Origin of the sequence: Geosporobacter ferrireducens (assembly GCF_001750685.1) — a bacterium.
GTDB classification, from domain to species: domain Bacteria; phylum Bacillota; class Clostridia; order Peptostreptococcales; family Thermotaleaceae; genus Geosporobacter; species Geosporobacter ferrireducens.
This window is the reverse complement of sequence record NZ_CP017269.1, coordinates 4,612,362-4,670,032: the sequence shown is the minus strand read 5'-3', so window position 1 is coordinate 4,670,032 and position 57,671 is coordinate 4,612,362. Positions and strand designations below refer to the sequence as shown.

Sequence of the window (57,671 nt, the reverse complement as noted above, 5' to 3'; positions counted from 1 at the left end):
ATATACCGGCCGCCTCTGCCAACATGGCAGTCGATGTATTTGCATATCCGTAACGGGCAAATACTGCCAGGCAGGCATCCAAGATTTGTTCTTTTTCATAAAGTTGTAAAGGCAAGTTTATTACCACCTTTCTTTTATACTAACCATCTGGTTAATATGATTATAATATATGCTAACCACTCGGTCAATATTATTTGTATTATTTTTTATTTATATACCTCCCTCAAAATAAATTGTATAATATACTTCAAATATAAAAAGAGCGTCGACGACTGCTATCGCAGTCTGAGCACCCTCCTTAGTACGGCAGGGGATTTCATCCTCTACAACCCCTATTTTTTATATAATAGAAAAGTAGAACTTTTCTATTATATAAAAAGAGAATGCTAGCTAAAGCCTAACATTCTCTTAATCATTTCATCATGGGGGCAAAATACCACAGGTAATGCAGGTAAATAATTTAAATATTTTATCTATAGCCTTCCATTGGACTCCGTCATAGACCAGATAGAGCGGGACAGCTCTGTACCACTATTTTCAAATTTATGGGGAACAGAGCTCTTAAAACAAATGCTATCCCCTGCTTTTAGATGATATTTTTTATCCTCTAAATATACCGAAAGTTCTCCTGAGATAACAAAACCGCATTCTTCACCCTTATGAGAAATAAAATCTCTCTCCTCCCGAATCCCTGGCTCAATCTCAATCAGCAAAAGTTCTATAGCGCCTGAACGATTAGGGGAGAGTAACTGATATCTGACTTTTGAGCAAGTAGCTCGAAAGCTAATGGTTTCCCGTTCATTGGCTCGTACAACCAAGCTCAATTCTTCCGGCTTGAAAAAGCTATTAATCGATACTTCAAGGCCCTGACACAATTTCCAAAAATTATTTACCGTAGGATCCACTAACCCCCGCTCGATTTGAGAAATTAGACTGACACTCAGTCCCGTCTTTTCCGCTAAATCTATCAGTGTTAAACCTTTCTCTTTTCGAATTTCCCGAAGCTTTTCCCATTGAAGTTTCATTGACGATATCTACTCCTTTTTGACAGAGTATTTTTTATATTGGCAGAGGCAGACCTATGTATCTGCCAATTGTATTTCGAGACGACGTACAGGTCGTCTCCTACACTACACCGTTGGCTATATCCGGTACAGAAGCAATGAGTTTCTTGGTATAAGGATGATTAGGGGCTGTAAAGATATTTCTTTCACTCTCTATTTCAACCATATCTCCTTTATATAAAACCCCCACCCGGTCACTCATATATCTAACAACCGCCATATTGTGGGATATAAAAAGATAGGTTAGATTTCTCTTTTTCTGAAGATCTTTCAATAGATTGAGCACCTGTGCTTGAACCGATACATCCAATGCAGAGGTAGGCTCATCCAACAGCAGTATATCCGGACTCGTAATCAATGCCCTGGCAATGGCGATCCGCTGCCGCTGGCCCCCTGAAAACTCGTGGGGATACCGCTCCAGATGTTGCTCCTGAAGTCCTACGCTTTGAAGGAGCGCACATAAATTTTCATGGGAGCTTTTCTCCTTTCGGATAGATTCTGGTAGAGGAATAAGGGGTTCCGTGACAATTTGCCGTATATTCATTCTCGGATCCAAAGAAGACTGAGGATCTTGAAAAACAATCTGAATGTTTCCCGGTGTTTTGTAGCAGTATCTATCTTTTTCCCAAAACGCCTGATCCCTCAAAAATATATTTCCCTCTGTTGGAGGATGAATTCCAATGATGATGTTAGCCAGTGTGGATTTACCAGACCCCGATTCTCCTACAAGACCAAAGGTCTCTCCTTCATACAACTCAAATGAAACCCCCTTCAAAGCTGAAAATAAACCAAATTTCTTGCTGACCTGATCGATTCTTAAAATAGCATTCATGAATGCACCTCCCAGCAATAGACATGATGCGCTTCCGACACTTGCATACAGGCTGGTGCCTTTTCAGTACATGTAGATTTACCCTCTGAACATCGTGAATAGAAAATACAGCCCTCGGGGCGATTCTTCAGATCAGGGATCTCTCCTGTTATTTCCTGTAATCGTTCACTTCTATCCACATGATTGGGCAGTGCAGAAAGCAATGCCTTCGTATAGGGGTGTCTTGGAGATTCGAAGATTTGATCCACACTTCCAGATTCCATGATATTCCCGCCATACATGACGCAAACCCTATCCCCTACTTCCTTTACAACTCCCAAATCATGGGTAATCAACAGAACTGCCGTGTTATGTTTCTGAACCAGCTCCTTGATGAGATTGAGTATCTCTGCTTGGATGGTTACATCCAAGGCCGTGGTGGGTTCATCGGCAATCAATAGTTCTGGCTGTCCAGACATGGCCAAGGCAATTACAATTCTCTGGCGCATCCCTCCTGACAGCTGATGGGGATACTTTTTAGCAATATCTTCAGGATTGTCAAAATGTACATCCTTTAACATATCTAGCATAATAGGATAGGCATCTTTTTTAGAGAGCTTTCGATGACGCTTGATAACATTCACCAGCTGATCCCCTATGCGCATGGTTGGATGAAGGGCACTCATAGGCTCTTGAAAAACCATACCAATCCGTTTTCCTCTATATTTCTGTATTTTATTGGGAGACAGCTTTGTCAGGTCCTCTTCATCAAAATAAATATGTCCATTAGAAATCTCTGCATTTTTATCTAATAATCCTAGGATAGAATAGGCTGTAACCGACTTACCAGAACCGGATTCTCCAACAATAGCCAATATCTCTCTTCTATTCACCGATAGTGAGACCTTATCAAGTACATGTACTTTCCCATGAAAGGTACTAAAAGTGATGGATAGTTCTTCAATGTTTATCAACATAGTCTATGCCTCCTATCTAGCAGACTTAGGATCGAGTATATCTCTTAATCCGTCTCCGATGAGATTAAATCCAGAGGATGCTATAAAGACAGCTAACCCTGGAAATGTAGCATACCACCATTGCTCCAGCATATGCTTAAAACCTGTACTGATCATCGTCCCCCACTCTGGGGCTGGAGGCCGTGCACCCAATCCAAGAAAGCCCAGCGTTGCAACCAACAGGATTGTATCCCCTAAATCCAAGGTGATTTGAATGATAACCGGTGTAATGGTATTGGGAATAATGTGCCGTATAATAATGTAGAAATCATTCACACGAAAGGTTTTGGCAGCCACCACATATAATTTCTTCTTGATGGATAAAGCTTCTCCCCGGGCCAGTCGTACATAAACAGGAATCTTTACAATGGAAATGGCCAGCATGGCATTGATCAAGTTCGGTCCCAGGGTAGCCGCCAGTACCATGGCTAAAACCAAGGTAGGAAAAGCCAATAACATATCCATGATTCTCATAATGATTTGATCCACCCAATTTCCAAAGTATCCTGCAATGGCACCGATAACAGATCCTATTAATCCTGCAACAACCACAATCGTTATACTAGCCCCAAGGGATAACCGAGCTCCATAGATAACTCTGGTAAAAATATCCCGCCCGACTTCATCGGTGCCAAACCAGTGAGAAGCACTGGGAGGTTGAAACCTCTCCGCCATATTGATCTTGATCGGATCATAGGAGGTTATCCATGGGGCAAATAGAGCAAGGGCTGCAAGTATAAATATCAACGAAAACCCTAGAATGGTCATGGGATTTTTTTTGATTTTATACCACAACAAGCTCTTTTGTTTTTTGCCAGCTAATGACTCAGCTTTTATTTCAAGTTGTGCGTCCATGTATCTTTCCTCCTTATTCTCGAATTTGTGGATCGAGGGCCATATAGAGTAAATCTACCATTAGATTAATCAGCATGTAGCCCACTACAACGATCAAAGTAAAACCCATAATTGCTGGAAAATCTAGAAAAGAGATGGAATCCACCACATACTTGCCCATTCCTGGCCAGGCAAAAACAGTCTCTGTTACCACCGCTCCACCCAATAATGCACCAAAGGAAAGTCCCACTACTGTAACCGTAGGAATCAAAGCATTTCTCAAACCATAAAAAATGATAAGGTACCATTCTGCTATGCCATTGGCCCGCGCCGTCCGTATGTATTCCTGATTCAAAACCTCCAGCATACTGGATCGGACCTGTCTTGTAATCGTAGCCAACTGAGCATAAGATAAAACCGTTGCCGGTAGAATGAGATGCCGGATAGTGTCTGCGAAAACCTTAAAATTTCCAGTAAGCAAACTATCGATTGTATATAAGCCTGTAATCCTCGTACTTATATCCAAACCGATAGAAAGACGGCCAGATGCAGGCAGCCAGTTTAGTTTTGAATAAAATATCAAAATACAGACAATACCACTCCAAAAGACTGGAATAGATACGCCGCCAATCGAAAAAATGCGACTTACATGATCCACCCATGTGTTCTGCTTGATGCTGGCCAGAACCCCTAAAGGAATGCCAATGCCTAATGCAATTAAAAATGCAAAGATAGCCAGCTCAAAGGTTGCTGGAAAAAAAGCAATTAAATCGGATATTACTGGCTGCTGGGTGCGGATGGATATGCCCATATCACCCCTTAAGAGACCCTTCATATAGATAAGATATTGAACCCAGACTGGTTTGTCTAGGCCCAAATTCTCACGTACTCTTTGGAGGGTTTCTTCAGAAGCTCTCTGTCCCACCAGCATTCTAGCAGGGTCACCAGGAATTACATGAGACATGGTGAAGGTGATAAATGTGACACCTAATAGAACAATGATTAATAGATATAGTCTCTTGATAATCACTTGCTTCATATTTACCCTCCCTTTGCTTATTTTGACATTTCAGCTAAGTTATAAATACCTTCCAACATTGGATTATATACAAAACCTTTTAACCCCTTACTTATTGGTAAAACAAAGTCTCTCTGATATAAGTAAATATAGGGTGCTTCTTCAACAACAATAGACTGGGCTTTATTGTATAATTCTATCCGCTTTGCCTGCTCACTAATGGTAGCCGCTTCACGGACTAAATTATCCACTTCCTTGTTCAAATAAAATGCACGATTTCCTGCTAAACCATGATTGTTTGAATCAAACCAGTAGTTCATAAACATAAAGGGATCGGCATAGTCTGGACTCCAAACCCCCATAGCCAAGTCAAAATCGCCCTTATCCAGCATTTCTCTCATGGTAGCATAGGCCACTTTGTTTAAGTTAAGGGTTATACCAATATCTGCAAGGTTTGCTTGCATGATCAGTGCTTCCTGTTCCCAGTTAGGGAATCTGTCTGAATAAAGTAGGGTTAAGTCTAATTTGTCGACACCAGCCTCTTGTAGAAGCGCCTTGGCCTTTTCCACATTATATTCATATTGGAATACGGAAGGATCGTGACCCCATAATCCATCAGGAATAGGTCCTCTCATTTGGGTAGCATATCCCTGCATAACCTGTTCAACGATAACCTTATAATCCACTGCATAGCTGATAGCTTGACGAACCTTTGGATTGGTTAGGGCAGTATTTCCTTTTGTACTGTTTACATAAACATAATCAACAAATAAACTTGGTTCTTGAATAACTGTGATATTCTCTTTTCCCTTCAATTGCTCTATCTGATCAATCTGGATGCCTTCTGCAATATCGATATCTCCCTTTTCAAGCTGTAATCTGGCACCAGAAGCATCGGCAACCAATTTAAAATATACCGTTTCAAAAGCTGGCTTTGTTTTAACGTTTGGATTCAAGCTTAATTTGATATATTGGCCCTTTTTCCATTCTTCCAGCTGATAAACGCCGCTTCCTGCCGTATTGCCGGCTAAATAGTTTTGCGCTAGATCACCATTTTCTTCCTTCTCCATAACCTTTGGATTTACAATTCCCCCATAATTTGCCGCTAAAGTGGAAAGGAAAGGAGGAAATGGATTTTGCAGTTTAAAGATTACAGTATAGGTATCCTCCACAACGACTTCACCAATCACATTATAGGTGTCGGAAGGTCCTTGTCCTAGGGATAAAACACGTTCAAAGCTGAATTTTACTGCCTCTGCATTTACTTCTGTACCATCAGCGAATTTATGACCTTCTTCTAAATAAAATGTCCAGGTTAAACCATCCTCGCTAACCTTCCATTCCTTTGCCACTCCGGGCTTTACTTCAGTAGAAGCCCCATCAAAATCAACCAATCGCTCATAGGTAGGATAGGTGATCTTCCAAGCCATGTTATCCATAGTAACACCTGGATCAAGGGTTCCCATATCGGCATTGATGGCAATCGTAATAGTTTTTGGATTGCTGTTACCATTTGCTTCAGCTGGAGCCTCTGGAGTTTCCTGCTGAACTGGTTTTGGTGCACATCCTGAAAAACTAAGTAAAAGACCTAATACTAGTAGTAATGACATCACTTTTTTAAACATTTGTCCTCTCCTCCTCAAATCCATAATTTTTTTAAGTATTGTAAAAAATTCCCACAAGACATGGCTTCAATTTCTTTTTGGGAATACCCCCTTTCCTGAAGAAGATAAATAAGATCGGGAATGCAAGCAGCAGATTCAAGACCTACTGTTGCTCTTAATTTGGGATCCTGAGTGTATATATCAATATAGTTGGTAAAATCAAAACCGAAGGCCACATGTTCCACCCCCATTAGGTTTACCATATAGTCAATATGATCCACCAAACGGTGAATACTTGGGTATTCTGAATCGATAAACTCCCAATAAGCATTTATACCTACCAAGCCACCACAGGCTGCAATAGCCTTTAGCTGGTCTTCGGTTAAATTTCTAGGATGATTACAAAGTTTTCTGGCATTGGAATGGCTGCAGATTACTGGTACAGAAACCTCATTCATAACATCCCAAAAAGATGTATCGTCGATGTGAGATAGATCGATGATGTAGCCATCTGTTTGCAGTCTTTTCACCACTTTCTTGCCAAAATTACTTAACCCTAGGGGAGCCCTTGCCTTTGCACCAGTTCCCGACGCAATTTTATTGATCTCATACCATGCTAAAATAGCATGTTTGATATGAAAGGGGTGAAAAAAGGAAAAAATTTGATGAATCTGCTCCTCATCATCCTCCGATGTATAAGGCCATTGTTCAAGGAAGCCCATCCCCTCCAAACCCAATATAACAGCAATTTTATCATCAGTCCTATGTTCCAGATCTTCTCTGCCTCGAATCAATGTAAAATGATTGCTATCCATAATTTCTGCCTGGAATCCACAAAGGAGTTGTATGAAGCGCTGAAATGCACGCTTTTGCTGATATTCTCTTTCCACCCATAGAGGCATGATTAAGCAGCTCACACCAGCTTCCTTTAATATGGGATAATGATAATTATCCAAAACCTGTTTTTTCCCTTCTGCTCTTTCCTTTACAATATGATAAATAATGTCTGAATGAATGTCTGCAATCTCCATGCTACACCTCGTCCTAATTCCTATTAATTTTAATAAAATGTAATTATATATTATATATTTTCAATATATTGAAAATAAGAATAAAAAAAAGCCACTTTTCCTCGTCCCAGATTAAATCATAATGAAATATTAACACACGTTCAATCAATTGTAAATTAATTTCGAAATTTATAATTATTCAAAAACGTTTTCCTTTTAAAATTTTTTTGCTTTTTTTCAATAGAACGAGGATGTATAATTATTATAATCAGGAATACGTTTCCACATATTATTATTCAGAATGTTATGAAAAAAGAAATACCATTTGTTGATTTTTCTAACTTATTCAAATAGCTATATCGCCGACCTTATAAGTTATGCACAGCGAAATCTCTTTGTTCAAAACGTGGGCCTCTCCGAAGGAGCAGGATTGTATTCCCATTTAGGATTCACCGAAAACTTGGAAAAGCCTGTAGGCAGTTCGTTTAATGCTGGCAAATCCTTTGAACTATGGGCAATAAACCGCAAAATTAAAGAAATTATTCAACTGGATGACCAATGGTTGGTAGTGGTTGAACCCCAGCTGAAAGGTTATCGAACAGTGAAAATCAATTATAATGATACGGATATAAAGACAGACGAAACAGCAGCATTCAGGAGCGTACTGTCGGAATTCTTCCTGTACAATAATGCGTGCAAGAAACTGTCCCTTTGACTTAAGAAGAGTAAAAAAGAAAACCCGGAGGAAATCAGCAAAATTCTTTTGCTTGCATTCTCCGAGCTTCACAAAATAAAAATATCTTTAACGCAATAGCTGCCTTCATTTACCAACTGATGATAATCAGATTGTGACTGTAATTCAGGTGTACTTATTTGAAAAATTTTTTATATTCGGAGACAACCCTAACGCTTTCCCGCCTTTCCTGATTTGAATGTAATGGCAAAAGAACCCTCCCTTTGACACCTGGTTATACAATGTATATTGATGTATCTTGTAAAGTATCTATATATCGATTGCCTATCCTGATCAAAGGTTTTGATACGTGTTGAGGATTTATAAATATGATTTCTGCTTCTTCTCCGGTATTTAAATATACTTTATCCCCTATATAATAATTTGCAATATTTTTCAAAAATACGGATAAATAGTTTGGTGCGAACAGGCCAAAGCTTTCTTTCTCAAAGGTTTCCAGCACTTTAAAAGGCGATTCCTTTTCCTTTCCTATCTTACTTGTTACCAATAAGTCATAGGTATCTACAATAGCAATGATTTTTGCAAATCCGTGGATCTTATTATGCTCCAATCCAAAAGGATATCCTGATCCATCTTCTCTTTCATGATGCATGAGTACTCCTTGGAGGACATCCTCATCCATTTTAGCTATTTTCTTTATTATTTTATATCCAATAGCAGGATGAACTTTCTCATCTTCAGGTTCCTTCTTATCTCCTACCAATTCCCTGGTTTTTCCAATATCGTGCAGCAATCCTGCACAAATCAGTTTTTGTATTTTACTTTTCTCCATGTCAAGCCACTTTCCCATTAGGAAACAAAGCAGGGCTACATTGACGCAATGGGTATATAAATGATTATCCGCATTTCGAAAATAATCGATAGCTTGTAAAATTTCTTTATTACTATCAAACTGCTTCATCAATATGTCTAGTGCACGGGTCATCGTATCTACACTAACTAGTTCGCCTCTCTCCATATCAGCGATTATGTTCTCCACAACCTTTTTGTTCTGTGTATAAATTTCTACTTTTGGCAGAACCGCTTCATTCTCTTTGCTTTTTACTTTTTCAGGTCCTTCGGTGTTGATCTGCCCTTCCTCAGGTTCTTCATCATTCTCACAATATACCCATACTTCAGCAGTTTTCATTTCTTTTAATTTCTTTATAGTACGTTTATTTAGTAAGGTCCCAGCTGATAGTATCAGTACTCCGTTGTCATTCACTATTCCGGTAGCAAGGACCATATCTTCTGTAAGATCCTGAACCCTCGTCTTTATTTTCTTGTATATCTCACTCACCTTTGCTCCTCCACCTTGTATAATATAATTCATAAAAATGTTATTATTCCCGGCCTTTTCAATCTCAACCGGAACATTATCCGTCTTATGCAAAAGGCTGTCCTATCAATTTTATACAGAAATTTTTTGCACGTGGCTTCTAATAACGTTTTCTAATGTTTCCTTTTGAAATGGCTTGTGAATAAAATCTGATGCTCCGCTCTTGATAGCTTGCTTAATGATATCCTGGTTATGCATTGCAGTGACCATAATAATTATGGAGCTTGGGCTGACTTCCAATATTTCTGGAATAACATCCAAGCCGTTAATTTTAGGGATAGTTATATCCAGTGTGATTATATCCGGTTTAAGCAGTATTGCCTTTTCTATTGTCTCAAAACCATCTGCAGCAAAAAATAAGCTATTGTATCCCATGCCTTTAATGGTCATCCCTATAACGGTTCTCATGTATTTGCTATCCTCCGCAACTAAAATGACAGGATCTTTCATAAGAATGCTCCCTTCTAAGTTATTGGATCTCCCATAATAATTTCATTATTCTATTTTATTCAATCCCTTTTTACGAATCCTCTTGATTCATATTTACCCCTTATTAACATTACTCTCCTATAATAAACCTTCAGGCTGTCATAAAAAGACAACCTGAAAGTTCATATCCCTCATAATTATTCTATATAGGTAAATCCATCGGTCAGCGTTACTGATTGTCCATCCGGGTTGACGATCGTTATGTCTACAGTACCTTCAACATCAGATTTTGGTGTAGTGACACGAACTCTGGTACCGCTGACATAATAAAACCAATTTGCTTGTGTGGAACCAAAATATACTTTAGAACCACTTTTAAAGCCTGTTCCATAGATATCTACAGTCGCAGTCGTGTTTATCTTTCCTGTGTTAGGTGTAACTGAAGTTATGGTTGGTGCAGGTTCCTTTGGCTTTTCAGTATAAGTAAAGCCGTCTGCTAATGTAACTGATTGTCCGTCTGCAGTTACAACAGTTACATCTACAGCTCCGGCCACACTAGATTTTGGATATAGCACACGAATCCTTGTACTGTTATAGTAAAAGAAACCAACACACTGTGTTGAACCGATAAATACTTTGGAACTAGAAGTGAAATTAGTTCCATAGATGTCCACGCTAAGGCTGGTATCTACTTCTCCGCTATTTGGTGTGATAGAAGTAATCGTAGGCTCTGGCGGCTTTGGCGGTTCTGTATAAGTAAATCCTGCATCCAGCGTTCCAGACTCTCCATCCGGATTGGTTACTTTTACATCTACAGGTCCTATATTGCCCTCCGGCACGGTTACGCGAACCCTCGTACTGCTGTAATAATAAATTATAGGAGCCGTTTTTTGTCCAAAGGTCACTGTCGAATTTGTTTTGAAATTTGTTCCATTTATGTTTACTTGATATCCCCCAGTATACAAACCATTATCTGGACTAATGGAAGTCACTGTAGGTGCAACTGAAGTGTAGGTAAAGCCATTAGGCGCTACTGCTTCCATGTTGTCGGTACTCACTATTCTAATATCTACAGGTCCTGCACTCTCCACAGCCGGAGAAATTACTCTTATCTTGTTGGACCCAAAATAATAATTCATAGGTACTTGTGTTGTACCAAAATATACTTTTGCATTGGACTGTATGTTTGAACCCTCAATAACGACATGTGTTCCACCGGTTGCAGGTCCATTATTAGGCGTAATCGATGTAATCGTGGGAACAACCTTAGGTGGTTCTGTATAAGTAAATCCTCCAGCCAATACAGCTTCCTGTCCATCAGGATTGATGATCTTTATATCTGTAGCACCGGCGGCTCCTGCCGGAACGGTAACCCGTACCTTGTTCTTGCTAAAATAGAAAGTAATGGGTGCTTTTGCATTTCCAAAGTAAATACTTGCATTACTCTTTATATTGTCTCCGGTAATTTCTGCATTGTACCCGCCAGCTACCAGTCCGCTATCTGGGGTCACCGACGTAATCACCGGAGCAGGTTCACCGGGTAGCGGTGTATAGGTAAATCCGCCTGCTAGTACACCAGATTGATTGTTTCCATTAACTACCTTCACATCTACTGGTCCTGGTGCTTCGACAGCGGGAGACAGTACACGGATTTTTGTGCTATTGAAATAATAGAATCCATTGGCTTGCTTATCACCAAAAAATACTTTTGCAGAAGGCTCAAAATTGGTACCATTGATCTCTACAAATATTCCACCAGAAACTAGTCCAGTATTTGGTGATACAGCGGTCACAGTTACTTCAGGAGGAGTCTCATATGTATAACCTCCTGCTGCTACAACCTTTGTCCCGTCCGGATTTATCAATTCTACATCTACCGGACCCGCCGATGTAGCTGCTGGTGTAGTTGCATTTACAGAAGCGTTGCTATTAAATACATTTACATTGGAAGCCAACTGGTCTCCAAACTTCACCTGCATGCCCGGCATAAAATATTGTCCATCTATTCTTACCTGTGTTCCTCCGGCCATTGGTCCTTTTTGAGGATTGATCTTGGTAATAACAGGATCTGCCCAATAACTATATCTAGCTGTGGCAAACTGTCCATCAGGATTGGTCAATTTAACAGTAACTTCGCCCTGCCTGCCAGTTGGAGCCTTTACGGTAACTTTTGTCTTATCAATAAATTCTACGCCAGTAGCCCTATTGTTGCCAAAATCCACTACCAAGCCAGTTCTAAAGTTATCCCCATGAATTGTAACGGTTTCTCCTCCAGCTATATTTCCTTTATTGCTTTCTAAAGAAGTGATCACAGGAGGATATTGATTTACCATGATTTTAGGTATTGAAATATTGGTATTCATTCGAGCCCCAGTATAGTCTAAATAGCTGATGACTGAGCTAGTGGCTACATTGAGATTTCCGGTTTTTGCATCTTCTTTGTGCCGAATCTTATAAGTAAAAACAAGCTCCTCGTCTTTTAACTCTTGGAAATCCCAAGTTAATGTATTCCCTTCAACGGAAGGTTTTGGAATATTATTATTATAGGAATCTGCTACGATTTCAAATTCTGGTGCTACTGTATCTGTTACCCTCACATTATAAGCACTGGCTCTACCAATTTCTTGAACAATTCTTGCGTAGATTTCTGCCAGTCCTACAGAGCCCAATACAAAATGATGGTGCTGTGCAGTAGTTGCCATCTCCTTTAATAAAATATTAGGTCCACTCGTTTCCGGATCTGTTCCCTCTGTAAGTAAGGCAATAGTATAGAAAACAATTCCCGCCTCTTTTGCTACGGCTGCTGCTTCCTTTGCATAAATATATGGTGTTTCCTTATCCTGAGAATTGTTTTGTGGTAGGGTAGCATCTCCATCGGTTAAAATAACAATAACCGGCTGGGCATCCGCGCGCTTCTCCTGAAGCAAATTAACTGCCGCATAGATTGCATCTCCGGTTGCAGTAGCCCCGTCAGCTTTAATGGTGTCAATATAGCTTTTAGCACTATTGGCATTGGAAGTTAAATTAAATGTTCCTATTTTACTTATATCACTATAATCTACAATGCCAACACGATGTTTAGTAAAATCCATTAAATCAATAAATCCCTTTGCAGCTTCTTTTGCATAGGCCATTTTGTCTTCCCCATTGTTTCCTGCATAGGTTGGCTTCATGCTTCCGGACTTGTCTATTATTAAAATTACATCATTCGGCATGATGATATTTGCTGGCGGCGTTCCCTTGATGGACAAAGTTACTTCTGCTTCTTGACCAGCATAAATTGATGTAGGGTCTACACGCTTTGCTGTTGTAATATAGCTTGTAGAAGCAAATGATACTGTTCCAGAGAATAAGGAAATAAATAATAAAATAAAGGAAAGTAACATGCTTAATCCCTTTTTGCTTCTTTTCACTTTAAAAAACCACCTTTCTTTTTATTTTTTATATGTACAATACCTGCATCTTCACTGAAAATAACGACCAAATGAGTATATCTTCTATACTCTTAGGGTACATTTCATAACCATATATTTCGGAAATCAAAATACATAGAACAAAAGAGGATGCACATTACATCCTCCTTTGTTCGCACAATTATCTTAATAATTGAAGCACTGATTGAGGTGCTTGATTTCCCTGTGCTAACATCGCGGTTGAAGCTTGAATTAATATATTGTTTTTTGTAAATGCCATCATTTCTTTGGCCATATCAGCATCTCTGATTCTTGACTCTGCTGCCTGTAAGTTCTCTGCAGCATTGTCTAAGTTGTTAATCGTGTGTTCTAATCTATTTTGAATTGCACCCAATCCGGATCTTACCATTGAAACTTGCTCAATTGCGTTATCAATAGATGTAATTGCAGCTGTTGCATTGGCATAACTACTTACGTCCACAGCACCTAAACCTAAACTGGTACTATCCAGCTGAGAAAAAGTGATAATCAATCCGTTTGCATCCGGGTCAGCATTTGCACCTATTTGTAAACGTAAATCACTTATAGAACCATCTAGTAATTTTTTCTTATTGAATTCTGTAGCCTTTGAAATTCTATCCATTTCTACTGTAAGAGAAGAAATTTCCTGCGCTATCGCTGTTCTATCTTCTGTTTCGTTCGTATCATTAGCTGCTTGCACTGATAATTCTCTCATTCTTTGAAGAATAGAATGAACCTCGTTTAAGTTTCCTTCAACCGTTTGGATTAATGAAATACCATCCTGTGCGTTTCGAGATGCTTGTGTTAACCCTCTGATTTGTCCTCTCATTTTTTCTGAGATAGATAAACCTGCTGCATCATCTCCAGCCCTGTTGATTCTGTAGCCAGATGATAATTTCTCCAAGCTCTTGCCTTGTAATCCTGTGTTGATCGTTAATTGTCTGTGTGCATTCATTGACATTAAATTGTTGTTAATTCTCATAATTTTTCCCTCCTGGATTTTTTGTGTGAACTTCCATTTTCATCATAATTTGTTTGCATGTATTGTATTTTATATGTAATAAGCCTTATGGCCACTCGGCTTATTAATATGAAATGAATAATAAGAAGATTTGTTTAAAATAAAAATGAGCTAACTGATCTTTCTCCCCCGCATCCTGCGGGGAAATTGAAAGATATTAACTCATCCCTGAATATTCAAATATATGATTATAATACTATTTACATGAGTAAGAAGTTTTGCTGTTTAGCAATTCTCCTCTTACTACCGGTATTTCTTTAGGCGCCTCAATGGATAGCCTTAAATCCCCTTCCTTACTTTTTATTACTTGCACCTTTATATCATTTCCAATCATAACATATTCACCTGGTTTTCTTCCTAATACCAACATTTTTATTCCTCCTTATTTTAAAACAGTTAATTTTACACAAAAAGGATGAGCTATACACCTTCGCCGGTTCGTTTCCTACGGACCAGCGAAGATAAAATTAGCTCATCCTTGACCTAAATTTATCCTTTATTCTGTTTTTATTGGCATATTTTCTGTTTGGATTTTTTCGATTTTTTCTTACACTATCTTTTTCGAAATTCTATTATCTTATTTGTATAGGTCTTTGGTAATATTTGTTACTTAAATACATATTCTTATATTTATAAAAAAAAATGAGCTATCCATCTTCATCGGGTTTATTTTCAGTAAACCTGTGAAGATAAAGTTAGCTCATCCTTGACCTAAGTTTCTCTTTTGCCATTTATTTTTACATAACGTTTATCGGAATCCTATTATTTCATTTTTATAGGTCTTTGGTATCATATCCTTTATTTACATCTTATTATCTATATTCATATAATACTGACGCTTTATTGCATTCTATTCTTCCTCTGATCTACTCTACCCAGCATTTCTTCTCTTTAAAATTAGGCAGCCTATTTTTCTCTATACATTCTCCCCTTTTTATGGGTAAATGCTTTGGAGCATCAATCGCCAACCTTATATCGCGCTTTTTATTTTTGACTATATGAATTCTAATATTATCTCCGATCATTGCACATTCACCATCTTTTATCTCTGTTATCAACACGTCCTATCTCCTCCTTGAGCCTATTTATCAGGTTACAATTTAGAAGTAAGTTTAATCACCGCATTCCTATTCGTAATTTTTTAAAATTCTTCAATTTCAGTATGAATTTTTATACAATGAAACTTTGGATAAATTATATATCAAAACTTTTCAATTTTACCAAAATTATACCTATATTTATTATTTTTTAGTTTTAAAAGGTTTTTTTTGTGTTTGAAAGTACTTAATAAGGTCGATATTATTTCTGATATACAGATTAAATTCTTTAATCTTAGAAGATCATTCTCTTATAGATTTAAAAGCACTTACAAAAGATAAGTATTTCTTAAGCCAGTTCCGCAGATTTTCTTGTGGGTTAAGCTGACGTGAATACTTGGGCTGAAATGTTGCTAGTGCTGGCCTATCTCACTACCTACTGCAAGTTTTATACATTATATACAGTCGTAGAAGGCATCTCTGATGGATTTTTCTCTTGGGTCGCTGAACATTTCTCCACCCATTTTGTTCATCACATATGAATAGGCAACCTCCGTTTCCGGGTCTGCAAATCCACATGAACCCCCAGCTCCCCAAAAACCATATGCGCTGCTGCTGGAGCCGAAGGGTAAAGCCTTACAGGGTTTCATAAAGCCCAGAGAGAAAGGTATTTCAAGATGAAGCACTAAATCTTTTGTATCAATTCTAGGTAATACCGGCTTTTCTTCTAACGCCTGCAACACACTTTGTGAAATATTTAAATTTTTGCCTCCTGTAACAAATTCATTATAAAGTTTTGCAATACTTCTTGCATTACCAATACCATTTCCGGAACCGATTTCTAATTTTTGATATTTCCTATCATTCAAATTATGATGGTTAAGCAGAAATTTTGGATTTCCCATGGCTCTTGATACGATTGATTTGGGATTAAAAAAAGATAGTACCAATCCTAATGGCATTTTAATTGGCATTAATGCTTTGCTAAAGGATTTTAATGTAGCAATCTTTTCGGCATCTATGTTATCCGGAAGCCCTATATAAAAATCCAAACCTAAAACATCAGCAATTTCTTGTTTAAAATACCGGCCTAACGTCCTTTTTTGCGGATCACTTTTCCTTATAAGTTCACTTTGATACCATCCTAAATTCCAACAATGATATCCCTGTTTATCTCCGGGGGTCCACTCGGGCTTCTGTACTGCCAGCAAATCCGATAAAATTTCTGCGTTCTCAATAATTTTTTCATCAATCATTCTATCCAATGCACATAAGCCTGCCTGATGGGATAGTAATTGGCGAATCGTTATATCTTCTTTTCCATTTTGGGCAAATGCCTTCCAGACATCTGCCACCTTATCATCATAGCTGAAATATTTATTTGAAACAGCATGGGCAATTGCAAGTGAAGAAATTCCTTTTGTTGTTGAAAATACAGGTACAATTGTATCCTCCAACCAAGGTATTCTTGCCTTGAAATCCGAATACCCTCCCCATAAATCAACTACCTTTTTTCCTTTGTAGTAAATAGTACACGCCGCACCATATTCTAAATTTAATCTAAAATTATTTTCAAAGGCTGTTCTAACTTTCTCGAAACCCTCATCAACATAACCGTGGATTGAACTATCCATCATTTACCTCCTGCCATAAGTATTGAATTTAAAATATTTGTACCAATGTCTCTAATTTTTTTTAAAGTTCAATAAAGGATGATTTTCTACCTCATACGTGTCAAAATAATCATTAATTAAAGAAATACCTTCAACCAATACATCAAACTTTTCATTCGAAAATAATTCTAATCTTTTTTTTATATCATCCATTATTTCTTGACTCAAAGCATCATGGATCATACATATATTCTTTCCTTTTTTAGTGATATGAAAGATTTTTTTGTTTGCTTTACTTTTTTGCCTTGTTAAGAATCCTTTTTCGCATAGAATTTTAATTTTTTGAGAGACAGCTCCTTTTGTTACACCCAAATTTCCCGCTAATTCAACCACCCCTATTTCCGGGTTATGATAAATTTCTGTTAACACATGCATTTCTACTGGAAAAAGTTTTTCTTCTCCAATCATGTAAACTCTGTTCTCAAGTCCTTTTATGCTATTGCTTAAACGTATTAATTGTTCCCATAAGATATAAAATTTATTTTCATTTTCCATGCCGCAAGTTTAGCACCTAAACACCATTTTGTCAAGCCCTACTTATTGCTTCCTTTTATATAGATATACTCCTATAAAAAAAGTTATATTGATTTATTTTTTTCAAATTATTACCTTACAATTATAATCTGTAAATGAATTCCTGAATGCGACCATCTTCTTCTGGACGCCATTGAAATCTTTTTTGATATAGGTATAACTTCCTTCCTGATTTTGATTTGAAGCATAATAAGAAAAGCCGACACGATTGTGACAGCTTGCGCTTATGGTATAATAATTTATCAGTAAACTTATTTGATTTGTGCTGACTCCTAAAAAGGGCATTAACGATCAAGCCAAATGTGTTGCTCATATGCTATTCTGTTTGCAAGGAGGTGCTTAAATATGCACGCATGGGAACAAATACAAATAACCGTAGACTATATTGAGGAACATATTTCAGAAGAAATAAAAATTGAAAACCTGGCTAAGCTTGCTTCACTGTCACAGTTTTATTATCAGAGACTATTCAGTCGATTGGTCAAAAAGCCTGTAAACGAGTATGTTAAGCTGCGTCGCCTTGCAAAAGCATCTGATGCTTTACTGGATACAAGCAAAAGAATACTGGATATCGCTTTGGATTTAGGATTTTCCTCTCATGAGACTCTTACACGAACATTTAAGGATGCGTTTGGAATAACACCGGAGGAGTATCGCGCAAATCCCGTCAGACTAAACAACTTTGTGAAACCGCAATTGCTTTTAAATTACACACTTGTTGATGAAAATGTACCCCTGATTGCTGATGATATCGTGCTGGAGATTACAAGACAGCAAGTTTCATCACCCCAATTTTTCATAGGACTTACAGCAGAAGAACTCATTAATCAGATGTCGAGAGGCTATAAAACCGGTGTAGATACCCTGGGAAAATTGTGGGATGCTTTCCACGAAAGCAAATCCGCTATTTCGGAATTAAAAGCAGACGGCGCTGAACTCGGGGTTGCCTATCCCGGCACAAAGGAAGGCTACTATCGATACTTTGCAGGCGCCGAAGCCGTGGCAAACAAACCGCCTGAAGGTTATTCTTCTTGGGAATTACCTGAAGGCGAATATATCGTCTGCTCCTTTGAGGCGGAGGATTTTGAGCATCTTGTTATGGATGCGGTATACAAGGCTCACAAATACCTGTTTGAAAGATGGCTTCCCAATCATAAACTACATGTCAAACCCTTTGCAGCAGAACGCTATGCCAGCCATAGCTCCGATACAACCTGCATGGAAATATGGGTATTGCCTGAGGTCATGGAATAGGCATTATAAAATTTTTTTGCGGAGGCGAAACTCATATGGAATGGAATATACTTTACGATCCAAACAGTCCTCCTACATTGGACGATATCAGCAAATATGTGGGCAGTGAGCTATGGGGAAACCTGAATGCCTTTTTGGAAGGCGGTTATAAGATTCAACCCAAATTTTCTTATAGCCGATGCTCCATGCAGCCCGGCTGGAATGTAAAATACAAAAAAAGCGGGAAGTCCCTGTGTACGCTTTACCCGATGGAAGGTTTTTTTATTGCCCTTGTAGTGATCGGTAACAAAGAAAGTTTTGAAGCCGAACTGATGTTGCCTTCATTTAGTAAATATACTCAAAGTTTGTATCACAATACCGCTTTTTCTGCTGGAGGTCGTTGGCTAATGATAAATGTTACAGAGCCAGCGATTCTGGAGGATGTAATCAGTTTGGTTCAAATAAGAGCAAAATCAAAATAACATACAGCTAAACGCTAGAGGTGAGAAAAAGAAGCAGCGACGAATCGCTGTTTCTTTTCTATATCTGCAAAACTGTTATTTCATCGCCTATAATTTATATGTCGGATATTCACGCAATGCTGAAGGTGTTGCCGCATATGAAGCGGCCTGTATTGAATTTTATAATGTTTGGAGCTATCATGTCGAAGAATTCTTGGATGCGGACATCTTCTTGCGGAGTAGAATGAGGTTTTGTTTTTTTTTGCATAGAGCTTTTTCCTTTCTAATTTGATTTGAAGCATAAGAAAAACCGCCACAGTTGTGATAGCCTTAGGGATAACAGTTCAATTTTGCAATAATTTATGTTATAATCATAAATCAAGCAGGCTAATAGTGAGGAGGTAAAAAACATGGTAAAGCAATCATTAAAAGCAGCCATTGGTGTCAGTGCAGGTATAACAATAGGTGGAGTTATTATTCCGAGGATATTTTTGTTTCCGAATTTGTATAACGAAACATTTCCTCCCGTATTAGTACATAGCCTTATGTATTTTGCCGGTTCATATATTGTCAGCTTTTTAGTTTTTTTGTTCATTGAATGGCTTAAATCAAAGCTTAAATGAAATTGACCAATTTCTGTCAAGGGGATGGTTCTTGAAGGGTTCAATCGGATAAATTACTCCCACTTAAAAAACTTGATAGAAACACTTATACAGATTGCAGCAAGAACAACCATTATACCAATTGGCAGTAAAACACTATCCATCGGCAATCCAAGGGAAGCTGCTTTTAGAAGTTTAATGCCTTGTGTCAGTGGCAAAATATCAGCTATTTTTTGAAGTGGCGCAGGCATAACCTCATACGGTAATGTTGCACCTGAAAAAATGAGCATGGGGAAATACAGCACGCTTGCAACTATACTTGCCGTTTTTGTATTAGGTGCAATGCCACCTACCATCATTCCAATGCTAAACATGGACATCATTACCAAAAAGTAACCACTCCAAAATTGAAGCCAGGAACCGCCTAATTGATAATTGAAAAAAATTGTTGCCGTAATATAAATAAGCACCAGTGATACAAGTGCATATATGCCATAGATAACCACCTGCACCACTAAAATCATGGCTGGAGTGACCGGAGTTACTTTAAAGCGTTTCAGTATTTTTTTACTGCGATAGTCTGATATGACCAAAGGAAGACCCATTACACCACCGGCACAGATTGCGATTGTTACAAGGGCACCGAAGGATTGCTGCAAAAAAGTATATCCTGCACCCTCAAAAGCAGGCTTGCTTCCATAAATAATACCTAAAATGATTAATACCACAAGGGGCATACAGATTGCAAAAATAAACATATCCATTCCCCTTAAAGATAGTTTCAGCTCTGTTTTAAGCATTGTCCGAAATGTTCCCATTATCTTTATCCTCCTCGTCCGTGTACCAAAGATAAGCGTCTTCAAATTTGTCGAAAGGGCTTGAAGCAATTGCTTCATTCACTGTGCCATAAAATACGGTCTGGCCATTTTTTAATATGCAAACACTGTCACATAGGGCTTCAACCTCGTCCATAAAATGCGAGGTTAACAGAATCGTCAGACCCTTTGATTTTAAATCTGAAAGGCTCTTCCAAACATCCCGCCTTGCTTTTGCATCAAGTCCCGTTGTTAATTCATCCAAAAAAACGACCTCGGGATTTGGAATGAGTGCTAGTAGAATGAACAACCTTTGCCGTTGACCTCCAGAAAGCTCACTGACAAGACTTTTAAGTTTATCGGAAATTCCGAATTGCTTTAATAAATCCCGATAATTTGCCGTTGTCTTGTAAAGGGATTGTGTGACTTCGCATAGCTCTCCTACGGTTATTTTGTCTTGATAATTTGCTTCCTGAAACTGGACACCCACTCTTTCAAATAGATTTTTTCGTGCCGTTAGTGGATTCATCCCTAAAATGGACACGGTTCCGCTATCGGGCTTCTTAGTGCCTAAAATACACTCAATCGTTGTGCTTTTTCCTGCACCATTCGCACCAAGCAAACCAAATACCATCCCCCGTTTCACAGATATGTTCACATTTTCTACTGCGGGCAGCCCGTTATAAGACTTAAATAGCTGCTCTACATTAATTACTTCCTCCATGTGTCTGTCCTCCTTATTTTTTACATGATTTTTTACACATTAAAAGAATAACACCAACGAAAGGGTTGGTGTTAAAGTGTAGGGTTTATTAAAATTTGGTTTTCATATATTGCAGCCGACTTATCACTATCTTTGCATTGCTTTCGGCTTCCTTTAGTGAGCTTATCAATTTATCACATACAGATATAATATTCTCATTTTTTTTAGGCGTGTTAAGCGCTTCTTTTATATTGATATTTGGATTAGAGGATAATTCATTTAACATACGCAAAATCGCTTCAAGTGAATAATTTGCACATCGGAGTGACCGGATAATTTTCAACCGCCTGATGTCCTCATCCCTATACATCCGATAACCATTTTCTTTGCGTTTAACGGACAATAAACCGTTCATTTCCCAATTTCTAAGAGTATCCGTAGATATTTTCAGATATTCTGAAGCTTCTTTTCTCTTAAGTGATAGAATGTCTTTTTGCGGTTTGCTGGATAAAAGTTGCTTTACTATTTCGATTGCTTCTTCTGCGTTATTTCGTTCTTGCTGTACTTGTAATAGATATTCATTTGTAAGATTAAGTGCTTTATCAAAATCGCCGGTTGCAGATATCTTTACCATTTCAACAATCTTTTTTCGTAAACCATTTTGCAGCACTTCTATTTGAAAGGCAATGCGCGCAAGTCTGAATTGTTCTATATGAAAATCCGTAAAAACACGATACCCATTTACTTGACGTTCAGGTTTAGGAATAAGACCCAATTCTTCATAAAGGCGAACCGTGTTTGGATGTATTCCAATTATCCTTGCAACTTCTGCTGTTTTATAAATATTCATTCTTAACTCACCTCCATTCTCATGATATAATAACATTCAATAAAAGTCTGGTGTTATAATGGAGAGTTTGAGCATATCAAAAAAATGTAAACTCATCAAGCAACCCACCATGTTTTGCTGCAAATATTTTGATGTATTCACTCTCAGACAAACAAACTATTTCCACATGCATTGAAATATTGTTTCTCAGCCTTTTCTAAATTTTGGATATTTATTAGAAAATTATTACAAATGGATACCGATTTTTCTGCATTCCTTCGTATTTATCTTTAAAGACAAGGAGGAAAGGGTTTATATCAACAGTCCCTATAAGGCATATAACAAAACAAATTTCACATGGACAATAAATCTGGTCGTATGGATAAAAACTTCCAGTACTAGTATATTGGTGCTAATGATATAATTAAGGTGCATTTTGAAAGGGACAGCAATGTTAGATATCAGAAAATAAAGAAGCTTTTCAAATCCTACAAACTCCTGTGCTCAATATTATAGAGATATAATGGAGGTGATAGTATTGCAGCATCTAGGAAAAGTTCTAGTTGTAGACGATGATCCAAATATATTGGAACTAGTAAAGTTATATGGTGAAAAGGAAGGTTTTGAAATTGTAGGAATCAGTAATGGAGACTTGGTATTATCTGCCTTTACCAGGGAAAATCCGGATGTAATAATACTGGATATTATGCTTCCAGGAAAAGATGGCCTTACGCTATGTCGACATTTAAGGGAGATCCGTATGGTTCCCATTATTATGCTGACCGCTAAAGGAGAAGAAGCAGACCGGGTATTAGGACTGGAAATGGGTGCGGATGACTACGTGTCCAAGCCTTTTAGCCCCAGGGAGTTGGTAGCCAGGATCAAAGCTGTGTTGCGTCGGACAAAAACGCCTGAAATATTAACAAATTGGAATTTAAAATACCCTGGACTGACGATTATGGCTGATATTAGAAAAGTATTCGTAGCCGACAAGGAAATTGAGGTCACACCGAAGGAGTTCGAGCTGCTTCTTTATCTTGCACAAAATCCCCTGCGTGTTTTTTCAAGGGAAAATCTTTTATCTGCTGTATGGGGATATGATTACTTCGGTGATCAGCGTACAGTGGATGTGCATATACGTAGATTAAGAAAAAAACTTGCTCCTTTAAACCACGAATATTTAACAACGATTTGGGGTGTAGGCTATCAATTTACGGCTCCCTCAAAAGAGAGGGAAGAAACTTATGAATAGGTATGTACAGCAAGGAAAAGTACTGGCTCGAAAGCTAATTCGAACACTTGTAAAGTTCGGGCTTTTCCTCAGACAATTTTTACTAAAGCAGTTTAATAAAAATATTTATACTAGAATATTATTTATGAATGTATTATGTTTTGTTATATGCTTTGTTGCATTAATTACAGCTTTTGATTTTACGGTAAAACAGGTAACCTACAATCAAATTCAACAAGATACGCTGCGGAAAGCAAAGCGCGTAAACTTCGCTTTACTCCAGCAAAATAATTTGAAATGGCTGGGGGCATTTGCAGACGAGCAGAATAATGGTACCTACAATCAACAGGAAGTACTCACATCTTTATCTGATGTTTTTAACGCAAAGATTACAGTTTTTGATAGGGAGGGGAATATTGTAACTACTTCTGCCAAGCAAGACATCGTGCCGGGCAGCCAAGTAGAAAAAAACTTTATTAAAATCATCTCCACTGGAGAAATCATAACTGCAAGAATTATTGACAATGAAACCGGTGAACTAGTATTTATTGCTGCTATCCCCATGGGAGACAGCAAAGACACGATTGAAAACGGTATTTTACTGGAGATGAAATCGCCTAAAATTGATCCTGATATAAACAAGATGCGGTTATATCTGATCACAGGAGGAATTTTTATACTTCTCATGGTTATTTTTATCTCTGTATATCAAGCAATGCATATTTCCAAGCCGATTTCCCGATTAGCTACTTCTATAGCTGGGCTGGACAGCAAAAATTACGTTATACAAGAAGATGAGCCTGCTTTAGATGAAATCAAAACACTGACAAGCCAGCTTAATAAATTAAACGAAAAAATGCAAAAAATACAGGAAGAAAATCAAAAGGGAGAAGAAGAACGAACACGGCTTTTTGCTGAAATTTCCCATGAGCTCCGCACTCCTTTGACTTCTGTTCAAGGTTTTGTAGAAGCTATTCAGGATGGCATCGTTCAAGACAAAGATTTACTGGATAGATATCTGGAAATTATTTATACCCAGACTATGCATATAAACAGATTGGTAGACGACATATTACAACTAAGCCGTTTAGAAAGCGGTAGCATAAGTCTCGAAAAAACTCCTTTAGATTTAGTAACCCTGACACAAGGAGTCGTTGTGTCCATTGGAGCGATGGCGCAAGCTAGGAATACATCAGTTTTATTTGAGAAGAATACAGAAAGGGCAATGATACTGGGGGATATCGATCGAATTGAACAGGTGATTCGAAATTTATTACAAAACGCCATCAGTGCGACAAAAGATGGAGAAATCACAGTTAGAGTAGAAATTTTACAGCATGAGGTGATCCTCACGATTAAAGATAATGGCATTGGTATATCCAGTGAAGAGCTGCCTCGTATTTGGGATAGGTTTTATCGAAGCAAAAACCAGAGAGGCAATGGTAAACTGCAACAAAGCAGCGGTTTAGGTCTAGTCATAGTGAAACAATTGGTAAAGCTGCATCATGGGAAAATAGATGTAGAAAGCCAGTTAGGCAAAGGGACCGTTTTCTATGTGCGATTTCCAGCTGCTCATACCAATTCCTAAGCCGTGTGTCGGAGGGCAGAATCCTTAGCGTATCATGAAAAGCTCCCTATTTTCCTTGATTTTCAAGGAAAATAGGGAGCTTTGTTCGTACAGTATAAAAATTGTCTAAAACAATCGTCTTGCTCCCAAGTGTCGTTCGCTCCAATACTCGTGATATTTTAAGTTTCTTTCTTTTACCCCTGTACTTGTAAGTATGATAAAGGAACCTTCCCCTACGTATATACCCGTCATCGATGGTATATCTTTGGATAGATCGCTTCTAAAAAATATAAGATCCCCTTCTTCCAGTGCAGCAGATAAAATTGCTTGACCTAAATTCCATTGCTCATAGGCAGTAGAGGGTAATTGTAAATCAATATCCGGTGCTTCATCGAATACCTTTTGTACAAATTGTGCGGTTGTGTAGCCTTCAAATGAAACATCCATGTATTCTTTAGCTATAATAACGGCAGAATGGTTATTTGGGATTTTTTCATATCGTCTTGCCCCAACATATCGTTGACTCCAATAACTATCTGAGATATTCAGATCACGAATTGCTACACCTTCAGATTCTGTTACGATCATAAACTGCCCATTTCCAATATATAATCCCGGTAGTAGTATATTGCTGGATCCTTCGAAGAATAGCGCATCTCCGATATTTAAATCTTCCCTTTCTATTTCTTTTCCTAAAGCCCATTGTTGAGATGAATATCTTGGCAGATCAATATCTAAACCTACCTTCATAACGTATTGTAAAAACCCGGAGTAATCAAAGCCTTCTATGGTATTTCCTCCTGCCGAGTAACGAACTCCCAGGGTTTTATATGCTTCTTCAAGTACTTTAGAATCCAGTCTCAAACTAAGGGAGTCAAAGCGCTTTACGACTGCATAGCGATCCATCCAATATTGTCCTAAATAGCTGATTGTAACCGTGCCTTCATCACCAGACGCATGAACGATATAATTATTTCCGAGATAAATTGCAGCATGTGATATTCCTTCCCGCCATTTTCCTGAAAAATAAATCACGTCTCCAGGGCGCTTATTTTCAAAATCGATGGTTTCACCTACTTCACATTGTTTATAAGTTATGCGAGGCAAATAAATGTTTTTAGCATCTCTAAAGACTGTCTGAACTAAATAAGAACAGTCAAAACCATCCATGGTCTCGCCGCCTAATAAATAAGGAGTTCCTATATATTTCATTGCTTCCCGAATAACTGCATTCTCATGTTCCCTATAATTTTCAGGCTGAGAATAATATATATCTGATTCGGTTAGTCGTTTTGCACCTACATATATATTTGACCAATACTCACTTTCAATATCTCTTTCCGCAACCCCTTCTGTTATCGTCTGAACGATAAATATACCATTTCCTCTATAGATACCAGGTATAAGACTGCTTCCCTGGAAAAACACTAAGTCTCCCGCTTGAAGCTCTTCTTTAGAAATGGATTCGCCTACTTCATAGATCCTATCGGAAAAAACAGATAGTTGTATGCCGAGGGTATCTTTAAAAACATAACGTACAAAATTAGTGGTATTAAAGCCTTCAGTCGGCAATTGCCCATCCGGGTTATAGGGTGTCCCAAGCAAGTCCATAGCCTTTTCTACAATAGGATTGCTTACGACGGATTCATCAATCATATTGTTCGTAAACCGTCTTGCTCCCAGCAGCCTGGATTTCCAATAATCACTTGTTTCAAGATCTACTACCGCAACCCCATTCGTTGTAACAATAACAAAAATACCATTGTCTATGTAAATTCCCGGTAGTCGTACACTGCTGCCTTGAAAGAATAGTACATCACCGGATTCAATATCAACTATATCTGCTTCCATACCTACTCGCCATTGTTCGTTCGATGTTCTTGGAAAATTCAGATTGTTTACTTCACTAAAAATGTATTGCACAAAGCCTGAATGATCAAAACCATTTGGATCATTCCCTCCAGGCTCATAAGGAGAACCTACTAATTCAAGGGCTTTTACAGCTGTAGGATGTAATTCATTGGCTATATTTGTGTAGCGCCTTGTACCTTTATACCGATCCCTCCAATAGGAATCTTCTTCTATATTTCGTTTTACTACACCTTCATTGGTCGTTACAACGATAATGATATTATCACCTTTATATATTGCCGGTATTAGGTTGTTGCTTCCAGTAAAGAAAAGAACATCTCCAGGTTGTATTTCACTACGTTCTATAGGTTTACCCAGTTTCCATAATTGTGAAGGCGATTTGGGAAGAACTATATTTTCTCCCGCTCTAAAAACATACTGAATAAACCCAGTACTATTAAATCCTTCCTCTGGTGAATTTCCCCCTTGGGTAAAAGGTTTGCCTATTAAACTTTCTGCAAGTAAAGCTGTTTGGATTTCTGTCTCATTATTATCACCATAGGATGGGACTATAACTGTCAACAGAATCAATAGGACTAACCATATGACATTTCGTTTTTTCAATGTGTTCATTTTAACATCCTCTTTATTGATTAATTTTGATAAATATCGACATCACAAGCACATAATATTATAATAGAAACATATACATTTATCGAAAAGTGAGTTGATAAGTATGATTTTAAAGAGCGTATGCAGTTTTTTAAGTTCTATACGACTTATTGTTTGTTGTTGTCTGATCATTTGGATATTTGCTCAACCAACTACTGCAGCTTCGGTTGACATTTACCACAATTTCAAAGAATTACGCTCAAATACAGTAGAAAATGTGGACTATAAAATTGAAACGAACGTGACAGATTCTGATGTTATCATTATTGCCATTCATGGAGGGAAAATTGAAAGGGGTACTACCGAATTGGCTTATGCCCTATCTTCCCACAATGATTATAATTATTATTCATATATAGGTTTAAGAAGGAAAGGGAACTCGGCATTACATATTACTTCAGAAAAATTTGATGAACCAACTGCATCGGAAATGGTTTCAAAATCTAAAACAACCTTATCCATCCACGGTTGTTCCGGTTCAGAAGAATTCACCTATATAGGAGGCCTGGACACTGAATTGGGAAACAAAATAAAAGAATCTCTGACGAAGTATGGTTTTACTGTGTTAGATACTCCAAAGAATATGGCCGGCATATCACCCAACAACATAGTGAATAAGAATATGAGCGGCTTGGGAGTACAGTTCGAAATATCCAAGGGTTTGAGGACACAGTTTTTATCCGGTAATAATGATAAATTAAAAGACTATGTTTTAGCAATAAGTGAGGCAGTCAACAGTATTCAAATAGAAGCTACCCCATAAAAATAATACGAAAAGGTATAACATAAAAAGGCTTAAAGCTACCTTTTCGTAGTTTGTCGGCCTTTTTATGTTATACAAACAGTACTTTTTCAGATTACTCTTTTGTATTTTCAATTAATTCTTTGGGCGTTTTTGCACCTTTTTTTAATATATGCTCTATTTTCTTATCAAAGTTGCGCTTTGAAGGATTAAACTTATTTAGAATCCCTTCAGATTTAGTAATTTTCTTCAAGTGGGGAACTATTTTGGGCCAGCTTGCGCTTAGGGCTTCATTGATAGAGCCTGAATAATCATTTAATATACTGGAATCTGTTACGAGCTTATCTCTTAAACCTTTTGAAATAGCTATCTGCACGCCGCCAATCTGATAACTGTCATTAAACAATTTATTCTTATTCACGATATTGCTGTTCATAGTCCCGGCAATGCGATCGGGAATACTTAAAGTTTTTACATTATATCCTTTGGCAGTAAGATGTAACTTGATCAATTCTGCCAATATTTTATTTTGACCGCCAATATATGTAGTCTCATCATTGCCGGCAGCTCCGATAACAGAAACTGTATAATCTGAATTTTTTACTAAACGGACAGCTGCCGGTTCATCAAAGTTGATAGCCTTTAAAAAAAGACTTCCATTATCAGTGGCTTTAAGTCCTTCAAATAAATACGTGTTATATTTACCGTATCCTTTCAATGCTTCAACTAACTCTGAAGTACCTCTTTCAATACCGCCTCCGTGTAGCGCTAAAATGGTTGTATCTCTCCCGGTATCAGTAGTTTTAATTGTATAGTCGGCAGCATCTTCAGATGCATATAGTTCCGCAAAACTACTATATCCTGAAGTGATTGCATATGCAGTTGTACCCATACCAAATGCAAACAATACCATAAAAGTTAGAATTTTGACAAACTCTTTTTTCATCCTTATCTTCTCCCTTCTTAAATAATCATAGTAAATAATAATCTGCAGCAATAATCACTAGAGTTAATCCCATTAGTACAAGTGCTTGATGGCTGGTATTTCTCTTGCTGATCTTAATCAGATACAGACATTTTTCTTTCAATGTTAGAGCATTAAAAACCGCAAGCGCTTCATTCTGACTGTTTTTTCTGTCGGCTTTCGATGTGTTCTTGTACTGTTTGTTATGTATTAACCCATATAAAGTGTTCATTTTCCCCCTCCTTTCTTATATATTGATATGTAACAGTATTGTACTCCCATAAGTCACTGCAATCAACAATCCAGTACTTAAAAATGTTGTTGCTAAACCTTGACGCTGAATTGTGTTTGCTAATAATCCAGGTAGAACAATACCAACTGCCGTCAACCCAGAGACAGTACTATAATCGAATGGTAATATTGCATGTATCATAAACTGTAATACGATTGCTACTGCTATCATAGCTGTAAATTTTCTTTTGCCGTATAGGATTGTGACTTTACTTACTCCAAAATAGACGATTAAGTACGTTAAAATGCTGATAAAGAATGTTAAGAATATAGCCTGAGGGTGTTTCATAAGTAAAGTTAAATATCCGGGTACAACCAGGCCGGCGGGTAAAACGCCTGTAATTTCTGTAAATAGCAAGCTGAAAATTACACCCAAAACGATGACTGTGGTAATATCTGTAGTTTGCAATTTTTTACCTCCTTAATAATAGAATATCTACTGAAATTCTTTTATTTCAAATTTAAGGTTCTATGCTGATTGCAGCATTTGATCCGCTTCTAGCTGAAATTCTTCGTGAATGATGAGTTCAACCAATTCTTCCCCACCACCATGAATGTTTCCCACGCCAAAGATGGTTCTGTTTATAAGATAATCCTTAATTAATTCATAAACCTCATGAGGAGACAAGCCATCAGCATTTATATATTTCTGTGGAGATATTTTTTTAGCATTAACGCCTTCGGTAATTGACTTCACTGACTCACCCATTGCAACGAGAATATCAATCTTCATATTTGGTAAAACATCTTCTGCCATCTGTAATGTTCTGTCAACTCTATCCGGTCTGCAATTTACAATTACCATGGGGTTTTCCGTTGGATATCCCATAGCGGTTATATGATTCCAGATCATTAGTGTGGAATTTGGATCATTGGCAGCAAATGCATTGACAAAATATGTTGGGTTTTCCTCGTCTAATGGATGTATCATTAAGGCTCCCGGATCAGGATTAGCGTTTAACATTCCACTCAGTGCAATATCCTTGTCAATGTTTAGAGCTTTAGCCACAGCTAGGGCGATAGCAATGTTTTCCGGGAAAATTACATATCTAAACTTTTCCAGATAACCATCCGGGATTTCTTTTTCATTTGCAATAATTATCCGGCTGTTTCTTTTCTTTGCCTCTTGCGTAAAATAATCATTATAACTGCTATTGGCAACAATAAGGGTTCCATTTTGGGGAATTGTAGCTGTAAAGGACTCTGCAATAAAGTCCAAAGTCGGACCACACAAATCCATATGGTCTTCACGAACATTAACAATAACTCCTATATTTGCTTTAACAAGCTTCTCCTGAAACGTAATCTGGTAATCAGGATTTACAGCCATACACTCTGTTACAAATGCAGATGCACCAAGCTTGGCCACTTTTTTAATAACCTTTTTTTGTTCTATAATATTGGGACCCAGACGGCCTCGTTTGATGGGTTCTTCTTCTTCCTTATTCCAATAAATAATTCTAGCACTGGTTCCTGTCGTTTTCCCAACAACCTTAGCCCCTGCTTCCTTTAAGATACCTGTAATGAGTCTTGTGGCAGTGGATTTACCCCTGGTGCCGTTTACATTAATTCTAAGATTGATACAGTTTAAGTTTTTATTATGTTTTATTTGTTCATAAATACCTAAGCTAAAGACAAAAATAATAAGTACTATAGCAAACTGCAAATTTATCCACTCCTTTCTTTAAAGAAAATCAATTACGTTTGTTTCCACGCTTTGTGTTCTAACTTTTTAGGCAATCTGTCAAATATTAATTCATAAAGAAAAGCGTGTCCACTTTTGAATGAATATAATAAAATATGTCTAGTCTATGCACCCCCCTGTAGATAATTATATAGACTAAATATGAACAAATTTTTTTCAAAATTAGAATGTTTGTTTCAGAATTGTTAATAATTGTTAAATCCAAATGGAAATGATCATAATTTCCCAGCCCGACCGCTTGCCTCCTGCAAACAGCTATATTGTATCTTGCTTACCTTGGATAGAATTCAAACATTTTTCGTTCCATAGCTATGAGAATAACAATTAAGGTCAGACACATTCAAAACTGACTCTTGATAAAATTAAAGCCACAAGGTTTTGACCTTGTGACTTATTGTTTTCTGCTGGAGATAAACGGGATCGAACCGCTGAACCGCTTGAATGCCATTCAAGCGCTCTCCCAGTTGAATTCCCCCCACAAAATACCCAAACGACTTTCTGGAGAACAATAAAGAATTCAGATATTGAATTGATAGTTTTAAACTCATTACCCATCATTTTCACAATAAAATTTTAGGGCTTCTCCGATAAATTTAGATGCGCCATTGCCGTATTTCTTATCGGTTACTTTTATATATGCAGGGTTGGATAAATAAAGCTCTGACATTAAACCCCAATAGTTGTCTCCCATACCAATATTTACAGTCTCATTGGCCTCATTGACCGCATTTACAAGTTCATCAACAATTTGCTGGATCTCTTTTGAAGAGGTATCTTTATTTAAGTCAGATGTAAGCTTTTTCATTATTTCATTTGATTTACGCAAATAACCATCTTCATTATCTTTTAATGCATTGAGTGATTCCATTGTATCCTGAAAATTACTGAGATTTTTCTTCATGGCTTCGGTATACTTTTCTATACTGCCATATTGTTTTACAGCTATTTGGGCTATCTTGGATTCCTTTGATTTGAAATCTTCGGTCATTTTATCAAACTCACCCACACTACCCCAACACTTAATTATTTCATCAGTGTGGTTTTCTTTAAACGCTTCTAATGCATTAAAATATTCACTCATATCAAACTCTTTAAAACTTATACACTTTTCTCCTTTTATAAGTTTGTCTAATAAATTCAATAAACCATCAAGTCTATCACGTTTAGCCTGAATCAATTTTTTCTGATTTTTCAATGCCTTGTTTTTATCAAACTTAGGATTTTGCATTACCAGCTTTATATCTTTCAAAGAAAAATTCAATTCCTTGAAAAACAGTATTTGCTGTAACACTTCCAGGGCATCATCATCATACATTCTATAACCTGATTCCGTAACTTTACTCGGCTTGAATAAACCTATTTCATCATAGTATTGTAAAGCACGGACACTTACACCAGTTAGCTCAGAAACTTGTTTTACAGTCCTCATAGTCATTTCTCTCCCAAGTTTATTTTAGAGATATCAATACTGTCAAAAACTCTGCCAGCTACGAGTCTTTTGTCAATAAAGTTAACTCTATTTTCACAATACACTATCACGGTACGTGAGAGTCAATACTATTTTTAAATTTTTTTATCCTAAAATGCATAATCACAATGTAGCAATGCGTTTAAACAAAGGCAGTTCTTATGAAATAATAGAAAGCAGATGTTTTTTGACTAAGTAAACCCCCTGATTTTGTGCATAAAGAAATCGTCAGCCCTCAAGCTAACGATATAAGAGAAAGGCAATATTTTACTTTTCTTTACACTTCTGTAAATCCAGAAAAAGTATAAGCGCACAGCTTTACCAGCCCATAAAAGCGGCTGCTTTTTTAAAAAACAAGATCTAGCAAATTTATTTTAAAAATGTATTTGTTGCTTTAAATATAAAATTATTATCATGGGACAGCAAAAAAGCCTATGTCGACCAATTCATCCTATTTTTCCATAACCGGTATCCAAATCTCAGTCTCATATTCCTCAGAGTAGATATCTCCCTCGGTATAAAGCTCAATATCGTACTCCTGAATAAAGCTATACTGAGCCTGCGGAAGCCACTCCGTATAAATACGTTTCCACATATTTTGAATAGCATCTGGCATGGGTCCCTTGCAGGAAAAGATCACCCATGTATATTCCGGTATCTCATAGATTTTAAAACCTTTAGGAATATGATTCGTTAAATCGATATGACATCCTATTCCATATGTAAACATACCGTTTGATGACTGATCAAAAATACGAACGCCCATTTGGGGACAAACGACCTCCTCTTTATTTCTGCTATTATACGCTAACCACTTGTCCGGAATCTCAACCTCACAAGTGCTGGCTTCAAACACCTCCGGATAAAGCACGACATTAAATGCAGGTTTCTTTTCAATTCGGTACTGAATGATGCACCCGCCCTCAATGGCAATTTTAATAATTATTCGATTGAAGGACTTAAGTGTAGCCCCAGTCCTTTTAGCTTGACTTGGCTTTATACCGTGAAAGCGCTCAAATGCTTTCGAAAAGCTTTCAGCGGTTTCATAGCCGTATTCGAGAGCCGTGTCGAGAACCTTTGCCCCCTTTTGCGTCAGTGCTTGTCCAGCAAGGGATAATCGTCTGTTTCGTATATATTCACCGACACTCATCCCTGTAATCATGCTAAAGGCTCTCTGAAAATGATAAGTGGAAATATGTACATCATCTGCCACATCATTGACCGTAATGTTTTCGAGAAGGTGTACTTCCATATACTCAACAGCCGCATTTAAAATCTGTATCCATTCCATATTTTACCCCAATCCTTCTGTAGCATAATCAGAAGACAGTACTCCTTGCATCTTTCGCTCAAATTAAATAAGGATTTCTATTCTAATAGAAATCCTCTTGATACATTCTATAACCATTATACCTTATATTTTACTTAAGCGGAACTTGAGCAAAAAAGTCCTCTGCAGGTGCTCTATCGTCAAATTCGATTTCACGAGATGTACAGATTTCATATACTTCCGGAAGGTCATTCTTTATAGAATAACGCTCCCATCCGTTTTGCTCATAACCGCCCCAGCAGATATAAAAGGACAAATCATTTAAATCCATCACCACACTTTTAATCGTGCCGAAGAACGCGCTAAAATAATGGCAATTCATACCATCTGGATATGGCATCAGCAGGAATGACTTGAGGTCTTCAATGCTCTTTTTTTCCGGTCTGCTTAGAAACGCATCGATTTTTTCATATCTCACAATGGAATTTTTCATGGCAAAGGGCTCCATTGTCATCATGGGTTCAAAATGCGAATGATTGGTGGCATGAAGATATTTAGTACCTATCGCATCTTCGGATGAAATTTCCCCATATACTGCGTTCCCATCCAAGGTTTCATAAAGCACAGCGCTTCCCGATGCATCCGCCATCATCAGATTGATGTTATAAGGTACAGGCATTTCCTTGACCCTGGAAAGCGCTTCCTCTACTGTCTTACAATTTTCAAGCAACGTTCTGACCACTGCCCAAAACTGCAATCCCTTAAATGCAGGTTTCCTCATAGTCTCCATATTACTTACCGGAAAACCACATGAAGTCATGCTGATCCCAAGTCCATGCTCATTTAGCCCCTCACTTCTTCCGAATTCCGCCACAGAGCCTCCAATATAAGCATATTTACCGGTAGGAACGACTCTGTAAAGTCTAAAATCTTCGTACTGTGGAGCAAACTCGTAACTGCGCGCCAGTAAGACATGGTCATTCTGTGTTTTTTCAGGAAGCAGAACCATCTCACTACAGTTCGGTCTGAGATAAGTCATGGAAGTAAAAATGAGTCGGTTAAGCGCCACCCCCTTTGCATCAGCATATCCTCTGAGTTCATCCGTAAGCCCTGGGCAAAACTGGTCATACAGCTTTAATGCTTCCTCCAGCAAATCCTTTGATAACGCCTCTGCTTCTCCGCAGATCCCTATATTACCGCTGAGCTGTTTGCCCATCTGCCATCCAATATCATAATGATTTCCCTTAAGTGCCAGAAACTGTGTAATGGTTTTTTTCATTTTAAAAGACCTCCCAATAAGTATTTGCTATACTCATTATAGATCTCTTTATTTAGAAATTCTTGTTCAAACGTGCGCCGATTTGTTGGATTTTATTTGACCGAACTGATGAAGCATTTAAAATCCTTTATAGGAAGTTCTATAATTCGGTTTGAAAATTTGAGATTCAGCTTCTAATGCTCATTTGCCAAATTTTTTATTTATATTGTTACAAGCATGGCACAGGAACGGTTTGCTTTAATTCAGTTTATAAAGTGCCTTCGATTTCAACAAGCTGATACTCCATTTTCCCCAATCCGATTTTTTCAGCATGTTGAAGGGAGGCTCTTCCTTTTTCGAACAGCAGCTTCTTGCTGTTTCTCTGTACCAAATCTAAACAGGCGGTGTCTAAGGCAACTGGATCTTTAGACGTAAGAATACCAATATTTTCTGCAATTGGTTCCATTGCTTTTCCCATACAGTCGCAATCCTTAGTAATGTTGTGTACAAAAGTAATGTAGATAATATCTTTGTCTTTTGATGCCCCATAGGCATATTCTGAAAGCTTCTCCAGAAAATTTGAACCTCCCCAGGTGTTTCTTATTGCCCCTTTAGGACAGACTGCAATACAACCAGCACAGCCAACACATTTGGCTTCGTCAATCACAGCGGTGTCGGTTCTGTATATGGCATCAAAATCGCATTTGCCTACACAAAGATCACAACCAATACATTTTTCAGCCGTTACGATAGGGGCTATCCCAGAGTGCTGTTCCAGCTTTCCCCCCCGGGCAGCAAAACCCATACTAAGCTGTTTAAGGGCTCCGCCAAATCCTGCTTCGATATGTCCTTTAAAATGACTCATGACAATAAATTGCTTATATTTTCCAAAACCCTTCCCTATTCTGCATTTCCTTATGTATTCTTTGTTGATTTCAATCTCATCGTAATCTGTACCCAATTCCCCATCTGCGATTATAATAGGAATTTGGGTAAAGCCATGTTTTTTTGCTGTTTGAATATGATTATCCGAAGTCGTCCTTGATCCCCTATACAATACATTTGTTTCAATATAGGATGGGGATACCCCTATTTCCTTCAAATAATTAATAATCTCATCATAGCATTTCGCAGGGATGAAGGTGGTGTTACCTTTTTCCCCAAAGTGAACCTTTATAGGTACCTCCTGCTCAAATTGATGTCCAGTTTCTGCTGTGATTGTTTTTAATAGCTTTAATGCATCCTTTCCTAATTGGTCATAATCCGTCCCTGAATTTCTAATGCAATACACTTTGCTCATTATATCTCTCCTTTATATAGGTTTATTAAACGCTGCAATCTCCATTTATCCATGCACCGATTTATATAAAAACCCTTCTACATCACATTCTAACCTATTGCCCTCTATCAGCACAACATACTCCACATGCCTTGAGTGTACAAAAATAATACCGCTTGAAGCTGGTTGGGCTTGACGGCATTGCCTTCACTTTCCGCAGCACTTTTTGTATTTCTTGCCACTGCCGCAAGGGCAAGGATCATTACGGCCGACCTTGATACGGGCTTGCAGATCAATAACCTTTGAATCTGCATTGATCATATAACCTTCGCATTTCCCAGTGCTTTTATCCGAGCTGATTCTGTTTTCTTATCAATTCTATCATCAAGATCCCTCTTTCAAAATGGCAGCTCTTCCCTTAATTTCTATATTGATCATATTATTGCCAATAGTTCAATTTAACGATACTCTTTAGAATCTTTGCCCCTTCTTCCAGTTCTTCTTCTGTTAAGATTTGTTCCGTTTTTACCGGAACAATCCCCAAACATTCCAACTCATATAGCAATACTTCCAGTCTAGGATACTCCCAGATATTTTCTTTAATATAGCTCAATAAGTTGCAAAGCTTTACATATTTTTCACTACGCCGCCGAGCATGTTCTTCATGCTTCACCGGATCACACAGAAGATCCATATATTCAACATACGTATATCTTATATCTGTTTTTTTTAATGAATTTACTACATTGGGATAACTTTCAACAAATATCCTATACATGAAATGTACCCCTCATTTCTTTACAATTTTTAATGAAATTATTTCTGGCAGATTCAATAAAATCTTTTCTTTCTTCAACCTCACGTATGATCAAAAGCAAGAGGTTCTTGTCACAATCTCTAATCAAATATTTTATGTCTTCCTTATCTTTTTCAGCATAACGGGATAATTTGCTAACAATAATATCTTCTCTCGACAGTACGTAAATATTGAGATAATCAAACTCTTCCAGCTTGACGGCCCGTTCTTTGAAGGTAGGAGATAATGGACAAAATTCATATTCTAGGATATCAATATCTCCAAGAACGTTAAAAATACGTCCATGCACCGGTGTATACCCTATATTTATAAAATCATAATCCAGTGTACGTCTTTCTATATAATTCCCAAGTATACAGGCACTTCCACCCATAAAATAAATATCAAAGGGTTCAATTTCCTCAATTTGGGCTAGCTTCTCCATCATTTTTACTCTATATTTAAAAGAATCTTTGTAAGTATCCATATATCTTCAACTCCTTTAAACTTTATGGGATAAGCTATCCATGATTAAATTATATCCTAATCGTGTATATAATAAAAGACGATGGTGAGAGAATCTTAGCAATCTATTTTACATCGGTAAATTAAAGAGACTGTCTTATGTTACCTATTCAGTAATGGAATCCATACAAAATAACAAACTATGTCTGTTATTTTGTATAAGCTATATAATATCTCCGTATACACTGACAATTAGAAGATTATATCATTGAACCATTTGTAGGTATACGCTTCTAGAACAGAATGTATTTTCTTCTGTAGGGAGCGGCCCCTGTGCCGTTCCACAAAGATTAATTCCACTTTATTGGCATATACTTGATTGACTTGCCAAGTACCTCGCCTCCTTGTTTCTAAACCTATCGAATTCGGTATCACAGCCTTAATATAATTGTCAACTAGCGAAAAATTTTTTATGAATTCGTCAGCTTTACATCTTTTTTATCTCCTCAAGGGTGTCACATAACTCGATTGGAATAAATGCGCCCAAAATATTTTATTGTATAACATTTGTGACGTTCATTAGTTTATTCTTTGATCTGTGCTTCTGAATATTTGTATAACCATTTAGACCATGAACCCATAAATTTATGAAGCATGGGTATTATCGTAATAATCAAAACACTTCCCAACAAGCAAGCTAACAGAATTGTTCCTGCTCCATAATATAATATTTTTTCTGCCGCATACAAAAACCAAATGCTAGGAAGTAAAAAAATAACCGATGTGATGACTCCCGGCACATAGTTTTTAAACCAAACGCACATTACCATATGGATAAAAACCATATGTAAAATCAGCCCTAAGAAAGCACCATACCAAAGAAAATAACTTTGAAAGATTACAGAAAACAAACTAATAAGTGAAAAAAGCAAAAATTCGACTCCTACTCCGATGGAAAAGGTTGGTGTCTGGCAGTTATGTATATAATTCAAACCAAACGGCTGCTTTTTGGGCCAAACTGTGTTGATTTCCTGTCTATATCGTTTGCCCCATACTTCCGCCATAATGATCTCTTCGAAATCATGAATCATAAAAATGACTGGCAGCATCCAGACGATAAAACTCATTGTATTCATAAAATATTCCTCCTTCTATTGTCACAGTTGTGTCGATTAACAATATCTATTATAATTTAGGTAAAGAAATACAGTCAATCATTCTGGCACAAAAGCTACAGATTGGAAAATATGTGACGATGTAGGAGGAGTATTCATGTCAGATAAAAATAAAGGAAACCCTAAATCTAATCAGTCAAAATTGTGGATGGAGGATGCTCTGTTAAAACTGATGCATACAGAAAATTATCAAGAAATTACGATACAGGAGATTACAGATCATGCCGGACTTTCCAGACGGACTTTTTACCGGAACTATTCCTCAAAGGATGAAATTTTGGAAGGCTATTTTTATAAAATCTGGCTGGAATATAGATCACTTATCTCACAACAAACAAACTTATCCTTGTCTAATATTGCTAAAGTCTTTTTTACACAGATGCAAAAACATAAAGACTTTTTATCACTCGTCAATCGTCATCAATTGCTTCCGCTTTTTCTTGCAAAGGTTGATGAGCTTTTACCTCCGGCTTTTGATGAAGTAAAAGGGAAAGCAACACCCTTTTCAAAGGAAAGCATTCAATATGCTTTAGCATTTAGTACCGGCGGATTTATGCGTATCCTTATCTGGTGGCTGAACGACAGTGTGCAGAAATCGCCGGAAGAAATGGGGACAATCGTAGAAGATTTTATTTCAATTTGTAATTATCCGAATTCCACGAAAAAGTGATTTTCTATATTTTTAAAACCCACTTGATAACACGTGGAACCGACTAATTAAGATTATAAATTAGACTTGTGCAGTAAAATCCTATACTTCCTCATAACGTCGTATTAGAGATTGTGAACAATCCACAATAACCTTTGCTTTCATCAAGAAACAAAGGGCTTGTTCAAGCTTTTGATTTCAACTCCACTTCCAAAGCCAAATACCTATAAATCATATCTTTCATCACTGGTTCGTAATTTCTTATGCTGCTTTTCCTCATACAAATGGCGGTCCGCTTTTTGGAATGCTGTTTGTAAATCTGCCAAATCATCAAAGGCAGCTGCACCCATACTGACATGGATTTCATCATCCCTTACATCATGAAGCAGGATCACAAACTCATCTCCACCATACCGGAAAGCAATGTCTTTTGCCCGTATGGATTCTTCAATGGAATCGGCCACGATCTTGATCATCCTGTCTCCTACAGTATGTCCAGCCCTGTCATTTGCTTCTTTCAAGTTATCGATATCAACGATTACCAAAGTATTTAATCGGTAACTTGATTCTTCCCATTTGTTCTTTATTAGAACATGATTTTACAATAAATGTCATATGATAAAAATGTTCTAATAAAACACAAAGGTGATTGGTATGAAAATCATAATAGATAGTAAAAATAAGAATATGATTGGCCCACAGGTCAAAAAAGCAAGAGTTAAAAACAGCCTCACACAAGAGCAGCTTTCAGTAAGACTTGAAACCATGGCCATATATATAGATAGGGCGAGTATTTCTAAACTAGAGCAGCAAAAAAGAATCGTTACAGATTATGAGTTGATAGCTTTAAGTAAAATACTGAAAGTCAGCGTATCTTGGCTCCTTGGTATAGAAGAATAGTTTGATATAATGTTCTTTATTAGAACATTATATCATGAAACCATTTATTTTCAATAGTTTTCATGCGTATATTTTGAATAATAAATAAAAAAATCCTGATATATTCACATATATCAGGATTTTTATCAATTAATACCACATAAGTTTTGAGTCATGCAAAAATTCTTACTACAGCATAAAAAGCATTCATGTTAAATAGTTTTGTTTTTACTCTCTCTTTACTTTAAAACCTCAAGAAGCATTATTCTCTTTTCAAAGCCACCTCTTTCAGTTCGTTTTCGCTCCTGAATCATACTTACCTGTTCATTCGTAACACCCTTAGCAGCAAGAATCGCATCGATCACCTCTAAAATATCTGCGATCTCTTCGATACTGTCACTTTCAGTAAACTCTTGTACTTCTTCATGTAGCTTTACAATAAGTGCTTTGTAATACTCATCCTTCTCCAGGACGGCCGTAACCGTCCTTTTTCCTTCTGCTTCTATTATATCTGGTATTTTATCTCTGACTAATTTGTTGTAGATAGGCATATCACAATCCCTCCTTCTACCTTTTATGAATAAATTTCTTTATCAATGTCATCATAGTCCTTGGTTTGGCTTTAAAGCTATCTAATTTGAATTCTTTGTAACTTTGATTTTTAAAAACTTTAATAGGAAAACCCCTCCTCATCGTCTCTATGTATTCTACAAAACGAAAAAGGCTTTACAATTCTAAAGGCAATACCATCTTCAAGAATCTGGAATACTGGATTTTCCGTACTTTTCAAGCACTCAACCTGATTAAGCAAATAATTCCAAAGATCTTCTCCATTATTTATAGGTAGATCAGTTTTATAATAGCATTCTTTTAAAGCATTATAATTCCAGCACAAGGCTCTTTTATTAATTATTACATTTTTTAATGTAAGAAAATCAACTATTGGGTAATGCACACCAAAATGCTCGTTCTTTAACTCTTTATATCCATTAAAAAAATGATGATTTACCAGAATAAACGCTGCGATCTTCTTGCTTTTAATTTCGAATTTCAGAACATCTTCAATATACTTTCTTCGTTCCTCATCATTAAGTATAATATTAATTCTTTCATTTAATTGAGATTGTGCACTTAGCATTGTATCTCTCAAATAGTTATAACTTTCAACTACAGAATCAGGTTTGATGGTAGCCTTAGCTTCAAATAAAAACACATAATCATCTAAGCAAAATACTCCATCAATTTCTGGTATGTTTTGTTTTCTATTCCTTTGAACTCTTCCAAATTTAGTATTCTGATTTCTAAAGAACCCCTCAATACTATCCTCAAATACTAGTCCTTTTTTTTCATTCTCTTTAAAAATAACCGTTACTTCGTTTGATAGTATCTTATCTACTACTTTTTCTCTTGATAAATACTGGATATGTGAAGGTATGATGTAAAATATCGGACCCTTTTTTAGTAAAGGTTTGCAATGGATAAGATAGTATTTATCTCTGTTAATATCAAAATCATAAGACAGTAAGTCTAATAATGGAAGCATTTCATTATTATTAATCCCAATGACCCTTAACAGTTGTTTTTTTCCATATTGTTTTATTAAAGAATGGTTATTCGTAAAATCCTTTTCATCATTCCTTCCCCTTTCTTTTTCTGTAAAAGCATAAAGTTTCTCATATATAGTTATCAGGTCATTTATTAAATATTCTTTTCCGTTATATTGGAAAGCTGTATCAGTATCTCTATAAACTGGATACAAATGTTTATAACTTTGATAAAATGTCTCCTTTGCACTATAGTAATATATTTTTGAAAAATCAAATTTTGCAATTTCGTTATCACCATATATTTCTAAAAGCTCTACGTTCTTCATCAATTGAACTGCCTCATGAGAACCTATATCAAATTGTAATTGATAATTATAGTTCAGATCTCTATATCTTTCTAAATCAGTCCAATATTCAAGACCGTGATAGATTATCCATATTTTCCCGTTGAATGTAGGTACATTAAGCCTGACTAACATTGCATCTAAAAATTGCGCAATCGATTTTTGATGTCCACTCACTCCATACATTTCATTGCAAGATTTATTTATTCTAGAAGCTACATTTTGTGAGAATGGAATATTAAGTTCACAGATCATTTTTATAACAACATCAAAACTGTCACAGATATGATCCTTTTGTGAACTTCCCGTTTCCCAGCTCGTTACAGGCATATTAAGGAATAGTTCCCCGTTCCTTCTAAAGTTTTCATTTAGAAACTCAAAAAACAGTAGTAAATCCTCTGCGTATAATTTTCCTCTTGAATTTTTAATTATTTTTCTTTGTATATTTTGATATAATTCATATCTTCGCCTACAATGCTTTATAAATTCAAAATCCATAAAAATCCTTTTTTTATCATCGTTATTTATAAATGTCAAATTTTTAAATAAGTCATCTATAATATCAATATCAAGGTTTAATACGGCCCTGCTTCTTAAGAATACCTCATGGAAATTTAGACCCTCATCTTTATATCCATTAGTTAGAATCTCTAATATTTTTTCTTTGTTTATTTCATAATCTTTCGGTTTACCAAGCTTTTTCAAAAACTTTTTAACAAGCTCTTGCTCAATAGCTATCATCTAATCATCTCCTTTTGTTCTAACATTAGAGAGGCATGACAAGTTGATATTGTAATTTCTTTTTTCATCTCCAGTATATACCATATTCAATTTCTAACAAACTTCAGTAGAATCAGATATATAAGCTTTACTATTTAAAATTAGGATGTAATTATCTATATCCCAATTATGGGCATTTCTGGTTTTATCCCTATTATCCTCTTCCATATTTTATTTTTCCTCGTTAACTTATCAAACATAGCTCTAAGGTTTTCTACTTCCATTATAAAGCTTTAATCTCTATGTTTACTTCATAACTTTTCACAAAAGACCGTCTAGTATAGATTCGTATATTAATACATAGCATAATACCACACTTTTTTCTTGTATTACTTATATAATCTTTCCTTGCATTTTTTGCTGAATTTCGCCTGGTATATTTATAACACAAGCTATGAACATCACTATATTTTTTAATATTCTTGACACGCAATAGTCCCTAAAAACATTTCACTATTATATTTTAATATCGGAAATGATAATACAGTGTCAAATCCTGTCGTTAATAACAAAAAAATACCCAAGGTATATACTCTTTATGTTCACTACATTTTTAGTAGAATATTATTAAAATTAAAGGGCAAAGTTTAAAATACGTATAAAATAATAAATCGAAATACCATCTAATTTAAAACGCAAATTAAAATAAAGAAAGGAGGCATTCTTTTGGCAGATGTATTTACAAAAGAAAAAAGAAGTGAAGTAATGTCAAAAATCCGCAGTAAAGATACTAAAATAGAAGTCTTAGTCAGAAAATGGCTTTTTGCCCACGGATTCAGATTCCGCAAAAACGATAATAGATATCCGGGTAAACCCGATATTGTATTACCGAAATACAAAACGGTCATCTTTGTCCACGGATGTTTTTGGCATGGACATGAAAACTGTAAAGTAGCTAATATACCCAAAACAAGGACAGATTTCTGGCTTTCTAAAATAAACAGGAACAAGGAAAAGGATGTGCTTAATACCGAAGCTTTGAGAAAAGAAGGCTGGAATGTAATTATTATATGGGAATGCGAGTTGAAAAAGAATCCGGAACAAAGACTTGCCAATTTAAGAGAAGAATTATTCCGTATTGAAAAAAACTTTTAATACCAAAAGACCTCCCTTACTTACAGATCCTTTGTATCTAGCTCATTAATGCAGAACCCATATGGTAAAAATCAAGAAGTGCCTCTATGGTATCCGCTATCCTCCCTTGCTGATACAAAACATCAAATCCTTCTTAATTTATAGAATTAAGACAAGGGTCAACATAAATTGACTCCTTAGCCTTCAGTGGCAGTCTTCACCTACAGCTCCCATGACATATCCTGTAAGGCATAATTCCTTTGTTTTAATATTACTCTTATTTTTTATCTAAGTTTTACAGAATAATCGAAAACCCTCCAGCGATTATTTAAATTACAGGAGGATTTTCGATTTATATTCGATACTTTTTTATGGGATTTCACTTGCAACTTTTATAACATGTAGTTAAAATGCCCTGTTTAAAATATCCCGGCACAGGAGTTCTTTCCAGGTTATATAGGTAAATCTCTCTTATATCATCTTTCAGAATCCCATGCCTGTCCATAGATAATCCACTCACCACAACATCCCCTTCTTGCCTACCCAATACTAATAACAATGTTCCATTTCCTAATATTCTCTTTTCTTTTACTATGCCATGGCAATCAGCCGGCCATTTATCCGAGTCCTGTTTATGTTCCCAATACATGGCACACCCTGGCCAATAGTAACAGTATTTGCAATTCTGTGGGGATGGATATGCTATTTCGTCAATATAATTGATACCTGAAATTTTTTGTTTAATCGCTTCTAGTCTTATTACTGCATCATTTAATAATTCCATACATTCGTCCCTGTGGAATGGAATGTCATGTTCTTTCTGGCTTAGTTCTACGATTGTCAAGCAGGTAGGCCACTTTCCCCTATTCATATAATACATGGCTGCATAAAGTTTTAATTGTTTCTGATATTCAAACTTTATTACTTTTCCTTCCTGATTTTTATCAAAAACCTTTCCTGTCTTGTAATCTATAAGCTGAATATCATTTCCCAATTGTTTAATAGCATCAATTTTTCCTCCTACTTTTCCGTCCGGAGTCTCCAGCCAAATTTCAGCTTCATACTTCTGTCCCTTTCCACTTGCTTTTTCTGTATTAGTGAAAAAATTTTGTGCAAGTAGAATGCATTTTTGTTTTTTTACCTCATAGTTCCAGGCATTTCTTGCAAGTGGTACAAGATGCTTTTCCATCCAATTCTCATGCATCTCTAATTCGAATTTTTTTATCCCATCTTTCCAGATTTCATCAATATCCTGATGGTTTCGTATTCTTCCCTTTATAGTTAGTTCCAAAATTCTATGGGCAATAATACCAACTCTGACAGTAGGGATAACTGGCAACAATTCATTGATATGATTTGCTGCCCATGCTTCCCTCAGAATACAAGGATCTACTGCGAAGTACTTACTGGGTGATATTCTTTTTAGCGGCTTTATTGGCATGTCAGGTATCACATGTGGGTTCAAGGCTACCACCTCGTTTGGGAGATATGGCACCATCCCGGTCTTCTAAGCAGGTTAAAAGTATCCATATATCTTGGTTCGGTACCTGCCACCAGCTCAGCCTCTGCCACAGCTCTTGCTAGAATGCCTTGTGGTTTTTTTGTATCCCAAAGCGGATGTACAATAATAAAGCACTGGTTTCCAGCCTTAAATCCTGGCAAACCTGCCCATGTACTCGGAGAATAGTTAATAAAATATGAAATGAAATTATCCCTCAGTTTCGTAGCTGTCTCAAGCCAATTCTCCAATTCAGGCTGTTCAAAGTTTCCATCTAATCCAACCAAATAATTCGAATCCAACAAGATGCGTAAATACGCTAATGCCAACCGCCAATCCAGTAATCCATGGTAAGGCATATTTCGATAAACCTTAAGGCAATGGTAGCAGGCAGAATCACATTCATTTCGATGTTGAGGCGTTAGAATGGAACCTGCGAAACTATCCTTATCCGGTCTCGCATTACAGATTTCACGCAAAATCTTCTCATAATTATTATAAAAATATCTGACAAACCCTGAACCGTTTAAAAGTCTGTCACACATAACAATATCTGCAACACTTGACTCGTCCAAATCACTTTTTACTGAATAGTTTGCAATTTCTATTTCATCCGGATCAATATCCAACTCAACAGCCAATACGCTTCTTAGTAAAAATGCTGCAGAATAAACCGCCCCTTTTGCTGCGCTTCCTTGTTTTCTCGGGTCAATATTCAATCCTAATGGTACTGTGGTTGGACAGATTCTCAAAATTTCTGTTGTTTTTCCTGCCGCCAAAGCTATATCTTCATTTGCAACTCTACCACGCTCTGCAGATATCCACTGGTTCTTTAGTCTTGGTTTATCCGTTTCCATAATAGCACCCTGGAACAGTCTTCCTGCATTATCATTGATGCGCCAGGCATGGCCTTCAGGCGATAATGAAATACTGCTATTAATTCCATTCTTAGGCTTTGGATGCATTTGATTTGTTTCAGCAAGAAGGGATGGTACTCCAACAAAAACATCCGTATCTTCTTTTGCGTCCTCTCCATGGGACAAATCGGTCCTAAACGCTTGAGGTATGGCGATCTGGAACTGGACAAACCCTTTTCCATCTTCAGGATAACCACAATAGGAACAGAAATTATCATCCGACTTTTCATCACTGGTTTTAACATTGTTACATATTCTGCAACGCTGCATCCATTTCTTTGAAAGAGGATTACCCGGTGCTGGCTCCCAGCTATTTCCCCTGTTCAGTAGAGGTGTAGTGAACCCTATGGCCGTGTGAATTGCTTTGTCTTTTGTCTTTTGTGCACCAGGAGCAAATTCGGTTATCGCTAATTCCAGGTCCCGGTCAATAGTCTTAACAGCATTCCTACTGACATGATGGTATAGCAACCTTGTTCTGGATGGCATTCCATACATTGGCAAAATGGCAGCCTCAGCAAGCCTTTCGGCTAAACCTTCTCCTGTAAGTTCTGGATTTATAACTGCTTTATCTATTTGTAATGGAAGTTCATGAGAAGCCCATTCTAACAGTTGCTGGTCATCTTTATTAGTAACAGCAGATATTATCTCCTTTTCTTCATCCTTATGTGTATTCAGCCAAGAAATAACCTTATCTTTGTTTTCCTTCCATCCAGGCTTATCTCCATCACTGACCACTAATCCAAATTCTCCATGACTGTCTGGCGGGGTTGGACTATGCCACCATCTTATTCCAGCAGCCTTGAAGGCTCTACGTAGACACTCCTTGGCTATAAGTCGTTTTGTAATTCTTTCCTGATCCATAGTAATAAACGGGACTGGTGGTGGATCCCCAGTTATTTTCCCTGGATTGGCAAAATAGTATTCGTCGTGGCTGCGCCCCCTGCATAATGTCAATACATATGCAAATGCCTGATTCCTTCTTCCTGCACGTCCAACACGCTGTTGGTAGTTAAATCTCATTGGAGGCATATTGGCAAGCATTGTAGCTTGAAGCCCACCGATGTCAACACCTACTTCCATTGTAGTTGTAACATTTAAGACGTCAATTTCATCGACTAGAGGATCATATTGTCTTTGTTGACTGTCTAGATCGATGATCATTCCCCTAAAATGTCGCTGTCTTTCCGCTTGATCATCAGATTGGGCTGTAAGCTCTTCACAATGTAAACGGATTGGTGTACGTTTGTCAAGAACTGGCTTAGCAATATAGCTTTCTTTCCAAACCTCTCCACAGATAGTTTCTGGATCTGGATCAAGCACTGCATTACAATTTGTACAGATGCCTGCAGACAAATGAAGATGTTGCCTTCTACAAGCAGGGCATATCCAAACTGGATCATTATATGTTGATACTTTAACATTAAGTAATCTTATATTTACTTTTGCATTTGTATGTCCACCTGAACGCAACGCATCAAAAACTAGATTTCCAAGCTTTTCTTCATCCAATGAGTATTTTTCAGCAATTTTGCACAAGTATTTTTTAAATGTTGCACTTAAAGACTCATAATCTGGATAGTCCATGGGATCGTCATAGTCTGGGTTGTAAGGAATACATCGATATTTGTCTCCCAATATTCTAACAAAAGAGTCGCATATTTGTTCAAATACATCTTCCGGTACACCAGCATCTGATGCATACTTTGACAACATGGAATCTTCCAAAGATATCTTTGGCCATCCCAGTCCCGAAGATTCCAATCCAAAGTATAACCTACCGAAAAATAGTTCTCCTATTGCTATTAATAATTTGTCATGAATTCTATCTTTTCCACCTTGAGCTGTCTGGGGTAGATTTGGCTTCCAATTAAAATTTTGTAGATCAAATAATTCTGTCCAATGATGCCACTGATTATCCCATTTAAACCACTGCAGTTTTAGCTCATTTCCTGAAGGATTTACTCCTAGTTCCAATAATCTTTTAATAAGTATTCCACATGACGAAATATCATTGGCAGGAGGAAGTATCAACGAAACTGGTATTATTCGTTTTTTGCCTATTTTTTCTATTTTTATTATTTCTTCTTTAGCTGCTTGGGCAGCATCCTCTAATAGTTTTCGATGTCTTGGACTAGTTTCCGGGAGAATATTTGTATTTACATCTTCTATAAGTTCTCGTAATTCTGTATCCATTTCGGGATTTCTTTTTAGGTATTCTAGTGCTAATTCCCTATATGAAACACGATTATCGATTATATCTTCTAATAACTGAGGTTGTCCAAATGCTTGTATTTGAAGCTCGTCTACCACTACTTCCCTTACTAGATCAGAATAATGGGATCTTTCAACGCCATTGGAAATCTGGGCAGCATCTTCCCGGCTATCAGAAAACACCACCAGCTTTCTTTGAGAAGACTCAGATAGTTGATAAAACAATTCTTTAGTAAAAATTTGGCTAAGCCTAGAAAAACCAGTTCGGAACCCCCTTATGGGTGACTTCCTTTTTCTTTTTGTATGATTAGCGCCACATGACGGACATAAACAAGGTAACGCACTATGAAATTCTTCTGTGCCCTTTTCCTCGATACAAAAAACATATCCGTTTACCCATTGTTCTTTATTTTCTTCATTTCCAATAATTTTACCATACTTAACACGTCCAGTCCTATTGTTAAGACTTGCTTCAGCCCATAACGCTTCAGAGCTATGCCGTTTTCCTTTATTACTGGACATACCAATCTTAGGTTGTTTCCAACTTACTGATTCGCTATTTAATTCTTGTTTTTCAGTAACAGGCCAAAACACAGCGTAATCTTTATATGTTCTTCGTTCAACAAACCGGGCCGGACTTTTGTCTGGTATTCCTTCAATTTCCGGATCTGTTGTAAGCATTTCGATTTCTCCATGATCAAGTTGGAGCCTGCTTCCTCCATATAATACTGTACCACAATGCTCGCAATATAGTAATTCCAGTACACGACAATCTTCTTCACATATGATTCGGGAAAATGGATACAATTTTCCAACAGTACGTCCATCACCTGTTCCTTTCATGGTCTTTGTGGAAGCCCACAGTCCCTCTATATTTCTGAAAAAGTAATGAAACCGGAATGATGGCAACTGATTTTTAATGGATTTTTCCTCAAATATACCACGGATTATCATCAGTCCTTGAACCGCTTTATGCAAATCTTTTGCATTGATATCTCCAAAAATTCCTTTACCAAAATCGTATATGGATACTGCCTTGGACACATTCTCAACTTCACATGCTTGTACCATACGTTTACCAAGGCACATTTCATCGGATTCCAATGTTTGTATCAATTCCTCATATATATTTCCTCCAGTATATGGAGACCCTAACTGCTTTAAGAATTCAACCATCACATCCTCATTTATACTTTCTGAATGCTCCGCCACCATTTTAAAAGGTTTGGAAGGAAGATAGCCATCACTAACAATCTCATTAACGGGGGCTGGATGACCTTCAATGATATTAAAACCAGTACATCCAAAGAAATCTTGTAAAAATTTATGGCTATCTTCATTGTCAGATTGCAATGAAGCACTGGAAGCCAATATTCTGAGCTGGGGATGGTTTGGATGAAGGCCAAGCCGAAGCAGCAATAATCTCAATAAGCTTGCAACTTCAGCTCCTGCAGTTCCTCTGTATAGATGCAGTTCGTCCACAATCAGGTGGAATACACGGTCTTTCTTCGCATTTTCCCTCTCCCTTTCCGGTAAATCCTCACATGTAAGCCACGCCCTTGTTCTTTCAAAAATATTTTCATCCGCATCCCTCATCATCATTATGCTGAGCATCGAGAAGTTGGTTATCAATATATCCGGTGGTGAATCCTGCATATCCCACCTGCATCTCATTTCTGCTCCATCCATTTTAGGAAAGAAGTGTATTATTTCGGATTTTTCAGGATCGTCCTTACTTTGGTCGTCGGCATATTTCCTGGCTCTTTCTGCAGTTTCATCCATTTCATTTATCTTTTTAATGAGTTCATTAATTTTTTCAGTATTCGGATTTCCATTAGGTCTCAGTTCATGACCAGGTACAGGTGTCGCACTGTTATACCGTCCGAGGTAAATCCTATTACCATTTAAGTTATTACTCATCCAAAGCCTTGCATTTTCAGAGTCCAGGGCCTTCCTTAGCCTGGTCATTTGGTCCTCTACCAGAGCATTCATGGGATATAGTATTAATGCCCTCACTGCTGATACCCTTTCTTCATGTTCCCTTTGCGGAATACGATAAGACCTTTTCAGATTTTTACTAGGTGGTTTACAGAGATTCATCCAATCCTTGCTTTTCCACCAATCGTTAAGATGGGGGTTAGGAGAGCCAGATTCCGGCCATGCATCCAATTCTTTAATAATTTGGGCAAATAAGGGCAATAGGAAGGATTCTGTCTTACCAGATCCAGTACCCGATGTAATTACACAGTTTTTTCCCTCCAAAGCACATTTGAGCATGTCTGCTTGATGTTTATAAAGAGGATGTTCACCAAATAATCCGCATTTCACCAATTCCTTGAAAAGAACTCTTTCCTTTCCGTCAAGTCCCGGTAATTCATCAGCTGTCAAATCATCTATGGTCTTTCCACTACTTTTATATCTTGGTAACGGTTCAATCCAAGGATCTTGATATAAAGCCTTTTCCTTATTTGATAATTCTCCGTGTCCTTCACTTAATAGTTTTTCCCTTTCTTCCTCAATGCTTGGGAAACGCGTACCGAATGCAGTTTTCACATAAAGAATCACATTATCCCTTATACTATCAAAAGTCTTAATAGGATCATTCATGCCATTTCACCCTTTCCTCCACAATGTAGCCTGGTTTGTATCAATTTTTGCCCCACTTTATTTGCGATAATTTTTACAATAGTTAAATCAACTCCAATGTATATATCCATCTGTAATTTATCAGGCAATTCACCGATTTGCTGATTAAGCTTTATTTTTTCCGGAGCCATACCTGAACACAGCGTTGCAGCTCTAGCCAATAATTTGGGCAATGAAATATATGTTGGCACACCAAGTATTTGGTTTATTTCATCATATAGTAATATGCTTTTCTCCATTCTATTTAAGATGTAGTATCTTCCCCAGTCCCTATCAACCTGTGTTATCCCATCCTCTGTGGCAAGCATATATTTTTTTTGATGGGATATAGGATTTGTATACTCATCAAGATATGGTACTTCAAAGTTATTAGTATTTTTCCTAAAGAATAAATTTTCTGGATCAAATGTCCTTCTTGGCCAATTAACATTGAAAGATGGCAAATAGTCGAACTTCAACTGAAATTCTTCCATATTTCCAGATTCATACGCTATTATCCAAGCTGTGGGTGTTTCTGTATTCATTCCGATTGCCAACCGATCAGCCAGTTTATTCAATATACTTCCATAAAGAGTTTCAAAAATAATTACATCTGGTAATTCCATTTCACCCCTTTCTTGTTTCAATATGCTAACCGTTAACTCATCCTTAAACTCATCTTTTAGTCTTTGAATCTTGTCTATTAAAATTTTATCACGCCCTCCAGCAAGCACTGCCCTCATGCAGCCTCTCCCTGGAAGTAATACTATCATTGGTTTACATATGAAGACTTTTCTATTTTCAAAATCAAATTCACAATGTCCCAAGCTATCTAGATAATACAGCATTTGAAGATATGCAGTTTTTATCTTCCCTTCGTCTTCATAGAATTCAGGATATAAGCTGTAAAATATACCCTTGTAGTCTTCAATCGTCATTTCACCTCTTGTTGACATGATTTCTAACAGTAAGGATCTCAAACTGATTTCGCCCCCCTTTTATATTCCATCCAGAGTTGTCTAATTCTCTTTATATTTGAAGGCTCAACATACATGTTAATAAAAACTTTCTTCCACTTTTTCCATTTTGGATTTGTCCTGTTTTGTTCACTTATACTGCATTGTTCAATATCCTTGCCAACAAAAAATGCTTTCCATTTGTCACGGCCTACCTTATAAACCGCCCAAACAGCCTCCCAATCATTTGGCAGCCTATCTTTGGGCCATTCGGCAATCTGCCCGGCATGCCTTCCCAAGAAGATGATTGTGTGGGAAAGATATGTTGGTAATTGTCCCACAAATAGTTTCTCGATTTTGGGTGAAATGTTCCTGATATTCACGCCAGAAATTGAAAATTCATTATCCGTCATATATTTATTATTAATGATACCAAACTTGTCTCTATATGGTGCCATGAATTGATGATGGATACGGGGTTCTTCCAGTATTATTGTACGTGTCGCAATACACATGTTTTCTGCAATTAGTTCAATCTTAAAAGTATTATCTGCTTCAAAAGTGTTCGTAATAAGGTACAAGTTCTCTTCATTTCTTTCAATTATGGTTCCATTGATTCTAATTATTTCATTACCTACGGCACCATCAATGCATATTTTAGGAGCTGCAAACCTGAAATAGCGGTTCCCACGCCCTGATTTAATTCCATCCTTTAGGCCTAGCGTACAACCTGACGAAAACTTTAATTCTTCAAAATCAGGATGGGATTTGAGTATTTCCCTTGCTTTTAAAATAATCCATCCATTTGGCAACCCCGAAACCGATAATACTTTATAATCTGCACAGGATTTTTTAGCCCATGCAAGAATTCTAGAATCACAAGTCTCATGATAAAGGATTAAATATTCTTTATTCGGCTCTACCTTGTTCGCTTCAATCCATCCATTGATCCTTTCCAACGCTCCCGACTCGAATACACGTACTAATGATGGTTTTAACTTCAATTTCCATCTAAATTCCATATCAATAAACTCTTCTCCACCTTTCCAATCAAGAATACTTGCATCATCAGACTTTTTCCCAAAACTCCCCATAATTGGCCTGCTCCATGACCGTGATGATTCTTTACATGTCCACATAACACCATTTCTCTTGCTAACAAATTGCAATTCTTCTTCAGGAAATTCATACTTTGCTTTAAATCTTGCAGTGAACTTTATAATCATGGCTAAATTATCTATTTCAATACATAACCGTAGAAAATTATTGATCCAGCTTTCTCTATCACTATTGAACTTTTCTCCATCATCACATGATAATCCGTTCCATTCCTTAAGCTCTTCCTGAATGAAATCAAGTAAAGCATTTCTTAGATGTTTATGTTCTTTTTTGTTGCTTTCGATAAGCTTCTTGGTTCTATTCTTGAAAATATTTGATTTGCATATGGCATTTGACAAGATAATACTTGATGGGGGTGATGATGAATCGAAAGCATATTCTGCAAAAAATACCGATAATTTTACCCGTTCTTCAGATGTCAGCAATGTTTGTGAAAGCGGAAGCCCCACATGGCACCAACGTCCAAGTGGTTTTATTGTAAACCGTCCTAATTCTTCTTTTTTGATCTTCATACTCCACTCTTGCAAGTCATACCATAGCTTTTCAATAAGGTGAAATCTAGATGGAGCATTTTTTCGTTCAAAATCGCCAAGACGTGTGTTTAATTTAGGATAATATGCAATTTCTGAAAAATCTCCTTCCGTGTCGACTGCCAGGACAAAAAAAGCAAGATATGCTAAATATAGAGGATATTTATCTCTACAATAGTCCCTTACACTTCGTTCTAATGCATGGTTTGCTTTTAAGCAAAGTTCTTTTTCATAGGCCCAACTTGGCCCGGATTTAACAGCTTCAATAAAGTCTTCTACATCAGCCCTATGTCCTTTTCCAAGTTCATTGATTAATTCATCAGTAACATACAGTACTACCTCTCGCCCAGCATTGGAGTTATTAAAAAAATGTTGTGCAATTAACTCATTCCACTCAATATAATCCATACTACATCCCCCAGAAATTTCAACGTTTTTATATACTTCTATAAAATTTTCTACACTCCAGACGTATATCCTTTGTCGCCGTTTGGCTTATTTTGTCGAATTTGGTTTTATTTTTCTACTATCAACAGCAAGTTCATTGTAGAATATTTTAAGTCTGGGATGTACATAAATGCAGTTCTAATTGTCATTAACTATAGCAATAAACTTTAATGAAACAATATACCCGCCTTCTTGTAATTCTATGGGATTATAAGAAAGCCGCGCCAGTTAAAAATATTGCTTTCATACTCAAAATAATTATGATACAATATTTAATTTTACATTGCACATAGAGCCAGATTTTAATATAATTTCTATTGAAAGAAAGGTGGTCAAAATGGAAGATCTACTAAAAAACAAACTAAAATTACTATCATTTTTCTCTGGTGCCGGCTTTCTTGACTTGGGTTTTGAAAAAAGTGGTTACGAAATTTTATATGTGAATGAATATCATAAACCATTTTTGGAGGCATATAAGTATTCACGGGAAAAATTGAAAATACAAGAACCTAAATATGGACATCATCAGGTAGATATATGTGAGATTCTTGATTCAAAATCGAAAGGTATTATAAAAGAATTAATTAAAAAAGAACATAGTAACTCGAATTTTGTCGGCTTCATAGGTGGACCGCCTTGCCCAGACTTCTCCGTAGGCGGAAAAAATAGGGGGCGTCATGGTGATAAGGGTAAACTTTCCGGTACATATATCGATTTAATATGTCGGACATTGCCTGATTTTTTTGTATTTGAAAATGTGAAAGGTTTGTGGAAAACAAAAAAACACCGGGAGTTTTTTGAAGAATTAAAATATAAAGCCCAATCTTACGGTTATGTAACAACAGAACGTTTAATCAGTTCAATTGAATATGGAGTTCCTCAAGATAGAGATAGGATAATTTTTATCGGCTTCAAAAAGAATTTCCTTCTTGAATTAGGAAAGGAACTTACTGAAGAAACTGTAACTATTAAAAATTTCCCTTGGGAGCATGATATTGCTTTTTCAAAAGAAAATATAGCACAGCTGGAATGGCCTGATATAACCCCTTTTTATGAGAATTCTGACTTGCCTTTATTAAATAAAAATATTCCTGTTATTCTAACTGTAAATCATTGGTTTGAAAAAAATGATGTAAATAACCATCAAAATTCTGAAGATTTCTTTCAACCCAAGGCTTTGAAACGGTTTCATTCAATTAGTGAAGGAGATTCATCCCGGAAGTCTTTTAAAAGGTTACATAGATGGCGGTATTCCCCCACAGCTGCATACGGAAACAATGAAGTTCATTTACATCCATACAAGGCAAGACGAATATCTGTAGCTGAAGCTTTGGCAATACAATCATTGCCTCGAGACTTTGTTTTACCTGAAAATATGACACTTACGAACAAATTTAAGACTATCGGAAATGGGGTCCCTTACCTTGCTTCTAAAGCAATTGCTAATACTATTAAACAATACTTACAAGGAAATAACGTAAACTATTGAAAACTATTTGACCTGCTCCAACTTTGCAAATAGCTTGCATTTCGTTAGGCAGGTCAATCTATCACTACGCTTTACTTAAAATGATCGGTAAAAATGATGTAATATAGCAAGTTATATATCAAATTCAACAAGCATCCTATCTTCTAATCAAATCTTAATAAACAAAATGTTCCACATGACTCTACTAAGATTTTCAGCAACTAATTTCATTCGACTTATTTAGTAACAGCCGCAAGAGATTCTTGTTCAATTATAATTTTACCATTATCTAGATGAATTTTTATGTTAAGATCAGGATTATAAATCCCCCTCGATAGAATTTCGTTAATCTTAAATCTTTTCGGTCTATCTTTTTCATCGTAGATATCTGCTTTTTCTTCATTACTTAAATAATACCAATCTATCTTTTTTGAAATAATTGTTTTATTAAGAATCTTTGTAATCTTAATTTCTTCTTCAAATATCCGGTTATTATTATGTATTATTATATAAGGAAAAGTAATTTTCAAACCCGTTATTATATCATTTTCCACTATCTTCTCAATTCTGATATTTGCTAATTTATCTTCATACGGTTTGTTGTTTTCTATAGAAATTATATCTTCACACAACTCAAATGAGATATTAAAGTCGTCTTTTATCTCATCAACTATTTCTCTAATATTAACCAGCATTTGTAATTTGCTGAGTTTTTTATTTTTCTCTCTATCATTTGTTTTTACAATGTAAGCATCTATATCAATTGATTTACTGTACATATTTCCCGGATAGCCGTATTGTAATTTTTTTATTGGAAATTTAATGGTATTGGTTATAGGAATCGTATTAATCCCGGCTCTACTGCGATAATCCCAATAATTTTTTGTAATTAACTCTTTAAACTTACCTCTTAATCTGCATATCCTTTTAAGTGGAAAAATAATTACGCCTTGTTTATCTGTATATTCAAAAACTGAAATATCGTTTGAATAGATTAGATCATAAGGAATACTATTATCTTTAAAATAGTTGCTAATATCAATAGTACTAATTAATACTTCTTGTAATTTATTATAATAAGAATTCCATATCGGCGGTAATAATCTTGAAACTTGCTTATCTAAATCATTAACAATGTTTAGCATACATGTACCATCCGCATTATATGCACAAGTATCTACAACTGCAAAATCTGCACTTACGCGTTGCTTTGTATTTATTTTTAATGATCCAACCTCATCATTATCTAAACTTCGAAAATATTGAAAAACCAGCTCTTGTTGGTCAACTTTTTCATTAATTATATCTTTATTAGCCTCTCCAATAATAAACTCTGCACTTTTTACTTTTCTTGATAGTTTTTTTCCTCTTATGACAGAATCACAATCTTGTCCAACTAATATTAAATATTTTCCTTTAAATTCGGGTGTATCTCCTACATATTGAAAGATATCGCCTGGCGAAGGGGGTAAATGTTGGCTATTAACAGTGTAATCAAATATTTCAAAAGTATTTAGATACTGCATATCTTCTTCTAGGTCAATACTCACTTGCTTGTCCATATCATTTAAAAATTCTTCATTAAGAAAATAAGTTAGACCCACTAAAAAACTAAAATCTACACGGTTATTCTTACTAATCAAGGTTTCTGTTAAAGACTCTTCTTTTACTAGATCAAACCATTTACTCACCG

At 36.6% G+C, this 57,671-nt stretch carries 51 protein-coding genes and 1 tRNA gene (2 of these 52 cut by a window edge); 11 read left to right on the top strand and 41 right to left on the bottom strand.

The window, feature by feature from the left end:
* The 8 genes from Gferi_RS21870 to Gferi_RS21835 all read right to left on the bottom strand — a co-directional run.
* A protein-coding gene (locus tag Gferi_RS21870) for a TetR/AcrR family transcriptional regulator (protein ID WP_069980266.1) crosses the window boundary here: on the bottom strand, nt 1-115 show its start. It extends 497 nt beyond the left edge of the window; only the first 115 of its 612 coding nucleotides appear in the window; the start codon lies at nt 113-115; its stop codon lies beyond the left edge, outside the window.
* 358 nt (nt 116-473) lie between these two features.
* A complete protein-coding gene (locus Gferi_RS21865; protein WP_069980265.1) occupies nt 474-1,025 on the bottom strand; it encodes a helix-turn-helix domain-containing protein in 552 nt (183 codons plus the stop codon).
* Nucleotides 1,026-1,125: 100 nt separating this feature from the next.
* Nucleotides 1,126-1,896, bottom strand: coding sequence for an ABC transporter ATP-binding protein (locus Gferi_RS21860; protein WP_069980264.1), 771 nt, complete (start codon nt 1,894-1,896; stop codon nt 1,126-1,128).
* Nucleotides 1,893-2,852 (bottom strand): ABC transporter ATP-binding protein, encoded by a 960-nt coding sequence (locus Gferi_RS21855; protein ID WP_179948110.1) that lies wholly within the window; start codon nt 2,850-2,852, stop codon nt 1,893-1,895. The genes Gferi_RS21860 and Gferi_RS21855 overlap by 4 nt, the downstream gene beginning before the upstream one ends.
* Before the next feature lie 12 nt (nt 2,853-2,864).
* Nucleotides 2,865-3,746, bottom strand: coding sequence for an ABC transporter permease (locus Gferi_RS21850; RefSeq protein ID WP_069980263.1), 882 nt, complete (start codon nt 3,744-3,746; stop codon nt 2,865-2,867).
* Between the two features lie 13 nt (nt 3,747-3,759).
* A complete protein-coding gene (locus Gferi_RS21845) occupies nt 3,760-4,764 on the bottom strand; it encodes an ABC transporter permease (RefSeq protein WP_069980262.1) in 1,005 nt (334 codons plus the stop codon).
* Between the two features lie 17 nt (nt 4,765-4,781).
* Nucleotides 4,782-6,368 (bottom strand): ABC transporter substrate-binding protein, encoded by a 1,587-nt coding sequence (locus Gferi_RS21840; RefSeq protein ID WP_069980261.1) that lies wholly within the window; start codon nt 6,366-6,368, stop codon nt 4,782-4,784.
* A gap of 14 nt (nt 6,369-6,382) precedes the next feature.
* The gene (locus Gferi_RS21835; RefSeq protein WP_069980260.1) at nt 6,383-7,378 is read right to left on the bottom strand and encodes a dipeptidase; all 996 of its coding nucleotides are present in this window, start codon (nt 7,376-7,378) and stop codon (nt 6,383-6,385) included.
* A gap of 304 nt (nt 7,379-7,682) precedes the next feature.
* Here Gferi_RS21835 and Gferi_RS21830 point away from each other — a divergent pair, with 304 nt between their 5' ends.
* Nucleotides 7,683-8,072 (top strand): hypothetical protein, encoded by a 390-nt coding sequence (locus Gferi_RS21830; protein ID WP_156782462.1) that lies wholly within the window; start codon nt 7,683-7,685, stop codon nt 8,070-8,072.
* 253 nt (nt 8,073-8,325) lie between these two features.
* Here the strand turns inward: Gferi_RS21830 and Gferi_RS21825 are convergent, their stop codons facing one another.
* From Gferi_RS21825 to Gferi_RS21790, 8 genes are all read right to left on the bottom strand, one after another.
* Nucleotides 8,326-9,390 (bottom strand): HD-GYP domain-containing protein, encoded by a 1,065-nt coding sequence (locus tag Gferi_RS21825; RefSeq protein WP_169833023.1) that lies wholly within the window; start codon nt 9,388-9,390, stop codon nt 8,326-8,328.
* A gap of 111 nt (nt 9,391-9,501) precedes the next feature.
* On the bottom strand, nt 9,502-9,879 hold the full coding sequence (locus Gferi_RS21820) for a response regulator (protein WP_069980257.1): 378 nt from the start codon (nt 9,877-9,879) through the stop codon (nt 9,502-9,504).
* A 176-nt stretch (nt 9,880-10,055) separates the two neighbouring features.
* Nucleotides 10,056-13,271, bottom strand: coding sequence for an IPT/TIG domain-containing protein (locus Gferi_RS21815; RefSeq protein WP_069980256.1), 3,216 nt, complete (start codon nt 13,269-13,271; stop codon nt 10,056-10,058).
* Nucleotides 13,272-13,452: 181 nt separating this feature from the next.
* Nucleotides 13,453-14,274, bottom strand: a complete 822-nt coding sequence (locus Gferi_RS21810) for a flagellin N-terminal helical domain-containing protein (protein ID WP_069980255.1) — start codon at nt 14,272-14,274, stop codon at nt 13,453-13,455.
* 235 nt (nt 14,275-14,509) lie between these two features.
* Nucleotides 14,510-14,683 carry a carbon storage regulator gene (locus tag Gferi_RS21805; RefSeq protein WP_069980254.1) on the bottom strand — a complete coding sequence of 58 codons (174 nt, stop codon included), beginning with the start codon at nt 14,681-14,683 and terminating at the stop codon, nt 14,510-14,512.
* A gap of 496 nt (nt 14,684-15,179) precedes the next feature.
* On the bottom strand, nt 15,180-15,374 hold the full coding sequence (locus tag Gferi_RS21800) for a carbon storage regulator (RefSeq protein ID WP_069980253.1): 195 nt from the start codon (nt 15,372-15,374) through the stop codon (nt 15,180-15,182).
* Nucleotides 15,375-15,805: 431 nt separating this feature from the next.
* Nucleotides 15,806-16,987 (bottom strand): serine hydrolase domain-containing protein, encoded by a 1,182-nt coding sequence (locus Gferi_RS21795; RefSeq protein ID WP_083273702.1) that lies wholly within the window; start codon nt 16,985-16,987, stop codon nt 15,806-15,808.
* Between the two features lie 48 nt (nt 16,988-17,035).
* A complete protein-coding gene (locus tag Gferi_RS21790) occupies nt 17,036-17,518 on the bottom strand; it encodes a MarR family winged helix-turn-helix transcriptional regulator (protein WP_069980251.1) in 483 nt (160 codons plus the stop codon).
* Nucleotides 17,519-17,902: 384 nt separating this feature from the next.
* On the opposite strand from Gferi_RS21790, the gene Gferi_RS21785 reads away from it, so the two are divergent.
* The 3 genes from Gferi_RS21785 (at nt 17,903) to Gferi_RS21775 (ending at nt 19,874) form a co-directional block, all read left to right on the top strand.
* The gene (locus Gferi_RS21785; RefSeq protein ID WP_069980250.1) at nt 17,903-18,811 is read left to right on the top strand and encodes an AraC family transcriptional regulator; all 909 of its coding nucleotides are present in this window, start codon (nt 17,903-17,905) and stop codon (nt 18,809-18,811) included.
* 35 nt (nt 18,812-18,846) lie between these two features.
* Nucleotides 18,847-19,272, top strand: a complete 426-nt coding sequence (locus Gferi_RS21780) for a DUF3788 domain-containing protein (RefSeq protein ID WP_069980249.1) — start codon at nt 18,847-18,849, stop codon at nt 19,270-19,272.
* A 389-nt stretch (nt 19,273-19,661) separates the two neighbouring features.
* Nucleotides 19,662-19,874, top strand: a complete 213-nt coding sequence (locus Gferi_RS21775) for a hypothetical protein (protein WP_069980248.1) — start codon at nt 19,662-19,664, stop codon at nt 19,872-19,874.
* A gap of 53 nt (nt 19,875-19,927) precedes the next feature.
* On the opposite strand, the gene Gferi_RS21770 is transcribed toward Gferi_RS21775, so the two are convergent.
* From Gferi_RS21770 to Gferi_RS21760, 3 genes are all read right to left on the bottom strand, one after another.
* Nucleotides 19,928-20,671, bottom strand: coding sequence for an ABC transporter permease (locus Gferi_RS21770; protein ID WP_069980247.1), 744 nt, complete (start codon nt 20,669-20,671; stop codon nt 19,928-19,930).
* Nucleotides 20,646-21,392 carry an ABC transporter ATP-binding protein gene (locus tag Gferi_RS21765; protein ID WP_069980246.1) on the bottom strand — a complete coding sequence of 249 codons (747 nt, stop codon included), beginning with the start codon at nt 21,390-21,392 and terminating at the stop codon, nt 20,646-20,648. Before Gferi_RS21765 ends, Gferi_RS21770 begins: the two co-directional genes overlap by 26 nt.
* An 88-nt stretch (nt 21,393-21,480) precedes the next feature.
* Nucleotides 21,481-22,221, bottom strand: a complete 741-nt coding sequence (locus Gferi_RS21760; protein ID WP_069980245.1) for a MerR family transcriptional regulator — start codon at nt 22,219-22,221, stop codon at nt 21,481-21,483.
* A gap of 517 nt (nt 22,222-22,738) precedes the next feature.
* On the opposite strand from Gferi_RS21760, the gene Gferi_RS21755 reads away from it, so the two are divergent.
* Both Gferi_RS21755 and Gferi_RS21750 read left to right on the top strand, forming a co-directional pair.
* Nucleotides 22,739-23,452 (top strand): response regulator, encoded by a 714-nt coding sequence (locus Gferi_RS21755; protein WP_083273701.1) that lies wholly within the window; start codon nt 22,739-22,741, stop codon nt 23,450-23,452.
* Nucleotides 23,445-25,019, top strand: coding sequence for a sensor histidine kinase (locus Gferi_RS21750; RefSeq protein WP_069980243.1), 1,575 nt, complete (start codon nt 23,445-23,447; stop codon nt 25,017-25,019). Before Gferi_RS21755 ends, Gferi_RS21750 begins: the two co-directional genes overlap by 8 nt.
* 105 nt (nt 25,020-25,124) lie before the next feature.
* On the opposite strand, the gene Gferi_RS21745 is transcribed toward Gferi_RS21750, so the two are convergent.
* The gene (locus tag Gferi_RS21745; protein ID WP_169833022.1) at nt 25,125-27,482 is read right to left on the bottom strand and encodes a C40 family peptidase; all 2,358 of its coding nucleotides are present in this window, start codon (nt 27,480-27,482) and stop codon (nt 25,125-25,127) included.
* Between the two features lie 103 nt (nt 27,483-27,585).
* Between Gferi_RS21745 and Gferi_RS21740 the strand changes: the two genes are divergently transcribed.
* Nucleotides 27,586-28,284: a poly-gamma-glutamate hydrolase family protein gene (locus tag Gferi_RS21740; protein ID WP_069980242.1), complete on the top strand. Its 699-nt coding sequence runs from the start codon at nt 27,586-27,588 to the stop codon at nt 28,282-28,284.
* A gap of 94 nt (nt 28,285-28,378) precedes the next feature.
* Here Gferi_RS21740 and Gferi_RS21735 read toward each other — a convergent pair whose 3' ends face one another.
* The 13 genes from Gferi_RS21735 to Gferi_RS21680 form a co-directional block, all read right to left on the bottom strand.
* Complete coding sequence (locus tag Gferi_RS21735) at nt 28,379-29,209, bottom strand: poly-gamma-glutamate hydrolase family protein (RefSeq protein WP_069980241.1); 831 nt, start codon at nt 29,207-29,209, stop codon at nt 28,379-28,381.
* A 25-nt stretch (nt 29,210-29,234) separates the two neighbouring features.
* Nucleotides 29,235-29,459, bottom strand: a complete 225-nt coding sequence (locus Gferi_RS21730; protein WP_069980240.1) for a hypothetical protein — start codon at nt 29,457-29,459, stop codon at nt 29,235-29,237.
* A 15-nt stretch (nt 29,460-29,474) separates the two neighbouring features.
* Nucleotides 29,475-29,927, bottom strand: a complete 453-nt coding sequence (gene pgsC, locus Gferi_RS21725) for a poly-gamma-glutamate biosynthesis protein PgsC (protein ID WP_069980239.1) — start codon at nt 29,925-29,927, stop codon at nt 29,475-29,477.
* 60 nt (nt 29,928-29,987) lie between these two features.
* A complete protein-coding gene (gene pgsB, locus Gferi_RS21720; RefSeq protein ID WP_069980238.1) occupies nt 29,988-31,184 on the bottom strand; it encodes a poly-gamma-glutamate synthase PgsB in 1,197 nt (398 codons plus the stop codon).
* Nucleotides 31,185-31,628: 444 nt separating this feature from the next.
* A tRNA-Ala gene (locus Gferi_RS28330) sits at nt 31,629-31,696 on the bottom strand.
* A 74-nt stretch (nt 31,697-31,770) separates the two neighbouring features.
* On the bottom strand, nt 31,771-32,652 hold the full coding sequence (locus tag Gferi_RS21715) for a MerR family transcriptional regulator (protein ID WP_069980237.1): 882 nt from the start codon (nt 32,650-32,652) through the stop codon (nt 31,771-31,773).
* 490 nt (nt 32,653-33,142) lie between these two features.
* The gene (locus Gferi_RS21710; protein ID WP_069980236.1) at nt 33,143-33,982 is read right to left on the bottom strand and encodes an AraC family transcriptional regulator; all 840 of its coding nucleotides are present in this window, start codon (nt 33,980-33,982) and stop codon (nt 33,143-33,145) included.
* A 130-nt stretch (nt 33,983-34,112) separates the two neighbouring features.
* Nucleotides 34,113-35,240 (bottom strand): C45 family autoproteolytic acyltransferase/hydolase, encoded by a 1,128-nt coding sequence (locus Gferi_RS21705; RefSeq protein WP_069980235.1) that lies wholly within the window; start codon nt 35,238-35,240, stop codon nt 34,113-34,115.
* Nucleotides 35,241-35,487: 247 nt separating this feature from the next.
* Nucleotides 35,488-36,519, bottom strand: coding sequence for a DUF362 domain-containing protein (locus Gferi_RS21700; RefSeq protein ID WP_069980234.1), 1,032 nt, complete (start codon nt 36,517-36,519; stop codon nt 35,488-35,490).
* A gap of 186 nt (nt 36,520-36,705) precedes the next feature.
* Nucleotides 36,706-36,819, bottom strand: coding sequence for an SEC-C metal-binding domain-containing protein (locus tag Gferi_RS29320; protein WP_083273700.1), 114 nt, complete (start codon nt 36,817-36,819; stop codon nt 36,706-36,708).
* Nucleotides 36,820-36,937: 118 nt separating this feature from the next.
* Nucleotides 36,938-37,276: a hypothetical protein gene (locus Gferi_RS21690; protein ID WP_069980232.1), complete on the bottom strand. Its 339-nt coding sequence runs from the start codon at nt 37,274-37,276 to the stop codon at nt 36,938-36,940.
* Complete coding sequence (locus Gferi_RS21685; RefSeq protein ID WP_069980231.1) at nt 37,269-37,781, bottom strand: DUF6036 family nucleotidyltransferase; 513 nt, start codon at nt 37,779-37,781, stop codon at nt 37,269-37,271. Before Gferi_RS21685 ends, Gferi_RS21690 begins: the two co-directional genes overlap by 8 nt.
* 562 nt (nt 37,782-38,343) lie before the next feature.
* Nucleotides 38,344-38,895: an HXXEE domain-containing protein gene (locus tag Gferi_RS21680; protein ID WP_069980230.1), complete on the bottom strand. Its 552-nt coding sequence runs from the start codon at nt 38,893-38,895 to the stop codon at nt 38,344-38,346.
* Nucleotides 38,896-39,031: 136 nt separating this feature from the next.
* Here Gferi_RS21680 and Gferi_RS21675 point away from each other — a divergent pair, with 136 nt between their 5' ends.
* Nucleotides 39,032-39,604, top strand: coding sequence for a TetR/AcrR family transcriptional regulator (locus Gferi_RS21675; RefSeq protein ID WP_069980229.1), 573 nt, complete (start codon nt 39,032-39,034; stop codon nt 39,602-39,604).
* Nucleotides 39,605-39,807: 203 nt separating this feature from the next.
* On the opposite strand, the gene Gferi_RS21670 is transcribed toward Gferi_RS21675, so the two are convergent.
* Complete coding sequence (locus Gferi_RS21670; protein WP_236932769.1) at nt 39,808-40,104, bottom strand: diguanylate cyclase; 297 nt, start codon at nt 40,102-40,104, stop codon at nt 39,808-39,810.
* 133 nt (nt 40,105-40,237) lie between these two features.
* On the opposite strand from Gferi_RS21670, the gene Gferi_RS21665 reads away from it, so the two are divergent.
* Nucleotides 40,238-40,483 carry a helix-turn-helix domain-containing protein gene (locus Gferi_RS21665; RefSeq protein ID WP_069980227.1) on the top strand — a complete coding sequence of 82 codons (246 nt, stop codon included), beginning with the start codon at nt 40,238-40,240 and terminating at the stop codon, nt 40,481-40,483.
* Nucleotides 40,484-40,701: 218 nt separating this feature from the next.
* On the opposite strand, the gene Gferi_RS21660 is transcribed toward Gferi_RS21665, so the two are convergent.
* Together Gferi_RS21660 and Gferi_RS21655 are read right to left on the bottom strand one after the other, a co-directional pair.
* Nucleotides 40,702-41,013 carry a nucleoside triphosphate pyrophosphohydrolase gene (locus Gferi_RS21660; RefSeq protein ID WP_069980225.1) on the bottom strand — a complete coding sequence of 104 codons (312 nt, stop codon included), beginning with the start codon at nt 41,011-41,013 and terminating at the stop codon, nt 40,702-40,704.
* 119 nt (nt 41,014-41,132) lie between these two features.
* Complete coding sequence (locus Gferi_RS21655) at nt 41,133-43,094, bottom strand: hypothetical protein (protein ID WP_069980223.1); 1,962 nt, start codon at nt 43,092-43,094, stop codon at nt 41,133-41,135.
* A gap of 705 nt (nt 43,095-43,799) precedes the next feature.
* Here Gferi_RS21655 and Gferi_RS21650 point away from each other — a divergent pair.
* On the top strand, nt 43,800-44,228 hold the full coding sequence (locus tag Gferi_RS21650) for a very short patch repair endonuclease (protein ID WP_069980221.1): 429 nt from the start codon (nt 43,800-43,802) through the stop codon (nt 44,226-44,228).
* A 358-nt stretch (nt 44,229-44,586) separates the two neighbouring features.
* On the opposite strand, the gene Gferi_RS21645 is transcribed toward Gferi_RS21650, so the two are convergent.
* From Gferi_RS21645 to Gferi_RS21630, 4 genes are read right to left on the bottom strand one after another with little or no spacing between them, the layout of a single operon-like run.
* Nucleotides 44,587-45,672 carry a PD-(D/E)XK nuclease family protein gene (locus tag Gferi_RS21645; protein ID WP_069980219.1) on the bottom strand — a complete coding sequence of 362 codons (1,086 nt, stop codon included), beginning with the start codon at nt 45,670-45,672 and terminating at the stop codon, nt 44,587-44,589.
* A 2-nt stretch (nt 45,673-45,674) separates the two neighbouring features.
* Nucleotides 45,675-51,440, bottom strand: a complete 5,766-nt coding sequence (locus tag Gferi_RS21640) for a DEAD/DEAH box helicase (protein WP_069980217.1) — start codon at nt 51,438-51,440, stop codon at nt 45,675-45,677.
* Nucleotides 51,437-52,396 (bottom strand): hypothetical protein, encoded by a 960-nt coding sequence (locus Gferi_RS21635; protein ID WP_156782461.1) that lies wholly within the window; start codon nt 52,394-52,396, stop codon nt 51,437-51,439. The genes Gferi_RS21640 and Gferi_RS21635 overlap by 4 nt, the downstream gene beginning before the upstream one ends.
* A 38-nt stretch (nt 52,397-52,434) precedes the next feature.
* Nucleotides 52,435-54,471: a hypothetical protein gene (locus tag Gferi_RS21630; RefSeq protein ID WP_069980214.1), complete on the bottom strand. Its 2,037-nt coding sequence runs from the start codon at nt 54,469-54,471 to the stop codon at nt 52,435-52,437.
* A gap of 376 nt (nt 54,472-54,847) precedes the next feature.
* Between Gferi_RS21630 and Gferi_RS21625 the strand changes: the two genes are divergently transcribed.
* The gene (locus Gferi_RS21625) at nt 54,848-55,999 is read left to right on the top strand and encodes a DNA cytosine methyltransferase (RefSeq protein WP_069980212.1); all 1,152 of its coding nucleotides are present in this window, start codon (nt 54,848-54,850) and stop codon (nt 55,997-55,999) included.
* A 215-nt stretch (nt 56,000-56,214) separates the two neighbouring features.
* On the opposite strand, the gene Gferi_RS21620 is transcribed toward Gferi_RS21625, so the two are convergent.
* A protein-coding gene (locus Gferi_RS21620) for a hypothetical protein (protein ID WP_069980210.1) crosses the window boundary here: on the bottom strand, nt 56,215-57,671 show its 3' portion. It continues 934 nt past the right edge of the window; the window shows 1,457 of its 2,391 coding nt (coding positions 935-2,391); the start codon falls outside the window, past its right edge; it ends in the stop codon at nt 56,215-56,217.

Excerpts from the sequence above, each read along its gene's own strand:
- Gferi_RS21865 (WP_069980265.1), bottom strand. The coding sequence starts at position 1,025 with ATGAAACTTCAATGGGAAAAGCTTCGGGAAATTCGAAAAGAGAAAGGT.
- Gferi_RS21860 (WP_069980264.1), bottom strand. The coding sequence starts at position 1,896 with ATGAATGCTATTTTAAGAATCGATCAGGTCAGCAAGAAATTTGGTTTA.
- Gferi_RS21855 (WP_179948110.1), bottom strand. The coding sequence starts at position 2,852 with ATGTTGATAAACATTGAAGAACTATCCATCACTTTTAGTACCTTTCAT.
- Gferi_RS21850 (WP_069980263.1), bottom strand. The coding sequence starts at position 3,746 with ATGGACGCACAACTTGAAATAAAAGCTGAGTCATTAGCTGGCAAAAAA.
- Gferi_RS21845 (WP_069980262.1), bottom strand. The coding sequence starts at position 4,764 with ATGAAGCAAGTGATTATCAAGAGACTATATCTATTAATCATTGTTCTA.
- Gferi_RS21840 (WP_069980261.1), bottom strand. The coding sequence starts at position 6,368 with ATGTTTAAAAAAGTGATGTCATTACTACTAGTATTAGGTCTTTTACTT.
- Gferi_RS21835 (WP_069980260.1), bottom strand. The coding sequence starts at position 7,378 with ATGGAGATTGCAGACATTCATTCAGACATTATTTATCATATTGTAAAG.
- Gferi_RS21820 (WP_069980257.1), bottom strand. The coding sequence starts at position 9,879 with ATGAAAGATCCTGTCATTTTAGTTGCGGAGGATAGCAAATACATGAGA.
- Gferi_RS21810 (WP_069980255.1), bottom strand. The coding sequence starts at position 14,274 with ATGAGAATTAACAACAATTTAATGTCAATGAATGCACACAGACAATTA.
- Gferi_RS21805 (WP_069980254.1), bottom strand. The coding sequence starts at position 14,683 with ATGTTGGTATTAGGAAGAAAACCAGGTGAATATGTTATGATTGGAAAT.
- Gferi_RS21795 (WP_083273702.1), bottom strand. The coding sequence starts at position 16,987 with ATGATGGATAGTTCAATCCACGGTTATGTTGATGAGGGTTTCGAGAAA.
- Gferi_RS21790 (WP_069980251.1), bottom strand. The coding sequence starts at position 17,518 with ATGGAAAATGAAAATAAATTTTATATCTTATGGGAACAATTAATACGT.
- Gferi_RS21785 (WP_069980250.1), top strand. The coding sequence starts at position 17,903 with ATGCACGCATGGGAACAAATACAAATAACCGTAGACTATATTGAGGAA.
- Gferi_RS21780 (WP_069980249.1), top strand. The coding sequence starts at position 18,847 with ATGGAATGGAATATACTTTACGATCCAAACAGTCCTCCTACATTGGAC.
- Gferi_RS21775 (WP_069980248.1), top strand. The coding sequence starts at position 19,662 with ATGGTAAAGCAATCATTAAAAGCAGCCATTGGTGTCAGTGCAGGTATA.
- Gferi_RS21770 (WP_069980247.1), bottom strand. The coding sequence starts at position 20,671 with ATGGGAACATTTCGGACAATGCTTAAAACAGAGCTGAAACTATCTTTA.
- Gferi_RS21765 (WP_069980246.1), bottom strand. The coding sequence starts at position 21,392 with ATGGAGGAAGTAATTAATGTAGAGCAGCTATTTAAGTCTTATAACGGG.
- Gferi_RS21760 (WP_069980245.1), bottom strand. The coding sequence starts at position 22,221 with ATGAATATTTATAAAACAGCAGAAGTTGCAAGGATAATTGGAATACAT.
- Gferi_RS21750 (WP_069980243.1), top strand. The coding sequence starts at position 23,445 with ATGAATAGGTATGTACAGCAAGGAAAAGTACTGGCTCGAAAGCTAATT.
- Gferi_RS21745 (WP_169833022.1), bottom strand. The coding sequence starts at position 27,482 with ATGAACACATTGAAAAAACGAAATGTCATATGGTTAGTCCTATTGATT.
- Gferi_RS21740 (WP_069980242.1), top strand. The coding sequence starts at position 27,586 with ATGATTTTAAAGAGCGTATGCAGTTTTTTAAGTTCTATACGACTTATT.
- Gferi_RS21735 (WP_069980241.1), bottom strand. The coding sequence starts at position 29,209 with ATGAAAAAAGAGTTTGTCAAAATTCTAACTTTTATGGTATTGTTTGCA.
- Gferi_RS21730 (WP_069980240.1), bottom strand. The coding sequence starts at position 29,459 with ATGAACACTTTATATGGGTTAATACATAACAAACAGTACAAGAACACA.
- Gferi_RS21715 (WP_069980237.1), bottom strand. The coding sequence starts at position 32,652 with ATGAGGACTGTAAAACAAGTTTCTGAGCTAACTGGTGTAAGTGTCCGT.
- Gferi_RS21710 (WP_069980236.1), bottom strand. The coding sequence starts at position 33,982 with ATGGAATGGATACAGATTTTAAATGCGGCTGTTGAGTATATGGAAGTA.
- Gferi_RS21705 (WP_069980235.1), bottom strand. The coding sequence starts at position 35,240 with ATGAAAAAAACCATTACACAGTTTCTGGCACTTAAGGGAAATCATTAT.
- Gferi_RS21700 (WP_069980234.1), bottom strand. The coding sequence starts at position 36,519 with ATGAGCAAAGTGTATTGCATTAGAAATTCAGGGACGGATTATGACCAA.
- Gferi_RS29320 (WP_083273700.1), bottom strand. The coding sequence starts at position 36,819 with ATGATCAATGCAGATTCAAAGGTTATTGATCTGCAAGCCCGTATCAAG.
- Gferi_RS21690 (WP_069980232.1), bottom strand. The coding sequence starts at position 37,276 with ATGTATAGGATATTTGTTGAAAGTTATCCCAATGTAGTAAATTCATTA.
- Gferi_RS21685 (WP_069980231.1), bottom strand. The coding sequence starts at position 37,781 with ATGGATACTTACAAAGATTCTTTTAAATATAGAGTAAAAATGATGGAG.
- Gferi_RS21680 (WP_069980230.1), bottom strand. The coding sequence starts at position 38,895 with ATGAATACAATGAGTTTTATCGTCTGGATGCTGCCAGTCATTTTTATG.
- Gferi_RS21675 (WP_069980229.1), top strand. The coding sequence starts at position 39,032 with ATGTCAGATAAAAATAAAGGAAACCCTAAATCTAATCAGTCAAAATTG.
- Gferi_RS21665 (WP_069980227.1), top strand. The coding sequence starts at position 40,238 with ATGAAAATCATAATAGATAGTAAAAATAAGAATATGATTGGCCCACAG.
- Gferi_RS21660 (WP_069980225.1), bottom strand. The coding sequence starts at position 41,013 with ATGCCTATCTACAACAAATTAGTCAGAGATAAAATACCAGATATAATA.
- Gferi_RS21655 (WP_069980223.1), bottom strand. The coding sequence starts at position 43,094 with ATGATAGCTATTGAGCAAGAGCTTGTTAAAAAGTTTTTGAAAAAGCTT.
- Gferi_RS21640 (WP_069980217.1), bottom strand. The coding sequence starts at position 51,440 with ATGAATGATCCTATTAAGACTTTTGATAGTATAAGGGATAATGTGATT.
- Gferi_RS21635 (WP_156782461.1), bottom strand. The coding sequence starts at position 52,396 with ATGACGATTGAAGACTACAAGGGTATATTTTACAGCTTATATCCTGAA.
- Gferi_RS21630 (WP_069980214.1), bottom strand. The coding sequence starts at position 54,471 with ATGGATTATATTGAGTGGAATGAGTTAATTGCACAACATTTTTTTAAT.
- Gferi_RS21625 (WP_069980212.1), top strand. The coding sequence starts at position 54,848 with ATGGAAGATCTACTAAAAAACAAACTAAAATTACTATCATTTTTCTCT.